Genomic DNA, 57,671 nt, shown 5'->3' with positions numbered 1-57,671 from the left:
TACCCAAACCGGACATATCTTACGCAATTCCTCCACTATTTCCAATGTATTCTCTTCTTTATTGGCGATGATAATATCGGGTTGCAAGAGTCTTATTTTTTCAAAATGGACTTTTTTGGTTCCGCCAACAATCTTTTTGGTCGATTTCAAGTGATATGGATGTACACAGAATTTTGTGATCCCGACTATCCGTTCTTCCAAACCTAAATCATATAATAATTCGGTTTGTGAAGGAACGAGTGAAATTATCCTTTTTGGAGATTGTGCAAATTCGAAAGTGTTTCCTATTTGGTCTTTTAAGATGGGCATTGTTGGAATTTTGAAATGCAAAATTAAGGAATTAAAAATAGTTGAACCGCTTGAAATATTATTTTATAAGTTTAAAAATCTTTGCACCTTTGTACTTGAAACTTTCCATCTTAAAATGAACATCAAACTCATCGCCATTGGCAAAACAGACAATAAAGCATTGCAAACCTTGATAGACGACTATCAAAAACGGTTGTCGTTTTACATCAAATTTGATTTGGAAATCATTCCCGACATCAAAAATGTAAAGAATTTGTCCGAAAGTCAGCAAAAAGAAAAGGAAGGCGAATTGATTCTGTCGAAACTCACCCCAACCGATCAATTGATTTTGTTGGACGAAAACGGCAAGAATTTTTCGAGTGTAGGATTTTCGGAAGAATTACAAAAGAAAATGAATTCTGGAATCAAAACTTTGGTGTTTGTAATTGGTGGTCCTTATGGTTTTTCAGAAGCGGTTTACAATAAAGCTCAAGGGAAGATTTCGCTTTCACTGATGACGTTCTCGCATCAAATGGTTCGTCTGTTTTTTATCGAACAATTGTATCGCGGATTTACGATTTTACGGAATGAACCTTATCATCATCAGTAGGATTTAGGATATAGATTTTGATATTTAGGATTTTTATAATCATTATGTTTAAAATTAAGAGAATGGTTATTATCCTACTCCATTGACCTCCAATTTTTCTAATTTATCTGTATCAAAATAATATCTTACATTCCAATAATAACTTCCACCATCTAAAACATCAATTCTTTGCTTTAACCAATTTTCATGATTTCCTTTATTAAACCAAAAACAATTTATTAAAAGATATTTTCTTCCATTTTCATCGAAGCAACCAAAATACTGCCTTTTATACTTATGCAATTTCTTATGGATAATAGGCTTGTCAAACTGATTTATCAAATCTTTATTAAGTTGCTTCAATCTTGTTTTTAAAACACTTTCTGCTAATAAAACATCTTGCTTTAAAGGAGTAAATCTTTTGTTACCTATTAAATCAAAATAATTATCAGGAAAGATTGCAACATCGAAATTTGAAGTTTTATAATGTTCCGCTTCAACAAATTTCTGTCCATTACTCATCATAGAAATCATCAATAATAAAAAACTAACATATTTTTTCATATCAATTTATTTAATTTGTCAATCAACTTCACTGCCTCAACCGCTTCTTTAACATCGTGAACTCTTAAAATATTGGCTCCTTTCAACAATGAAATTGTGTTTAAAACCGTGGTTCCATTCAAGGCTTCTTGTGGTGTATTTCCTAACGTTTTATAAATCATTGATTTCCTTGAAATTCCAGATAATAAAGGTAGTTCCAGCATCTGAAACAATTCCAACTTGTTCATCACTTCAAAATTTTGTTCTAATGTTTTGGCAAAGCCAAATCCTGGGTCGATGATTAAATCGGAGATTCCCAAACTTCTGGCTTTGTTTACTTTTTCAGAAAAATAGAATAACATTTCCTTTATAATGTCTTCATAATCTGTCAATGATTGCATCGTTTTGGGTGTTCCTCTCATGTGCATCATAATGTAGGGAACTTTTAAATTGGCTACGGTTTGCATCATATTTTCGTCCAATTCGCCAGCCGAAATATCGTTAATGATGGAAGCTCCTTCTTCAATCGAGGCTTTGGCAACCTTGCTTCGGAATGTATCAATTGAAATAATAATTGTTGGAAAAACCTTAACCAATAACTTTACGATCGGGAGTATTCTATCAAGTTCTTCTTCTTCGGAAACAAATTCAGCATTTGGTTTTGAGGAATAGGCACCAATGTCAATAAAAGTTGCACCATCAGCCAGCATTTTATGAACTTTATCGATGATAATCTGTTCGCTATCATTTTTTCCCCCATCATAAAAAGAATCTGGTGTGACATTTAAAATTCCCATGACTTTGGGATTTGATAAATCGATGAGTTGTCCTTTGCAGTTTATTGTCATGATAAAGTTAATTGTAAACCATAAAGAAATTAAGTTTATTATGCCTTAATGCTACTTAATTTCTTAATGGTTTAATTTTAGAAAAATTATTCCTTATTTTTGGAGAAATTTCCACAAATATAAACCAATAATGAGCAATACTTCTCAAGAATTTGATACTATTGTTGGCATCTGCCGAACTCTTTTTATCAACAAAATGACCGATTACGGCAGTGCTTGGCGTATTTTGAGATTACCATCACTAACCGACCAAATCTTCATAAAAGCACAAAGAATCAGAAGTTTACAGGAAAATGATGTCCGAAAAGTGGATGAAGATGAAACCGGAGAATTCATCGGCATCATCAATTATTCGATTATGGCGTTGATTCAATTGGAACTTGGTGTTGCCGATCAACCTGATTTAAATGTTGAAAAAGCAACGGAATTATACGATGCAAAAGTGAAACTCACCAAAGATTTGATGGAAGCCAAAAACCACGATTATGGCGAAGCTTGGCGTGAAATGAGAGTGAGTTCGTTGACGGATTTGATTCTACAAAAATTACTTCGCGTCAAACAAATTGAAGACAACAAAGGAAAAACCTTGGTGTCCGAAGGAATTGATGCCAACTATCAGGATATGATTAATTATGCTGTGTTTGCTTTGATTTTGATGGGATATCATAAAAAGTAAATTCCAATTCTAGAATATCGAGTTCTAACCTAGAAAAATATTGACTGAGATATTCTACTATTTTGTCATTCCGAAGGAGTAATCTAAAATAAGTGAAAATCTTCGCAGAGATTCCTCCTTCGTCGGAATGACAAGATTGAGAAAAAATATTGAATATATATCTTTCTAAATTTAAATAAATTACCGTAAATAATCTATCATGAAAAACATACTTACCCAATTTTCCAGAATTTTCGTCGGATTACTATTTATAATTTCCGGATTAATCAAATTAAATGACCCTGTTGGCTTCTCTTTTAAATTAGAAGAATATTTCAGTGAAGGTGTTTTAAACCTCCCTTTTTTGATTCCTTATGCCTTAGCACTTGCGGTTTTTATTGTGATTTTTGAAGCCGTTTTGGGCGTGATGCTTTTAGTTGGATTCAAAACCAAGTTTACGGTTTGGAGTTTGCTTTTGATGATTGTGTTTTTCACATTCCTTACCTTCTACTCTGCTTATTTCAATAAAGTTACCGATTGTGGATGCTTTGGAGATGCCTTGAAATTAACTCCTTGGGAATCGTTCACAAAAGATGTCGTTTTATTATTTTTCATCCTTATTTTGTTTTTGAATCAAGTTTTAATCCGACCAATTTTTTCAAAAAAAATTACCAATGTAATTGTAGTTTCAAGTATCGGATTAAGTGCTTTCATGGGTTATTGGGTTTTGAATCATCTGCCTTTGAAGGATTTTAGAGCATACAAAGTAGGAACCAACATCCAAAAGGGAATGGAATTTCCTGAAGGTGCCGAACAATCAGTTGTAGAAATGGTTTTCATCTACAAAGTAAATGGTGTTGATCAAGAATTTGGGGCAGATGATTTAGGAAAACTTCCAGAAGGAGCTGTTTTTGTAGATAGAATTGACAAAGTAATTTCGCAAGGTTACATTCCGCCAATTCATGATTTTACGATGGAATTGAATGGTTCGGATTATAAAGATGAATTGCTTGTTGAACCAAAACTATTGATGTTTGTTACTTATGATTTGGAAACTTCTGAAAAAGAAGGCATGCAAATATTGGAAAAACTGCATCAAGATGCTGTTGCTAAAGGTTATAAAGTAATTGGGATGACGGCTTCGGATGAAACTGAAATTGCAAAAGCAAAAAAAGACAACAACCTGACTTTTGATTTCTATTTCTGTGACGGAACAACATTGAAAACTATTGAAAGAGCAAATCCAAGTATTGTAGTTTTGCACAACGGAACGATTGTTCAGAAGTTGCATTATAAAGACAGTGGGGATTTGAAACTTTAAATTAGTTTTCAGTTTTCAGTCACGTTGGCAGGCTGGAAACTGAGACTGGAAACTGAGACTTTTAAATAAATGATAAAATACTTTCTAAACAAAATCGGATATGCATTACTCACTCTTTTCGGGGTGATTACAGTTATATTCTTTTTGTTTAATGTGTTGCCGGGCGATCCTGCCAGAATGATGCTCGATCAGAATGAAAACTCTGAACAGCTAGCGATCGTGAAGAAAAAATATGGTTTTGACAAACCCATTTCGACACAGTATTTTTATTATTTGAATGACCTCTCGCCTCTTTCATTTCACAGCGGAAATCAAGATGATTACACTTTTTTGAGTGAAGGAAAATACAATTCGGCTGCTTTATTTGCGGTTTCAAATACGGTTGTGGTCTTGAAAACGCCTTATTTAAGAGAAAGTTTCCAGAAAAGTGGCAAGAAGGTTTCGGAAATTATCGGGAATACTTTGCCCAATACTTTTATACTGGCCATTTTTGCCATCATCATCGCGATTGGAATTGGGATTGTCTTAGGAATTATTTCTGCATTATATAAAGATACTTGGCTCGACCGATTTATTGCCTTAATCAGTACGTTGGGAATGAGTGTTCCATCGTTTTTTAGTGCGATTTTATTTGCTTGGTTTTTTGGTTTTTTGCTTCATAAATATACCCATTTGAATATGACGGGAAGTTTATATGAAGTGGATAATTTTGGGAAAGGAAGCACTATTCAATGGAAAAATATTATTTTACCCTCGATTGTCTTGGGGATTCGTCCGCTTGGTGTTGTCATTCAATTGATGCGAAATTCACTGCTGGAAACTTTCAGTCAGGATTATATCCGAACAGCCCGTGCGAAAGGTTTGAGTGAATATCAAATTATTCGGAAACATGCAGTAAAAAACTCCCTGAATCCTGTCGTGACGGCAATTTCAGGTTGGTTTGCCTCGATGCTTGCCGGAGCGGTTTTTGTTGAATTCATTTTTGGATGGAACGGACTTGGGAAGGAAATTGTTGAGGCCTTGAATAATTTGGATTTGCCAGTAATTATGGGATCGGTGATAGTGATTGCAACGACATTCGTGGTGATCAATATTTTGGTTGATTTGGTATATGCTTATTTGGATCCTAAAATCAGGTTGCAATAAATTAATTAAAAATTGATAATTAAAAATTAAAATCTTGATTGGAATTTTAGATACGAATTTTAACTAATCACTTTATTTATGCGGTTCTGATTTATGGATTAAAAGAAGCCTAAAGATTTTATTCTAGCCCAGATTGTAGTGGAAATCCTTTTTGTTCTGGGGTTCAGAACAAAAAGATTGTAACGGAAAGCTGGATTATGGAATGAAAAATGCCAAAAGATTCGCTCCCGAAGCTTCGATGCAAATTTTAAGAAGTTATTATAAAAACTAAATGTTATATTTGTTGAATACTTAATTTTAAAACAATGAGAAAAATATTTTTATCGTTATTGGTTGTCTTTTCAACCTTTTCGTGCATACAGGCTCAAAAAACGAGCTTTGATCAGGTGGCTTTGGATGATGTAATGTGGACTACACAGCAAAAAGACATTACGTTTGGTGAGATTTTGGAAAAATACAAGGGCAGAACTGTTGTGATTGATGTTTGGGCTTCATGGTGCTCGGATTGCATCAAAGGATTGCCAAAGGTGGAGGCTTTGCAAAAAGCTCATCCTGAAGTAGTTTATTTGTTTCTATCGATGGACAAAACGTTTGAAAACTGGATTGTAGGGGTTGAAAAACACCGAATTTCAGGTGAACACTATATGGCAAAAGACGGAATGAAAGGGGTTTTCGGACAATCGGTTGATTTGGACTGGATTCCAAGATACATGATTGTGGATCCGAATGGAAAAATAGTATTGTATAAAGCTGTTGAGGCGGATGATGCAAAAATTGCCGAAGCTTTGAAGAAATTAAAACAAAAAAACAAAAGATAATGAGACAAAAGATTGTTGCAGGAAACTGGAAAATGCACAAGAATGCTGAAGAAACAGAGGATTTATTGAATGATTTGATTGACAAATTGCCATCGGATGCTCCTGTTCATATTATAGTAGCTCCAACGTTTGTGAATCTGGCTTCGGCTGTGGAGCATTTGGAATTTACGAATATCAATGTTGCCGCACAGAATATGCACCAGGCAGAAGGTGGTGCTTTTACGGGCGAAATTTCGGCAGATATGTTGAAAAGTGTTGGTGTAAATACTGTAATCCTTGGACATTCTGAGCGTCGTGCCTATTTTCATGAAAACAATTCCTTGCTTAAATCTAAAGTTGATACGGCTTTGAAGCATGAACTTGTTGTGATTTTTTGTTTTGGTGAAGAGTTGAAAGACAGACAATCTGGAAATCATTTCAATCTTGTTGAAAACCAGCTGAAAGACAGTTTATTCCACTTGCAGGAAAAGGATTGGGCCAACATTATTTTGGCTTATGAGCCAGTTTGGGCAATTGGAACCGGAGAAACGGCAAGTCCGGAACAAGCCCAGGAAATGCACGGATTTATTAGAAACACAATTGATTCTAAATTTGGAAGAAATGTTTCTGAAAATGTAGCCATTCTTTATGGTGGAAGTGTGAAACCTGATAACGCAAGAGAAATTTTTTCGAAACCAGATGTTGATGGCGGATTGATTGGTGGGGCTGCTTTGAAAGCGGAAGATTTTGCTGCAATTGTAAGTGCTGCAATTTAAAAAATGAGCAATAAAATATACTTTTAAAATCCCTTTTTCGAAGGGATTTTTTTATGCCTGAATGCTAATGTTTCCCTAAAAAGGTTTTATCGGAAATGTGATTTTCGTAATTTTAGGACTAACACAAATACTAAATATTATGAGCACAAACGAAAAAAAACCAGATGGACGGGATGTTCAAGCTGAAGGAAACGAGAAAGAAGTCATTACCAGAGAGGATTTGACAGGAATCAACAAAACTGTTACTGGCGAAGATCGAACCGAGGAAAACAGAACTGAAAGACGTTTTCAAGAGCAACATGGAAACCGAAAGTACAAGATGCATAAGAATGAACCTGCATCTAAAAATCAACCTCGAACGAATACAGGTCCTGGAACTGTTTAATCATTTTGATTATGAAAAAAGAGCAATTTTTGAAGTTGCTCTTTTTTTATTTTCTTATATATCCCTAATTAAATTGAAGCCGCCACTTTTAGCAATAACTTTTTTGTGGCCAAGATACCTTCTATTTCGCCAAGATTATTTCCTTCATACTCAACTCCTATAAAACCGTCAAATTTGGCATCTTTCACAATTTTCAGCATCTTGTAGTAATCAATTGTAGTTTCATTTCCGTTGTCATCAAAATCATAGGATTTGGCACTCACTCCTTTTGCAAAGGGCATCATTTCAGCAATACCCAGATATTTATCATATTCTTCAATACAAGGCGAGCCCCAACGTTCTCCATTTTCCCTCTTGATACAGAAATTTCCAAAATCGGGTAACGTGCCACAATAAGGATTATTAACGGCCTTCACCACTTCCATTAGCTTTCCAGCATCCGATGAAAGTCCGCCGTGGTTTTCTATTGCAACATTGATTTTGCTTTTTGCGGCATATTCGCTAAGTTTTGATAATGAATCCATTGAGGTTTCCTTCCAAACTTTAAAATCCTTTTCAGATTCGGTGCCGAAAAGGTTTACACGAATCGTCGGACAATTTAATTCGACGGCAGCATCTATCCATTTGGTATGATTGTGAACTGCCAAATCTCGGTCCTTTTGTTCCATCGAAGCCAAATCTCCTTCGTTATCGACCATTATGATGACATTTTCGATTCCGTTGTCATTGCTTCTTAATTTAAGCTCCTTCACAAGTTTTTTCACACTTGCCAGTTCATTTTTTTTATCTATTTCATAAAGTTGGGCCACGTATTCAATTCCTTGAAAACCAAGTCCCTTTGCTGTTTTTGCAAAATCTAAAGGCGAGAGCGTCTTGGTTTCGTTTATGGCTTTATGCAACGACCATTGTGCAAGCGACAATTTGAAAAAAGGTTTGAAATCAGAGGAATTCATAAAATCTTGTTCTGTAAGGTATTCTGCCATTGGATGTAATAAAGATAGTGCAAGACCAAATTGTCCTGTATTTTTGATAAAGTGACGTCTGTTCATATCGTTTGGTTGAGGGAAATAAAGCCCCTAAATTATAATTTTAATCTTTAACATATGACTCTTTTTTGATTTAAAATATAAAGCAAAAAGGCTTTCTGCAATAATTTACAAAAAGCCTTTTAGTTACTTCACCTCAGTCCCATCCTTTATTTCTTCGGAAGCAATCTTTACCAACCTTTCATTCGGTTGAATGTCCCCAAAGACTTCTACCCTATTCTCAAATTCCCGTCCTTTTTGAACTTTCGTTCGAAGGGTTTTATGGTCTTTTATTTTCAAAACAAAAATACCTTCGCTTGAGGAAACTACAGCTGATTTTGGTACAACGAAAGTGCTGTCTTTTGCGTTCAATGGCAAAATGACTTCGGCTACCATTCCGGGTAATAATTTTTTATTTGTATTGATGACATCCATTTCTATTCTTTCGGAACGAAGTCGGCTGTCCAAAGCTCCCGATTTTCTAGCAATCTTTGCTTTGAAATTTTGTCCCATCACAGATTTTACAGTAAAACTCAATTCATCTCCATTGCTTAAATAACCAGTGTAGGCTTCAGGAACAAATACTGAAAGTCGTAGTTTATCTTGCTGTTGAATCGTCACCAAAGGCAAATCCGAACCTTTTCCGGCAGGACCAACATAAGCTCCAAGATTTACATTTCGAGCGGCAACTACACCATCAAACGGAGCACGGATTTGAAGATAGCTGATGATATTCTGTACTTCCCGATACGACGCTTTTGCAGCCTGAAGCTGTGCATAATCAGAATTCTTTCGTCCTTCGGCAAGTTCCAAGTCGTTTTTAGAAATGGTTCCTTCGACCTTGCTGGTTTCCAAGAATCTTTTATAGGTGTTGTTACTGGTCATGTAAACCGCTTCCTGCGAATGCAATCGTGATTCGGCTGCAGCCAATTGTGAACTGGTTTCTGGAGCTTCCAAAATCATCAAGAGTTGCCCTTTCTTGACTTCCGAACCGATATCCACTTTTAGCTCCTTTACAAAACTGCTGACTTTTGCATAAATATCTACTTGCTGGAACCCAACCAATTCGGCAGGCATTCTCAATTCAGTTGACAATTTTTCTTTTTGGGCAACGAATGTTTCGATTACTGGAGCTTCTTCAACTGCCGCTGTTTCTTCTTTCTTTTCGGCACAACTAGCCAAAAATAACATGGCTAGAACGGCTACTTTTATACTATTATTTTTCATTTTTATGAGATAATGATGAGATGTAATGTTTGCTTTCTTCGTCTTCCGGATCCAATGAAACCGACTGGGTAGAAGTTTTTCCTAATACCCAAGCGAAAATCATCGGCAGGATAATCAATACTGTAAAAGTGGAGAATAACAATCCTCCGATTACGGCTCTTCCTAAAGGCGAAACTTGATCGCCACCTTCGCCGTGACCGATGGCCATTGGCAGCATTCCAGCAATCATCGCGATACTGGTCATGATGATTGGACGTAATCGCAACGATGCCGCTTCACGAGCCGATTGCATCGCATTTCCATTGACTTTTCGTAATTGTTCGGCATTGGTGACCAACAAAACAGCATTGGCAATGGACACTCCGACTGACATGATGATTCCCATATAGGATTGCAGATTCAAGGTTGAACCCGTGAGTAACAACAACAATAAAGCTCCTAAAACTACTGCCGGAACGGTCGTTAAAATAACCAGAGAAATTTTGAACGATTGGAAATTGGCCGAAAGCATCAGGAAAATAACCACAACAGCAACCAGTAATCCTGTTTGAAGGCTTCCCATGGTTTCCTCCAAAACCTTCGACAATCCGATAGGTTCTACGAATAATCCTCTTGGCAATTCTCCTAAATCTGAAATCGTATTTTTAACCGCTTTTGCAGCTGTTCCCAAATCGGTATGGTCGATGTTTGCCGTCACCGAAATATAGGGCATTGCACCAACATTGTCGTTTTCGCCATAAGTGTAAGATGATGTAATCGTAGCCACATCACTCAAAACCGGACGAGAAGTATTCTTCAGCAAAGGAATTTCACCAAGGTCATTATGGGAATTCATCTTGTCCAACGGCACTTGCACCTGAACATTATACGAAAGTCCAGCCTTTTCATCAATCCAAGTATTTTTTTCGGTATATCTTGAAGAAGAAGTTGACGCAATCAATGAACGTGAAATATCATTCATATCAACCCCCAATTGTGCAGCACGAGTCCTATCTATATTGATTTCCAAGGAAGGATATTTTATAGGTTGACCGATTTGAACATCCCTAAAATAATCAATCTTATTCAGTTTGGCGATGATTTTATTGGCGTATTCTTCGTTCAGTTTTTTATTTTTTCCTGCAATCCTGATTTCGATTGGCGTTGGCGAACCTTGGCTTAACACTTTATCCGTCAGCTCAATTGGTTCGAAGGAAACTTTCACATCAGGTAGAATCTTTGCCAATCTTTTTCGGAAATCATCTTTGAAGACTTCCATATCGGCATGGTAATCCTTTAATCCGATTTGGAAAACCGCTTCGTGAGGACCAGCTGTGAAAAGATAAATTGGTGAAACCGAAAACAAACTTGGATGCTGGCCGACATAAACCGACGAAATATCGATATGCTCCTTTCCTACCATCTTTTCTAATTCCTTCAAAGCCAATAAAGCCTTGTCTTCCGTTCTTTCAATCCGGGTTCCATCAGGAGCTCGAAGTCGCATTTGGAATTGGCTTGAATTGACTTTCGGGAAAACATCCTGACCGATTGCATTCAACAATAGGATTGCCAAAGCCGTAATTCCAAACAAATAAATCAAGGTGACTGGTTTTCTGAATACAAAAAGCCTGTCGATAAGTTTCATAAAACGGATACGGAATTTCTCGAACTTGCCGATTTTTCCATCGTTATCTAAATCTTCTCGAATCAAGACTTTTCTTTGATTATACATATCTTCTTCTGATTCTGGCGTTAATCCCGAAGCATTAAATTCGGCTTCATCATCTGAAATTGTATGTTCGTGGTGGATTTTTGCGTGGTCTTTCATCAGCCAGTTTGCCATAATCGGAACAAAAGTCTGCGAAAGCAAAAACGAAATGATCATCGAGAAACCAATCGCCAAAGCAAGAGGTAAAAATAAAGCTCCGGGAATTCCTGTCATCGTGAAAGCTGGGGCAAAAACGGCGAGAATACAAAGTAAGATCAACAGTTTTGGCAAGGCAATTTCCTTACAGGCATCCCAAATGGCGAGTGCTTTTGGTTTTCCCATGTCCAAATGCTGGTGGATATTTTCAATGGTAACGGTACTTTCATCTACCAAAATTCCGATTGCCAAAGCAAGTCCACTTAACGACATCAAGTTGATGGTTTGTCCGAATAATTTCAGGAACAAAACTCCTGAAATAATTGATATTGGAATCGTGAGGATTACAATCAGAGCCGCCTTCCTATCTCCTAAAAATAGCAATACCATCAATCCTGTTAAAACCGCTCCAATGACACCTTCGGTAATCAAACTTTTTACGGAATTGATTACATAAACCGATTGATCGAACTCATACGAAAGCTGTACATCTTCGGGTAACGTACTTTGGATTTTAGGCAATTGCGATTTTAAATTCTGCACCACTTCCCAAGTTGAAGCATCTCCTGCTTTTGCAATACTCACATAAACCGACCGTTTTCCGTTGATCAAGGCATAACCGGCTGTAATATCGGCACCATCTTTTACGGTTGCCACATCTCCCAAATATAAATTTTGGACACCGCCTTTGAACAATGGGATTTTCTCAAAATCTTTTATTTCCTTGATGGTGTTGTTGGTTGGTGTGATGTAATTTTTATCGCCAATTCTGACATTTCCAGAAGGAGCCGTTTGGTTGTTAAGCCGCAATGCTTCTACGATTTGATCGGGTGTCAGATTATGCGAACGAAGTGCATCTGGATCAACATTAATTTCAATTGTTCTTGGGCTTCCGCCGAAAGGTGGTGGTGCCAACAAACCTGGAATTGAAGTAAAGGAAGCTCGGACATAGACGTTAGCCAAATCCTGTAACTCGTTATTTGTCTTGGTCTTACTACTCAAAACCAACTGACCAACCGGAAGCGATGAAGCATCAAAACGGATGACAAACGGAGGTTGTGAACCAGGAGGAAATGCCGCTTGAATCCTGTTGGAAAGAGCACTCAATTCGGCTGCAGCCTGGGCCATATTCGTATCTTCGTAATAGGTCACTTTCATCAAAGTCAACCCTTGGATGTTCTTGGTTTCAATGGATTTTACACCATTGGCAAAAAGCATCACATTGACATAGTTTTTGGCAAAATACGACTCCATCTGGTTAGGCGTGTAACCTCCAAAAGGATGAGCCAAGTATAACACCGGAAGGTTCATTTTGGGCAAGATATCCACCTTGATGGTTCTCACGGCTCCAATTCCGAAGAAGAAAAGTCCGGCCACGAGAACGAGAATCGAGATGGGCTTGCGAAGTGCGAAACGTATTAAATTCATTAGGCTTTACAATTAAAATTCATTAATAAATAGATCGAAATCGCCCGTTGCAGCGGCTTTCATCAAAAGCGATTGCCAAACATTAGTGTAAATAATATCACGGTCAATTTCGGCACGGTTCAAGGTGTAGAACGCTTGGGTAACATCAATTAAATTCGTCAAACCGTTTTTGTACAAGGTTGTTTTTTGCAGGTAGGCTTGCTTTGCAGCGTCAACTTGTTTGGGTGCTTCCGCAAAATTGTCCATGGCGAATTTAATTTTCGCATCGGCGGCATCCGACTGGGTTTTCAACTGTTGGTCGATCACTTTATATTCTTCTTCCAAACCTTCGGAAACTAGCTTTTGGGCACTTACTTTTTTGCTGGTTCTGGCTATGGAAGTCAGGTTCCAGGTAACGCCAACCCCTAACAAATAATTTTGACGGCTCGGACTTATTCCGTCCAGATAATTTTGGGTAAATGAACTTTGATCAACGGCATAATCTGAATTAAATCCTGAAGCACGTGTTTGGTATATGCCGAAAAAACTGAAACTAGGATAATTTTCTTTCCTGAATGCTTTTACTTGTTGTTTGCTGAAATCGACACGGCTTTTATAGAATTGAAGTACCGGATTCAGGCTATCATTTGCCTGTTCCAATCCAAAAATTGCATTTGGAACTTGCTTTACGAAAGTGGTATCCAAGGCAAAATCTTTAACCTCAACTCCCATCAAGGCAACGAGCTTGTTGTTTTGTTCCTTGACTTGGTCTTTTATCTGGTTCAGGGAAATTTTTGCCCGGGAAACTTCGGCGGAAGCCAATGTAGAATCTACTCCAGCCAATAAACCATTCTTGACTCTCACTGCAGCCAATCTTTGAAAAACTTCGGCTCTTTCTAGATTTTTCTGTTGAGAAATGGCTAATCTCTGACTTGCAAGAAGATTCAGATAAGCGCCAGCGATTTTGATTTTCTGTTGGAATTTCTCCTGTTGCAGGTCTTTTTCAAAACGAGCGGCATCGGCTTTGGAAACATTGATTCGCTCCTTGATTCTTCCGAATGTGAAGAATTCCCAATTGACATTTACCAAATACAAGGCTCCAAAAGCGGTATTCCAATTTTGATCAGGAAGTGGCAATCCGGAAGAAGCGACACCAAGACCTCCAAAACCATAAAGTGGTCCGTTTTGTCCGTTTACGGTTCCGTAATCTTGCTGGGCCGAAAGGTTCAGGTTGGGCAAATAATCGCGTTTGGCTTGCTTCACGGTTTCTTGCGAAGCTTCGGCATACTTGGTTTTTGCCTTGATGGTTCCGTAGTTTGAAATTCCAGTTTCTACGGCTTCTTTCAGCGAAAGCGTTTGTGAGAAACCGTTCAGGAACAGCATCAGATTCATAAAAATAAAAAACTTTTTTAAGGTCATACGGATAAATTCTTGGGATATTAAAGTGCGAATTTAGAGTGCCTATTTTTTATATAGGGATTATAAATGATGAACCAAAATGGTAAAATGACGAATTGAATTGGTCATTAATGCCCGATGAAATACAATTATAAATGCTTACTTTGTAGTCCTTTAAATGTTGAAAATGAAATTTAAATATGTTTTGGAAAACAAATGGTTGCAGGAAATTTTCATCCTTGTTTTCTCTTTTGTGCTTTTTACGTTGAATGACTGGATCCTGATTTTGAGCTTGAAAGGCTTCTTTTTTGGTTTGGTTTATTTTTTTATTTTATATGCTCATGCCCAAGTCAATCGGTTTTTCATCCTGCCTTTTTTACTGAAGGAACACCGACCGGTTTTATATCTGATCCTGACAGTTTTGGCCTTGCTTGTTTTTTCTGTAATCCTCTATGAAGTTTCTACCGAGATTCTTTATAAGAATTGTTTCCTGTATAAATCGGCCAACCAAAAAACCTATCATTTTCAGTTGGGGACTTTGGCGGGAACATTGGTTTGTATTTTAGGTTCGATTCAGATTTTGGAGCATTATCGGGAACAGAAACGAAAAACCAACAAGACGCTTTTGTTTAATGAAATCCAGCTGAATGCCTTGAAAGGACAATTGAATCCGCATTTTCTTTTTAACACCTTCAATACCTTGTATGGCATCAGCCTTCAATATCCCGAACGAACTCCGGATATGATCATGCAGGTTTCGCAACTGATGCGGTATCAGGTGGAAAACAGTTCAAAGGAATTGGTTTCGATTGAAGATGAGATTGCCTTTCTTTCGAGCTATATCCAGTTGGAAAAAGAACGTGTTGGTTACCGATGTGATATTCAATACTCGTATGATTTCGACGAAAGTCAAAATTATAAAATTGCACCAATGCTGCTGATTACTTTTATTGAAAATGCCTTTAAACACGGAGCTTGCACGATTGAAAATTGTCATGTGAACATCAAAATCGAAGTGAAGGAAAATCGTCTTTTTATGAATATTGTCAATTCTATTCCGAAAAAGAAAAAAGCAGTTGTTTCTACCAAAATTGGTTTGAAAAATACCAAGGAAAGATTGGGAATCATCTATGCTGAAAAGCACAAATTGGAGATTATCGAAACTGAAAAAAGTTTTAGTGTGAACCTTGAAATCGAACTGAACTGATGACTACTCCAAAAAAATGCATCATTGTGGATGACGAACCGGCTGCACATTATGTGTTGGTGAATTACATTCAGAAAAATCCCCAACTCGAATTGGTAAATCAATTTTATAATGGCATTGAAGCGATGACTTTTTTACGTGAAAACAAAGTTGATTTGATGTTTTTGGATATTGATATGCCTGAAATTACGGGATTGGAATTGTTGAAAATCATTCCGTCGGCTCCCAAAACTATCTTGACAACAGCCTATTCTGAATTTGCTTTGGAAAGCTATGATTATGGTGTGATTGATTATTTATTGAAACCCATTTATTTCCCGAGATTCTTGAAAGCCATTGATAGATTTTTTTCGTTGGATGCCACTCCTGAAGTAAAAACGGCTACGGAATCAATTGCAAAAATCAGTGTCAAGGTGGACGGTTTTTTTATGGATATTGAGTTGAAAAACTTACTTTATGCACAAAGTTTCGGAAACTATGTGAAGTTGTTCACCAAAAACCGAACCTATTTGGCTTCGACCACAACCAATGAAATTCAGAGTAATTTACCAGACAGTTTGTTTATGCGAATCCACAAATCCTATATCGTTGCCTTGGATAAAATTGAAGCAATTGAGAAGGATTTTGTTGTGATCAACAAAGTGAATTTGCCCATCGGGATCACCTACAGAAGGGAATTATTGGAGGTTTTAAAGAATAAATAAGCTTCGATACACGTTTTTTTCTATTTATTTCTCCACAAAACACTTCCAAAACCCACAACTTTTTTACCTTTAGACTTTCATATAAACTACCGATGAACATCTCTAAAAAAGGACAAATACTTCTCTTTCCTCCACCCGAATTAAAGGATTATCTCGTTGTAATTTCGGCACCGATTGAAATTCATAACGAAATAAAAAAAATAAACGACAAGCTTCATAAGATAATAGCAAGTAAGGAAAAGGGCAGGTTCAAAGCACATATCACGCTTTTTAATTCGGCTTGGGAACAAGACAATCATTTGTTAGAGCGGTTGAAAAAAGTAATTTCAGATGCAAATAGCTTCCCTGTTTTGATTAATGGTGTGGATATTTTTTCAAACGGAACAAAAAAGAAAACGGTCTATCTGAAAATTGAGAACCCAAAACCAATCCAGAAATTGTATGAAGCCTTTAGAACTGAATTGAAAATAAAAAAAGAGTTTACACCACATCTCACAATTGAGAAAAACCTTCCAATTGCCGACTTTGAAAAAATCCAAAACGACCTTAGTAGTTTCAACCATCAATGCGAATGGGTTTGCGACAGGATTACGGTTTTAAAATTCAATAAAAAAACCAACTCCTATAAGTTGGTTGAAGAAATTTTATTGAAAAATAGTGAAGCTTAATTAATTTTCAATTGCTTAAAATACACATTTAATCAATTACCAATTTGAATTCCTTCCGGTATTGAGAAGCACTTTTTCCTGTAAATTCCTTAAAGGTTTTGTTGAAATAACTGAAATTATTGAAACCGCTTTCATAGCAAATATCCGTGATGCTGATGGGTTTTTCCGCCAATAATTTCAAGGCATGCACCAACCTATATTCGTTGACAAACTTCGTAAAGGTCTTGTTAGTGGTCTTTTTGAAATACCTGCAAAACGATGGAACGGTCATGCTCACAATTTCGGCAACTTCCTCCAAAGTGAGCTGTTCCTGAAAATGATCCTTCACATAATTAAAGACAATATTAATGCGGTTATTGTCCTGAACCTGTGTCTCCATAAAAAAGCCTCCAGCATTCAATATCTTGAATTCAGTTGAAGTTTCCATATCGTTCAAAACATCCAAGATTGTCAATAACCTTTCAAAAGGCGATTGATTTTCCATAGCTTCAATCTTGGCTCCAATTCGCTTTTTCGCTTCGCCTTCAAAGGCAATTCCGGCTTTTGCTTCGTTAAAAAGTTTTCCGATATTTTTCATTTCAGGAAGATTGAAAAAATTGTTTCCCAGAAAATCGGCTTTCATCTGCAGGACCGTTTCATTCTTGTTTCCGGTTTCCTCGTTGGTCAAACCGCAATGGGGCAAATTACTTCCAATCAGAATCAAATCGCCATCGGTAAAATAGGAAATATGGCTTCCGATTTGGCGTTTTCCGCTTCCTCCGTTCACATAAACGAGTTCAATTTCGGGATGAAAATGCCACACATGCGATTTGTTGTTTGCATTTTCATCAAACCTTAAATAGGAGAACGAACTTCCAAAAGAAGGTTCCACCAATTCGTAAGTGGGTTTGTGGATTTTCATTTTTTGGGGTTTTAAAATGATTACAAAATTACCTCAATTGTGTTCGTTATTACCAATTTTAACCTAAAACGTTTTCGTTGGAGATAATATAGCACATAAATTTGAAAATTATATCCTGTTGAAGATTAAGATACTGCAGTAATTTAGCTTCATAGAAATAGTATAAATTTAAAAACTACAATTATGAAAACGATCTTAAAATTGACATTGGTATTGGCAGTAGTTTTGACTGCCGTTGGAGCACAAGCTGGAAACGGAGATTTTTATCTTCATGTAAAAAAAGAGCAAGGAAAAACCATCCGTTTTACATTGAATGAAGATACAAAAACTGAAATCTCAATTCTTGATCCTCAAGAAAGAATACTTTACTCTGAAACTTCTTCAAACAAAAATGGCATCAACAGAACCTATAATTTGGATGAGCTTCTTGCAGGAACTTATTTTCTGGAAGTAGAAACAGCTTCAAAAATTGCACGATATGAAATTACAGTTTCAGATAAGGATGCCGTACTTTCTAGCAAGGCCGTTTCTGAAACCTACAAACCGGTTTTGACTTCTAAAAAAGGTATGGTAACGTTGACGATTCCAAATACAAAAAACACTACGGTTGCAATCAAAGTTTTTGACCGCAACCACAACGAAGTGTATTCTGAAACCTTGAAAGACAAAGATTCTGTTAAGAAAAAATTTGACATCAGCAATTTCGCTGGAGAAGAATATACTTTTGTAATGGATTACGGAAACAAGTCTTTTAGCGAAAGCATAGTATCACGATAAAATAAATAGTTATTATTGGTTAGTACTTATTTATCAAGAAAACAGTCCTCTTTTGGGCTGTTTTTTTTTGTTTTATATTTTACATTCCTTCAAAAAAAAACCAAATTACTTAACACAAAAATCCGTAATGAATATCATTTCCTAATGAGGTCTTAACATTCGCATCATACCGCCTTTCTACTTTCGCATCATTAAAACAACACAAACATTAATGATGAAAAATTTACTTTTAGTAGTTACTTTTTTGGCAATCGGCTTTACTGGATTTGCTCAAAAAAACGGAGTTATCTCTGGAAAAATTACCGATTTAGACGGGAACTTCTCGCTTCCAGGTGCCACAATCAAGTTGAATGTTGGAAACAAATACACCGTTTCCGATCAGATTGGAGATTTCGAATTTCTGAACGTTCCTGCTGGAAACTACACGGTAGAGGTTCTTTATATCGGATATCAAACCCAAACACAGGAAATTTCGGTTGAAGAAGGGAAAACAGCCGTAATCAATTTCAAACTTTCTTCAGGTTCAGAAAATTTAAGTGAGGTTGTGGTTATTGGCGATAGAATGAAAGGTCAGACAAAAGCCTTGAATCAACAGAAAAACAATAGAAACATTACCAACGTGATTTCTTCGGATCAAGTGGGTCGTTTTCCAGATTCAAATATTGGAGATGCCTTGAAAAGGGTTCCGGGAATCACAATGCAGAACGATCAAGGTGAAGCAAGAAACATCATTGTTAGAGGTTTGGCTCCTACTTTGAACTCCGTTACCATCAATGGCGACAGGATTCCATCTGCCGAAGGCGATAACAGAAATGTGCAAATGGACCTTATTCCATCGGATATGATTTCTACAATTGAAGTGAACAAAACCCTGACTCCAGACATGGATGCGGATGCAATTGGAGGTTCGGTAAACTTGATTACAAGAGCCACTCCAAATGGTGAAAGGATTTCGGCTACATTATCCGGGGGTTATAATCCAATCCGTGAAAAAGCACTTTACACAGGTGGATTTGTTTATGGAAACCGCTTTTTGGATAACAAATTCGGAGTAGTTGTGAGTGGATCGTACAACAACAATGATTTTGGTTCGGATAACATCGAGGCAGCTTGGGTAAAGGACGATTTTGGAAATGTATATGTCGAAGAATCAGACATCAGAAAATATGATGTGCAAAGAATCCGTAGAAGTGCATCCTTGGCTTTCGATTATAAATTCAACAGCAACAACACCATTTTTGCAAGTGCTATCTACAACTGGAGAGACGACCGTGAAAACCGTTTCAAGACTTCTTATACCGATATCGAAGCTCAATATGATGCCAATGACCGAATTATTGGCTATGAAGGAACACTTGTAAAAGAAACAAAAGGTGGAGTTGACAATAATAAAAACAAAAATAGACGTCTTGAAGACCAAAGAGTTCAAAACTATTCGTTGAGAGGAGAACATCTTTTGACTCCGAAATTGGATTTGGATTGGTCGATGAATTATGCAACAGCAAGAGAATACCGTCCGGAAGAGCGTTATTTGGAATTTGAACAGGAAGGTTTGAGTATGTTAGAAGATTTATCCGATACAAAATATCCTTTTATCACTGCTATTGGAGAAGATCCTGCAGGTCTTGAACTATCGAATCTTTCTCAAAATACTGATGAAACCAAGGAGAGTGAATTTGGAGCAAAAATCAACATCCGTTTTCCATTCTCAATAATGCCTGATCAAAAAGGTAGAATTAGAACCGGTTTGAGAGTTAGATTGAAAGACAAGGAAAGAAACAATGTGTTTTATGCCTATGAGCCAATCGATGGATTTGAAACCTTGGCCGATGTTCCGACTAGCTTTTTTGGAAGTGAGAATTTTAATCCTGGCGTAAAATACGTTCCTGGAGTTTTTGCTTCAGCCAACTTTTTAGGAGGTTTGAATTTAAACAACGACGGACTTTTTGAAAGAGAAATTGATCCATCGGAATTCTTGGCAGAAAATTATAAGGCAAAAGAAAACATCTTTGCAGGTTATGTGAGATGGGATCAAGATTTATCTACAAAACTATCGATGATTGCCGGTTTCCGAATCGAAAACACTCAAATTGATTATACAGGAAACAGGGTTTTGGATGAAGAAGAATTAGAAGGTCAGATCACAACAACAAATTCTTATACAAACGTTCTTCCAAGCGTTTCCTTTAAATATGATGCTTCGGAAAGTTTGGTACTTCGTGCTGCTTTGACAACCGCTTTGGCCCGACCTGATTATTATGCTTTGGCTCCTTTTGTAAACAACATCGCTTCCGACTCTGAAATTTTTGCTGGAAATCCAAACCTTGATGCAACTTTGGCCTACAATGCTGATTTTATGGTAGAAAATTATTTCAAATCGGTAGGTTTGCTTTCTGGTGGTATTTTCTACAAAAGATTGAACGATTTTATTTATACTTACAGCGATCCAGCTTATACAACTGATGAATTTGCAAATGATTTTCCAAATCAAGCCAACCCAATTCCTGCAGGAGAAAACTGGACTTTCACACAATCGAGAAACGGTGACAAAGTTGACGTTTACGGATTTGAAGTTGCCTTGCAAAGACAATTGGATTTCCTTCCTGGGAAATTCTTGAAAAATTTTGGTATCTATGTTAATTATACCTTCACAGAATCAAAAGCATTCGGAATTTCGGATGAAGATGGAAATCCAAGAGCTGATGTGAGCTTGCCAAAAACCGCTCCACATACTTTCAATGGTTCGTTATTCTGGGAAAACAAACGTTTCTCTGCTAGAATTTCTACCAACTTCACCTCTGATTATTTGGATGAATTGGGTTCGGAAGCATTTGAAGATTCGTATTATGACAAGCAATTTTTTGTAGATGCAAACGCTTCCTACAAAATCACTAAAAACTTGCGTTTGTTTGTTGAAGGAAACAACTTGAGCAATCAGCCTTTGCGTTATTACCAAGGAATTTCTTCAAGAACTAAGCAATTGGAATTCTATCAGGCAAGGTATAATTTCGGTGTGAAATTCGATTTTTAATCCTTTTAACCTAAAATAAAAAATAACGCTTGACGGGATTCATTTCCTGTCGGCGTTTTTTGAGTAAAATATAAGTATGAAAAATATAATTTACATTTTATTATTTGTCTTCGGAAATACCTTTGCCCAAGACTATCTTTCAGAAGAAAAATCAGGCTACAAAGGCGGTTTTATTCCAGAATTGAAAATATTGGACGAAAGTCTTAATTTTATCGTGATGGGAGATTTTGGAAGAAATGGACAATATTTTCAAAAAGAAGTTGCCGAACAAATGGGAAAAGCATCAATGACAATCGGTTCTGATTTTACGATTTCTGTTGGTGATAATTTCTATCCAAACGGCGTTCAAAGCACAACGGATCATCAGTGGATTTCTTCTTTCGAAAACATCTACACCAACCACAGTTTGTATGAAAATTGGTATGTGGCTTTGGGAAACCACGATTACAAAGGAAATATCCAGGCTCAGATTGATTATTCAAAAATCAGCCGAAGATGGAAAATGCCAGCCAAATATTATTCGGAAACTTTCGAATTAAAAGATGGAAATAAGGTTTTGCTGGTTGTTATGGATACCAATCCGTTTATCGACAGCTATCATAAAAAAGGAACTTTTATGTATGAAAACATCATTGCCCAAGATACAATTGCACAGAAAAAATGGCTGATTGAAACCTTGAACACATCTGATAAATCCATCAAATGGAAAATAGTTGGGGGACATCATCCGTTATATTCTGGAGGAAAACGCAAGGATAATCCTGACACAAAAGGATTTGAGAAGAAATTTGCCGGAATATTCGACCAATATAAAGTAGATGCTTATTTGTGTGGCCACGAACACGATTTGCAAGTCATCAAACCTAAAGGAAGATACACAACCCAATTCCTTTCAGGTTCGGCTTGCGAAATCAGGCCAACAGGATACCGAGAAGGAACGTTGTTTTCGGCTTCTGAACCAGGTTTTATGACGTTTTCGATCAATGCTAAAAAACTGCAGGTGCAAGCCGTAAACGAAAAAGGGAAAATAATTTATACAACAGAAATCAATAAATAATGAGAAATTTTTTAATTGCAATAACAACAATCGGGGCTTTAAGTATTTCATGTAGCGACAAGCTGGCTCCTGTAAAACCAAACGCTCTAAAGCCAATCGCCATTACCGAACCGGCTCCTCACGATACAGACGACCCTGCAATTTGGATTCATCCAACTGATGCTTCAAAGAGTTTGATTATCGGGACCGATAAGGATACCGAAGGTGGTTTGTATGTTTATAATTTGGAAGGGAAAATCGTCAACAAGGTTTTGGGAATCAAACGTCCGAATAATGTTGACGTCGCTTATGGTTTGATTTTAAACGGTAAAAAAACTGATATAGCCGTTACAACCGAACGCGAAATGAACCGCATACGTATTTTCAGTTTGCCTGATATGAAACCAATTGACAATGGCGGAATTCCCGTTTTTGAAGGCGAAGTTGAACGTGACCCAATGGGAGTTTCGTTATACACACGACCAAGCGACAAGTCGATTTTTGCAATCGTTGGAAGAAAATCAGGACCGACTGATACTTATTTATGGCAATACAAATTGAGTGACGGCGGTTCTGGAAATGTAAAAGCCGAAATAATCAGAAAATTTGGAAAATACAGTGGAAAAAAAGAAATCGAAGCCATTGCCGTTGATAATGAACTTGGTTATATCTACTATTCTGATGAACAATCGGGAATGCGAAAATATGTAGCCGATCCGGATGCAAAAAACAACAACGAACTTGCTTTTTTCGGTCAGAAGGATTTTAAGGAAGATAATGAAGGAATTGCGATCTACAAAAAAACCGCAACAACGGGTTATATTTTAGTTTCAAACCAGCAAGACAATACATTTAATGTCTATCCAAGAGAAGGTGCAAACGGAAATCCGAATGAATATCCGCTTTTGGCTGTAATTCCAACTTCAACTGTTGAATGTGATGGTGCTGATGTTACCAATATCAACCTTGGTCCGAAATATCCAAACGGAATGTTTGTGGCCATGAGTAACGGAATGACGTTTCATTTTTATGATTGGAACCAGATTCAGGAATTGATTGACAAGAAGAAATAAGTATTAAGATTTTTTTAAATCATATTGTAGGAGATACTCGAATCAAAGAGTATCTCCTTTTTGTTTTTATGATTACTTTTATGCAAAAAAAAAAAGATATGTTCTCAAAATCCATAAAAATATTCCTGGCAAGTGCCGTATTTATATCTTGTGCAAATTCCTCTTCCGAAGTGATCGAGGAACTGTTTTCAATGCCAAAAAAAATCAAAGAATCTTCCGCCGTTGAAGTAACCGAAAAATCCGATTTGATTTGGACCTTGGAAGACAGTGGCAACGAACCTCAACTTTTTGCCTTGAATATAAAAGGCGAATTAGTAAATACGCTTGAAATTAAGAATGCACAAAACAACGATTGGGAAGATTTGACGTCCGATAAAGACGGAAATCTCTACATCGGTGATTTTGGAAACAACGATAACGATCGGAAAGATTTGACTATCTACAAAATAAATGCTTCCGATTTAACCAAAAAAGAAGCTTCATTTGCCGAAAAGATTTCCTTCTATTATCCTCAACAAACTTTGTTTCCTCCTAAAAAATCTGAACGTTTTTATGATGTGGAATCGTTTTTTCTTTTTGAAGATAATTTTTATTTGTTCACCAAAAACCGAAGTTCAAAATTTGACGGAACAACATTATTATACCAAGTTCCGAATAAATCCGGAAACCATCCTGCAAAATTAATTTCATCGTTTAAAACCTGCGACAATTTCAACCATTGTGCTGTTACAAGTGCCGATATAAGTCCCGACGGAAAAAAAATCGCGTTGTTAAGTGCCGATAAAGTTTGGATTTTCACTGATTTCACTTCCAATAATTTCCTTTCGGGAAAAGTAGAACAGATTGATTTGAAAAGCTTCACCCAAAAAGAAGGGATTTGTTTCGTTGGTAATGATAAGCTTTACATCACAGATGAAAAAGACCATTTAACGGGTGGAAAATTGTATCAATTGAAACTAAAAAGATAGACACGAATTACACTAATTTCCACCAATCAATTCTTGAAAATTAGTGCAATTCGTGTTTATTCTTCAAAAAAAATCTGTGGAAATCTGTGGAATCTGTGTTTAAAACCCAAATCCTATCCCAGCCGAAATCCTAACGCCATCTTCAGAATGGAAAAGGGCAATTTTTCCAGTAATCACATTAACGCCATTGAGCCAAAGTCCAGCTCCATAGGAATTGTGCCATTTAGTTGAAAAATCGTCCTGAAGCCAAACCCTTCCATAATCGAATCCTGCAAGGAAACCGTATTTTATAGGAACAATTCCGTTCTTGAATTTCCCCATTTCATATCGGATATCCGAAGTTTGAAAAAACGATTGCTTCCCTGAAAAACGCTGAAAACGGAAAGCCCTCAAATCGAAATCGCCTCCAATGGTTGCCATCTGATAAAACTCATAATCATTGCTAAAAAGCATTCTGGTCTTGGCCAAAGTTCCTATGACAAGCTTCCCTCCTTTTGTGATTTTATGACTGAAACCCAACGCCATTTCTGCGTGAGGAACCTGCCTGTTGGAGTCTTCAAGGTTGACACGGTATCCTCCTTCGACATAAAATTTCATCCCCAAGGTTGGATTGGACGGATTGTCATAGTTTTCATAACCGTATCGAACTTCTGCTCCAGCAAAATTCTGGGTAGTGAAAACAGCAGGATTAACCAATCCAGGACTGTCGATAAAACGTCCTTCAGTTCTTTCGACTTCAAAGGATTCAAAAGTGGCTTTCGCCGAAAAATAAGCTCCATAGTCGCCTTTCCAATTGATGGATGGCGAAGCTTTTATGGATTGGATTTTCACACGGTTGAAATTCATTCCCAAATCATCATCGTTATTAACGGTTTCATTTCCATATCCAAAAAAGGTCGAGCTAAAATTCGGACTTGTAACACTTGCATCCATTTCTATGGACCAATCATTGATAATATTCGGAAAAATCCCTTTGTATATAAGTTCATAACCGCTTGTTGCAAAGTAATAATTGGCTCGGATGTTATGCTTCTGGGAAAAAGGATTTCTCTTAAACGCATTTACTGTATAAGTTAGGGAAACCCCCAGTTTCACACCATCATCTGGATTGAAACCTGCATTCGGGAAACCAGCAATGATGTTGTATTTTGGTTTTTTATAATCATAACGATTGAGTTCGTAGCTATCGTGAAGATTTTTCCTGGTCTTTCCATCGAGGTCAAAAGTATTTTCCTTTGATTTAAAATCATAGACTTCTACCTTGTTGCCATTTTCTACAACATAGGAATCGTGATTCAATCCACCTAATAATCTTAAAGTAATATTGCCATTTTCTTTCCCATTTACCTCAAAAATATCATCATCATCCAAACCATAAAACCACAATTCCTTGGTTTCTTTTTTGTTGTAGATGCGGGAATATTGAAATTCTTCGCCGTCCTTTTTCATTCGAATGACTTTTACTTCGGTTTCACGGTTGGGAAGTCTTGTAATCACGAATTTATCTTTTTTATCGGTTCCAACAACCAAAGCGGTTTTCTGCAAAACCTTATAATAATCGCTTCCAAATTCAGGAAGTTTTTCCCTTCTTTGCTTCAAATAATTCTTGATTCTTTCAATGGTTTCATCCTGAACTTCTTTCGGCAGATTATCAAAAGCCTTTTCAATTTTGGCATCGGTAAGTTCCTTTTGGATAAATTCGGCTTGTTCTTTCCAAACGCTTTCATCCGAAGTTCTCAAGAAACGAAGATCTAACGGATAAGCTTCCATGTTCAACCATTTTACATTTCTAATATCGCCACGGAAACTCTGCATGTGTCGCAAAGCTGGCATTTTCATCAAAAGAGATAACAACGCTCCACCATATTTTGGAAAAGCTTGGTCACGGTCTCTCGGAATCGGACGGTAAATTACCTTGCCGTCAATCTTATATTCACCCCATCTCCATTGGTCATAATGACGGTCCCAGTCGCCAATGAGCATATCAAACAAACGGGCTCGAATATAGGCTTTTTCATCCACTGCATATTTTTCATCCTTGGTAAGATTCTTCAAAACATCATCGGTGCTGACTATTTTATCTGGTTTTCCAAAACTCGCCAATTTTTCAAAACCATCAGCCGGACGTTCTTCTATCATATACAATTCATCGCCAAAATCTTCATTAAAATCAAGCAACGCATTCTGCTTTGGAACAAAAAATAATTTTGGATTTGAATGATAAACACCAACCGCTTCTGCCAAATCTCCCACTACGAAAGGCGTGTAAGGATGTGAAGAGGTATAAAAATCTAGTAGAAAATCTTCGGCATAGGTGTCGCGAAACTCCTTTTCAACATATTGATCCTTGAAAGCGACGGATTGCAAAAAGCGTGTAGCACTTTTTTTCAAGGCCCTCATTACATATTCCCTTCCAGATTTGTCTTCCAATCTCAAGGATTTTGATTGATGACCACCTCCTGCTTTTATAGGTTTCAAACCGCCATAAAGCGTGTCGAGATTGACATTCCTAACCCTCACCGGTTTACTGAAATATTCGCGATAGTGCTTTCCGAAAAGAAACGTATGAAATTTGCTCTTGGAAGTCATGGTTGAATCATAAACCGATGAACGGATGTATTTTGAAAAGGAATTTTTATAGTTTTTCTTAGGAATTTCAATCTTATCGGCAATCAATTGATGACGGAAAAGCAGTTTCTCTTTCTTGTCCACCATTCCATAAAAAGAAACGTTGGCAACACCTTTATCGGTTACTTCCAAAATGGAATAACCATTTCCTCCATATGAAAAATCCTTCGGGTTGATGGCTCTTGCCGCTTCTACCTTTGAGCCTGAACCACTGATGATTTGCTTCACATTATCCTTCTCAACATACTGCAAATTATGGTCGTGACCGGAAACTACCACCACATTATCCTTGTCTTGAATCAAGGCCTTAATGCGTTTTACAAGTTTTGTGTATTCCTTATTTTGAATGTCTTGTGGACTTACACCGGTTGTTTTTCGGAGCAAATTGATTAAAGATCCAATAACAGGCAAAGGAACTTTTGACTCTAATGGAAATAATTGCTTTTCGAGCGAAAATTGTCCGCCATGAGTTCCGTTGCTCATCAATGGATGATGTATGGCGATGATGGTGGTTTTCTTCTGGTTTTTGTTTAAAACATCTTCCAATTCTGTAAAAAAATCTTCTCTAGTTTTGATGTTGCAATTGTCGTTGATGGTGGGATGATTGTCCCATTTTTCAAGATACCATTGCGAATCGATGACGATCAAAGCCAAATTATCGTTTATGGAAATGTCATCAATCGCACAACCATCTTTGGGCAGGAAGGATTTCTTTTGCTTCAGTTTTTCATTTACATAATCTTCCTGACGCTTCAATCCTTCTACTCCATTGTTGTACCAGTCGTGGTTCCCTGGAATAAAAATGGTTTTGCCTTTAAAGTTTTGGCTTAAAGCCAATTGATTATCGAGCTTTTCTTCGGCAGATTTTCTTTCGCTGTCGTTCTTTTTGGGCATTCCATACGGATAAATATTATCACCCAGAAAAAGAAGCGTGCTGTTTTCATTCGCCCGATTCAATCGTTTTTTTAAAGAGGCAAGTGTGTTTTTGGCATTTTCCTCATCAGCATTTCCCGCATCGCCAACTAAAAAGAACGTATGTTTTACAGTTGTTTGGGTTATTGAATCTTTTTCAAAAGCAGTTGTTGACTTTCCATATTGTGGTTTTTTAACAGCACACGAATACAATAGAAACACCACAGAGACGTTTAGAATAGCGACGCTAATATTATGACGAAATCTATTATTTAGAGAAAATAATTTCATATTTTGGCTGTATAAAATTTTGATTATGACTATTGTTCAAAAAGCCGAGAATTACATATTCCAGTTGTTCAAAGATAAATTATCTTCTGATTATATCTATCATAATTTTAATCATACTTTAAGGGTTGTAAATAGCGTTAAAACGTTGATTGAAGCCGAACAAATTAATGAGGCTGATGCCGAAATGCTCCTCATCTCAGCTTGGTTTCACGATGCCGGATACATCCACGGATATGAAAACCACGAAGACAACGGGATTAAAATTGTAACCGCTTTTTTAGAGGAAAATAATTATGAACCTGAAAAAATCGAGCAGATTTCCAAATTAATCAAGGCAACCCAGCTCGATCTTGAACCTGTTGAATATTTGGAGAAAATTCTGCGTGATGCCGATTGTTCTCATTTTGGGAGTCCAAATTACTTTGAAGTTTCAGATTTGCTTCGGGAGGAATTCAAGCATACCAAGAATTTGGATTTAACCGATTTGGAATGGGCCAATGAAAACCGAAAATTCTTCAACAATTTTCATCGGTTTTATACTGAATATGCCAAAAGAAACTGGCAACCTGTGAAAGACGAAAATATTTCGACACTTCAAAACGTAATTACTTCCCTTGAAAAAGGAAAAAAAGAAAAGAAAAAAGCCAAGGAATTGTTGAGCCAGAAAAAACTCGACAAGATGGACACTCCCGAACGTGGCATCGAAACAATGTTTCGGGTGACACTCAACAACCACACTCAATTGAGCCAGATTGCCGATAGCAAAGCGAATATCTTACTTTCGGTAAACGCCATTATCATCTCGATTGCATTGTCGACTTTGATTCCGAAATTAGACAGTCCGAGTAATGCACATTTGGTTTTTCCAACGTTTGTAATGCTTATGTTTAGTGTGATTTCCATCATTTTTGCAATACTTTCTACCCGTCCAAAAGTGACAAATGGTTCCTTTACCCGAAAGGACATTGAAGCAAAGAAAATCAATCTTTTGTTTTTTGGAAACTTCTATAAGATGCCACTCGGTGAATATACTTGGGCCATGAAGGAAATGATGAAAGACCGGGAATATCTCTACGAGTCGATGATTAAAGATTTATATTATCTGGGATTGGTTTTAAACCGAAAATATAAATTGCTTCGTATTACCTATACCGTTTTTATGATTGGAATTATTGTTTCCGTGGCTTGTTTTGTGATTGCTTTTAAGAGGATTTAAATTAATAAATCCTGTAGGGATGAAATTATTATAGCATTTTTTTGAAAGCGTTTGGTCGAAATCCCGTAGGGATGACATTATAATACTACCTCCTATGGAGTTTTGATGGTTACCGTGAACAAATTTCTACAATAATTTCATCCCGACGGGATTTTTTCTATGATGATTTATATTATAGTCTTTACTTAAAATCCTTCACCAATTCCTGATAGGTGTATTCTTCTGCCACAATTTCATTATACACAACTTCCACGCGAAGGGCTCTCAAACCGGTAACACCTTGCAAATCTTCTACTTCAAAATTTTCAATTTCGGCACCTAAAAGATTTTTGTGTTGCAAAAGCTGGATGTATTTTCTATACTCCATTTCCTCCTGATGCTGGGAATAGACAATCGTGATTTTTCCCCTTTGGGTAATTCGCTCTTGAGTTCCCTTGATGTTCGATTTGTCGATTCTTTTCTTCACGACTTCGTATCTGGCATTATAAGTTCCATCTACATCAAAACGCTTTTCATCCATACGGAAACGAATTGAAATCGGGGTACTGAAAACCAAAATCAACGATGTGACATCCAAATCATACGGCAGGGTTTTTCTTAAATGGAAATATTCATTTTCCATCTCACAAATAGCCTGCAATTGCCACAGCCTCAAATTACTTAAATACAAAGGATTATAAGGATTTTTAGGTGAAATTGAAGCTCCAATATACAGGTTATGCTCTACTCCATCGGTCTTGAAACGCTCATAATAATGTGGATAAAATTCCTGTGCTTTTTCCTGCTTTTTATCCAAGACTGAAGCCATCTTTTTATTTATTAGCGAAAGCGTATTGTCAAAATCTTTTCGGGCATGATACACCATTTGGATATGAGGATCCAAAACTTCAAAATAAGCCGTTATCTTTTCTTGTACTTGTCTGTTTGAGGAATTAAAATGTTGTAAAATTGGATGGATTTCATTCAAGATATAGGTCTGGACGATGGATTCAGTATCAGCTTTCAGGCTTTCCTTTAATTGGGTTTGGTATTTTTCCAATTCAAATATATTCTGATAAATAACGGGAAGCTGAAGGTTTTCGCTAATGAATTTAAATAGATCAATCAGCAAATCGATTTGCAAGGCCAAGTCTTTTTCGATGGCCAAATTTCGAGCCGTTGATGAACCTTTTATATCAATCTGACCATATAAGGGCGTGATATTCTTGAAAACAATTTCCTTGAAAGGCAAATCTCTGGTGTTCTTATTTCCAATGTGCGACATGGCTTCTTCACGGAATTTCCAATACACACTCGGATGAATTGCGGTATATTCCTTTTGGATGATGGCTTCGATTTCATTTTCGGTTTCAAAATAAAAACGGTCCATCGTATCGATGATATACGGCATTACAATATCCATTTTATGGGCATTGATGCTGTTGAGTGTGCCTTTTTGAGACGAAACCAATTCGATAATTCCGAGTAATTTATCGCCTTTAACCATTGGTGCAAAAATCGCACTCTTGATGCCCATTTTAACAAATTGAAGAGCCAGTTTATTTTCGGGATTTTCATTGGCAAATTTCTCTACATCCGAAATACTCAAATAATTGTTCTTCTTGATCAATCCATCAAACGATTTGTCGCAGATGAGTTCTTTGCAATCATTTTCTAATGCTTCGCTCAAAATAAAACTTTGCACATTCTTATCAAAAGGAGCGGTTACAAATTTATTCTCTTCGTAATTGATGGCAGTATAACCAATTTTTAAATCGGGAATCCTGTAAATCGACCTGAAAATGGCCTCGAAGTTTTCTTCTACCGAAAAATCGTCTTCCCGCTTACTGATTAGGCTGGTCTTTAAGTTTGAAACTGCACTTTCGGTTGTAGCATCATACATTGACATGATTCCGAAACCTTTTAGAATCCAGCTATCGGTTGGGAATTTCTCTTTCCACATTTCAAAATTGTCATAATTATCAATCAGGATATCAATATCTTCCTGCGTGATGGGAATGGCTTTTTCGGTTGGAAGAATCTCCATAAAATCAGCATTGTATAAAATCCTGTAATGCTTGATTATCCCTTCGGCATCGGGAATATCATAAAAAAAAGGCTTGCTGAAATCTATCTTCAATCCATAATATTGCACCAAGATCAAACAGCAACTCATGACATAAAACTCGTGGTCGTCAAAATCACGAATCGTCATATCAAAATCGGGTCCGGCATTGTTGAGGATATTCTGGAAACGTTCAGAATAATTGAATACAATATTATGAAACGGAATCGCAACGGCTTTAATTTCGTTCTTGGTCAAGGCCGTCGGGAACAAGTCTGAAAGCAGGTAACGAATGAGTTGTTTGTGTTCCTGAATAGCAGTAATATCTGTAATTCCGTCTCTTAGTTCTGGGAATTTATTCACTTCATTTAAAAGTCCTTTGGCATAATTGGACCTGTAATCTACATCCGACAGGGCAATTTCTTCTAAACTTTCAATTAGCTTATGAAAAGAAATCTGTACCCGAAACGGATTATCCAGTCGTTGTTCGTAAATCATTTCTGTGGTAATTTTGTAGACTACAAAGATACTAATAAGTTACTTCCAATTAAGTTGTCCTAGTTCAATAAATTCTATAAATTTATCGTTTAAATCCCAAAAGCATGTACACACAAATCAACAACAGCATCAGCAGGTATGTTTCTTTTACAAAAGAAGAACTCGATATTTTCAATTCTTTATTGGAACATAAAAAAGTGCCGAAGAAGACCATTATGCTCCACGAAGGCGAAATGTGCAATTTCGAAGCTTTCGTGATCAAGGGTTGCATCCGAAAATATTTTATTGATGCCAATGGTTTTGAAGTCATCCTGCAATTCGGAATCGAAAACGCGTGGGTCAGTGACACTTCCTTTAGTATATATGAAGACAAACCGAGTCAGGTTTTTATAGAAACAATGGAAGATTGCGAGTTTTTTATGTTTTCGCCCGAAACCAAGGAAGCCCTTTTTGAAAAAGCTCCCCGATTTGAAAGGGCCTTCAGGATATTGATGCAACGGAACCTTTCGGTTACCCAACATCGACTTTTCAATACCATTTCCAAAACCGCAATGGAAAAATATGTAGAGTTTTTAGAACTTTATCCAACCATTCCGCAACGTGTTGCTCAACATTATATCGCTTCTTATCTAGGAATCTCTGCTGAGTTTTTGAGTAAGGTTCGGGCGAAGATGGCTAAAGGGATAGAAGGTATTAAGATTTGAGTATTAAGTATTAAGGCCTTAGGAAAAGAGTTACAGAAAATCTTTGATTCCTGTAAAGTGTCTTAATACTTAATACTCAAATCTTAATACTAAATAATACCAATAAAATTTCTTGTCCTAGTTCAATGCCCACCTCTTTTTTCTGACGCAACTTTGTACCATAATAATAAAGCAACATTATGGACAGAAAAGAATTTATAAAAAAAGGATTATTTGGTACAGGAATGTTCGTTACAACTGCTGCAGTTGGATCAATTCTAAAAAACGAAATAGACGAAATAAAAGAGTTGGAACCAGTTGGTTTCAATCATATTCCCAATACCGATTCGAAGGTTTTAGAGAACACTGTTTTGCATAAAGCCAACACTAGAGGTCACGCCAATCACGGCTGGTTGGATTCACACCACACTTTTAGCTTTGCTAATTATCACAATCCAGAGAGAATGCACTTTGGCGTTCTTCGAGTTTTAAACGACGACCGTGTTGATGCCGGAATGGGTTTCGGACGCCACCCTCACGACAATATGGAAATCATTTCGATTCCGCTTGAAGGCGATTTGAAACACCAAGACAGTATGGGGAATACCGCTGTTATCAAGAAAGGTGACATCCAGGTCATGAGTGCCGGAACTGGAATTTTCCACAGTGAATATAACAACAGCTCTGAAAATTTGACGAAGTTCTTGCAGATTTGGGTGTATCCGAACAAGAAAAATGTAACTCCTCGATATGATCAAATCACGTTGAACGAAGCTGACCGTCACAACAAATTACAGCAGATTATCTCTCCAAATCAAGACGATGAAGGTGTTTGGATACATCAAGATGCTTGGTTTCATCTGGGCAAATTTGATAACAATTTCCATACATCCTATAACTTAAAAAAATCAGGAAATGGTATCTATGCATTTATCCTGAAAGGTGATTTTACAATAGGAAATATTACCTTGAACGAACGCGACGGACTTGGAATTTGGGACACTTCGTCAATTGAGATCAAAGCAAATTCAGAAGATGCACAGCTACTTTTGATGGAAGTGCCGATGATGATGTAATTCAATTGCAATGGCAAAAATCAATGACAATTTCAATAAATAAATAAGACTAAAAAATAGTAATAAACAATAGTAATAATAAATAAAAATAAGTAATTATGTCAACAACAAAATGGTCAATCGACCCAACACACTCAGAAATTGGTTTTAAAGTAAAACACATGATGTTTACAAATGTTTCAGGAAGTTTTCAAAAATTTGATGCTTCGATTGAAACAGAAGATGACAACTTCGAAAACGCAAAAATTGAATTTTCAGGAGATGTAGATTCTATCACAACAGGAAATGCAGATCGTGATACACATTTATTAAGCCCAGATTTCTTTGATGCTGAAAAATTTCCAAAATTGACCTTCAGTGCCACTTCTTTCAATAAACAAAACGAAGGAGAATATGAATTGAAAGGAGAGTTGACGCTTCACGGTGTTACAAAACCTGTAAAGTTGGAGGTAGAATTCGGAGGTTTGGCAAAAGACCCTTGGGGAAATGTAAAAACTGGAATGTCCATTACAGGAAAAATCAACCGTAAAGATTGGGATTTAAACTGGAATTCTGCATTAGAGGCAGGTGGTGTTTTGGTTGGTGAAGAAGTAAAATTGCATATTGAATTGCAGTTTGTAAAGCAATAAATTTAAACTAATAAGCCTGATGATTCTGTTCGTCAGGCTTTATTAAAAATTTTTAAAATGATAAAAATCCTCTACATCGGCAAACACAAGGAAATCCTCGACACAGTCGTGAGATTGCTCAATGCAAACGACGAATGGTTCGGTATAGGTGCCGAAACCGATGAAGAAGCATTGGAATTGTTTTCAACCTATGACTTTGCTCTTGTATTGCTTGGTTGCGGAATCGAAGAAGAAAGCGAACATCTATTGATAACTGCTTTCCGAAAGCAAAAACCCGACATTGTCATTATTCAACATTATGGTGGTGGTAGTGGTTTATTGAAAAACGAAATCACCTCTGCATTACAAGACAAGAACTTTATTAAAAACGAAACTGCAAGCTAAAACTTGCAGTTTTTTTTTCTACTTTCTTGAACTTTTCTTGAATGTTTGTATTGTGAAGTTGTTGGAACGATTTCCAATGTTGTCGGAGGGTTTTCTAAAGTTGAACCACAAACTCCTTGGGAGTGTTCAATAAACTGTGTCATTAAGTTAAGCCGTATAGTTGTCATTCCGACGAAGGAGGAATCACATAAAGAAGCTCCACAAACTTGATTCAGATTATGGGATTTCTCCTTCGTCGAAATGACAAAACTGACGCAATTTGAACTTAACTTAATGACATTGAAATCGTGGCTTCAAACAAAATAGCATTTGAAATTTCAAGCATTATGGGTACGAGTGTGACACTCGCACTAGCCGTTGTGGATATTTTTGCTCGGACAAAACACATACAACAACATTATTTACCAATTGCTTTTAAGACTCTATCTTCTTGTATTAAAACATCTCGCATCAATAAGTTATGAGGAAATATTTTAAGTTTAGATTTTCTAAAACCAATCAAAATCTTTATCAAAGATGAAGCAGTGATTAAAGATAAATTCAACTCATATTCAAGACCACAATCCTTTATAAAATCATCTGAAAATTCTGGTGCAATCAATAAAGATTTGATTACACGGCAATTATTTCTTTTTGCAATGGTATCGTAAGCCTTTAACTGTCTTGAAACTGCACTGAACTTATTGTAATTACTTTCCTTCACTGTTTTACATTCAACAATTATTAAGTCATCGTTTCCGAGATTTATTAGAATGTCTATTTGCTCTTTTGATGTATTTAAGCTTTTTCGGAGTTTTTCATCAATATGAAAACCTAATTCTGTAAATATCTTTTTTGTCAATTCTTCAAATTTTACTCCTAAATCAACTTCTTTAATTGAGATTCCTCCCTCCTTTAACGCTAGTAGATTACGGAAACCAATATTTTCGTAATTTTCTAAAAACAAATTTTCCGAATCCTTATAAGCATCTAGAACGTTTGAAATAATATCTCCTCTTGATTTTATTTCTCTGATTTTACAAAATTCTAATAATTCATTATCTGGAATCAATTCTAGTATGTCTCTAGGTTTTATATTATAATCTAAAAGAAAATCTCCTCTTAATACATTTTCATCCTGTAGTTCAAACTTTGCCTTTAAAATTTGATTAAGCATTGGAATGTTCTCACCAATATGAATCAACATTTTTTCAAATCCATCGTGTGACATTCCAATTTTGTCATCTTTTTCTATGTCTTCAAAATACATCACAAGACTATCAAGTTTTTCTTCTAACAAACTTCCTTTAAGAATATTTATCGAAAAATTTTTCTCGCAAAAATCATTAAGAAACTTTTTCTTGTCTGTTAGATTTGTTCCTTCTTTATGAATATCTTCAATAAAAATTTGCTTTAAAGTTATACCCGCATTAATAATTTCATTGATTTTCTCATCATTGGAAAGTTTTCTATCAATATTATGTTTACGAGCAATCAAATTTATTTGTGGTTCTTTAAAAAACAACAATACTCTTCTAAAAAACTTATCTCCAACATCTTTTCCTCTGATTTTACGTAACAATCGAACCATTTCATCTGGAACATAAATAATATTATTTTTCTTGGAATAAAAAATTACTCCTATTGATTTTAAGTCATTAATGATAGTATCTACTTCTAATTTTTTCACAGGTAATATCAAATAATTTATTAATTTGATTTCTTCCTGAGATAATGACAATTCTTTAGATAAAGTCAATAAAATAGAATGCTCATCACTTGTTATTTTTTTATCCTGATTATTGGATTCATCATTAAAATAAGCTGTTTTTAAACACGAAAGATACACTCTATAATCTCTTTTCCTTTCTTCAGTAATTTCAGATTTTTCATTTTCAATTTCTTCTTCAAATTTTTTCAATTTGCTTTTTAAGCTTTTGAGTTCTTTATCATAAAGCCTGGAAAACCAATCCTGTTTTATAATGCAACAACCATCTCTTGAAATAATATCAATAAGAATATCTAATTGGGATGAAGTCTTAAGAAATTCACACTTTAGATATTCATTGAACTCATTTTCCAAAAGATGAAAAATACTGACTATGTTCTGGCTGTCAATACTTTTTAAATCCTTACTCGAACTTACAAGAATCTCTTCAATTGCTTTTGCATTAGTTGGCTTCTTACTAATTAACAAATCAATAATTTTTAAAAAGGAATTTTTTTCTAAAGAATTTGTATTATTAAGTATTTTTTCTAGTCTCATATTTTTGTTTTGTTTTTGATGTCATACATTGGTATAAATATAACATCTTTTATTCAACTTTATCATTCAATCTTCATGGTAAAAATTAGAATTAAAATCATATCAGATTACAAACCTACATTATCAAAACAATATATTTTTACGGTTTTCCGTAAAAGCAATAATATTTATACAATCCCAAAATTTCACAACCTTTCTTTCCTAAACTATAAACACACTCTCAAGCAAAATCATCATCTTTGTAGTAAAATTTAGTCAGAATAGAGCGTTTTTATTTGGCTAAAAGAAAATCCAAAAACAATACTGCATTTGAAAAAATACGTCAGAAAAGGGTTGCGAATTCTCGGATGGACATTAGGAATAATCATTATTTCACTCCTAATAATCCTTATTGCTATTCAAATTCCTGCCGTTCAGAATTTAATAAAAGACGAAGCGGTTAGTTATATTGAAGATAAAATCAAGACCAAAGTGGTGGTCGATAATTTATCAATTTCTTTCCCTAAAAAAATACTTCTGGAAGGTGTTTATCTCGAAGACCAAAACAAAGACACGCTTTTATATGGTAAAAAAATCGCTGTGAATATCAGCCTTTTCAAGTTAATCAGCAATGAGCTTGAAATCAATTCCATCGATTTGGAAGAAATTGTGGCCAATGTTTCGCGGAATGACCAATCTGAATTTAACTTTGACTATATCATCAAAGCATTCGATTCGGGCGAAACCAAAAAGGATTCTTCGGCTCCGATGCAGATTTCTATCGGAAAAATAAATTTGGACAAAATCCGACTGAAATATGACGATGCCATTACTAAAAATGACATTAGCCTGAATTTATTTCATTTTGATACAAAGATCAAAACCTTCGATTTGGAAAACCTCAATTTCGAAATTCCGAAAATTACTTTGGATGGTTTGGCAGTACAATTGAAGCAAGGAATTGTGGAACAACTGGCTCAAGAAACCGAAGAAGTTGTGGAAGAACAATCTAAAAATCCGACCCTTACTTTAAAACTAGGCGAGATTGATTTGTCCCGTATCAACTTGGGCTATGAAAACGAAGCCACTAAAATGGTAACCAAAAATACCCTGGAAAAACTGTTGGTGAAATTCAATTCAATCGACATCGAAAAGCAAAATATTGACATTCAAAGCCTCGCCATTAACAACATTAAGAGTTCAGTTGTTTTCGGTAAACTAAACAACAAGCCAAAAGAAACTATAAAAGATACCGTTCAGATTGCAAAGGAAGACAACAACTGGAAGCTGAAATTAAACAAAGCCGATTTAAAACAGATTGCCTTTTATTTTGACGATGCCAATTCGGCTCCACTAAAAAAAGGAATCGACTACAAACATCTTGACATTCAAGATTTGAATTTGGAAGCACAAAACCTCGCCTACTCTACTACTACAATCTCTGGAAACATCAATAATTTCAGGGTAAAAGACAAAAGTGGCGTGGATATTCAAAACCTACAAACCGATTTCTTTTATGGCGAAAAAGGAGCTTCGCTCAAAAATTTATACCTAAAAACTCCCCAAACCGAAATCAAGGATGAAATCATCATTGGTTATACATCACTCGATTCTATCAGTCAAAATATTGGCGATTTGGAAGTAAACGCTTCTATCGATGGAAGTAAAATTGGCTTCAAGGATGTGTTGCTTTTTGTTCCGACTTTGGCCGAAACAAATCCGTTCAAGAGCAATCCGAATGCGATTTTGTACATCAACAGTGAAGTTTCGGGTAAAGTGAGCGACATCAGCATTCCCAATTTGGAAATCTCCGGCATCGGAAGAACAAAAATCAATGCAAGCGGAAGAATCACTGGTTTGCCTGATGTGAAAACGGCTTACTTGGACATCAACCTTAAAAACTTTGAATCGTCTGCAAAAGACCTGAATGATTTTGTTCCGAATGGCACGATTCCGAAAAACATTCAACTTCCGGCATCTTTTAGAGCGAGAGGAACTTTCAAGGGAACATTCGATAATTTCAACACCGATATGAATTTGGCAACAAGTTCAGGAAATGCAAAAGTGAAAGCTAAATTTGACAGCCGAAGAAAAAATCAGGAGCGTTATGATGCAATCGCTTCACTTGATAATTTTGATGTGGGACGCTTGTTACGTAACGATTCGATAGGAAGAGTTAGCCTGAAAGCCAAAGTAAAAGGAACTGGTTTGAATCCTAAAACCGCTAATGCTGTAGTTGATGCTCAATTGATAAAGGCTGGTTTTAATGGCTATACTTATAAAAATTTAGACCTAAAAGGAAACATCAAAGGTGGAAATTTCAAGGCTGTCGCCGATATGAACGACCCCAATTTAACCTTTGGTTTGGATGCCGGAGGAGGGTTTAACGGAAAATATCCAGAGGCAAAAGTGAAGCTGAATGTAGATATTGCCGATTTGGAAAAACTGAACCTTCACGCAGGACCATTGAAATTAAAAGGAAATATCGATGCCGATATTCAAACCGCAGATGTTGATTATTTGAACGGAACATTGAACGCCTACAAAATCAATATTGCCAATGCCAAGGAACAATTTATTTTGGATACCATTAGTGTTGTCGCGACTTCAACGGCAGAAAAGAATTCGATTGTATTAAAATCGCAATTCGTAAATGCTGACATTAATGGAAAATACAAGCTTTCGCAGCTTGCAACGGCTTTGCAAAATTCGATTGCCAAATATTACGACACGAATCCATCTGCCAAAAAAACAACAACTGATGCCCAGCAAGTTGCCTTTACGATTGATGTAAAAAGCGACCCCATCTTGATGAAAATAGTTCCTACTTTAAAAAGTTTGGAACCTATCACTATTACGGGAAGGTACAATTCGGTAAACGACACGATTATCTTGAACGGTAGGATTCCGAAAGTGGTTTACGGAACGAATATCATCACAAATGCTATTATTGACGTGAAAACTGAAAACGATTCGTTGTTGTATAATTTAGTGGTTGATGACATTCAAAGTGGGAAATTACATTTGCCTTACACTCGGATTTCTGGTGGTGTAAACGATAACGTCGTGGCGTATGATTTGCTGTTGCGGGACATTGCCAACAAAGACCAATATGCGATTTCAGGAAAATTGGAAGCCACGAAAGACAACACCGAAATCAGTCTGAATCCTGATGGTTTATTATTGAATTATGAAGAATGGAACCTTCCTACTGATAACAAATTAGCTTTTGGAAAAGAAGGAATTCTTGCCGATAATTTTGAATTGAGCCACGAAGGAAGTTCCTTAAAAATACAATCGGAAAGCAACACTCCAAATGCTCCAATTGCAGTTGATTTTACCGATTTCAAAATCGAAACCCTGACGAATATCGTGCAAATGGACAGCTTGCAAGTGGCAGGAGTCTTGCAAGGAAACGTGCTTTTGAAAGACCTTAAAAACAATATGGTGTTTACCTCTGATTTGAATATTGAAAATTTCAGCTTTAGAAGAGATACTTTGGGGAACATCAACATAAAAGTTGACAATCAAACTGCCAATACGTTTAATGCAAAAGTGGCGATAACCGGTCAGGACAATGAAGTTAATTTGGATGGAATTTATCGACCTGACAATAGCACTTTCGATTTGAATTTGGATATTGCAAAATTGAATATGAAAAGTATTCAAGGCTTTACAATGGGAAATTTGGCGGAAAGCACAGGTTTCTTGGACGGACAATTCAAGATTACGGGAACTGCAAGTGCACCAAATGTAAACGGAGATTTGAGATTTAATGACGTTGGATTTAAAGTAACACAGCTGAATTCAAAATTCAAATCCATCAACGACAAAATCACGGTTGATGGAAACGGCTTGAACTTTAGAACCTTTACGATAACCGATGAAAATGATAATAAATTGGTCTTGAAAGGAAGCGTTTTAACCAAAACCTTCACTGATTTTGGCTTTAATCTGGACATTGAAGCTGATAATTTCAAAGCCGTAAATTCGGGTGCAAAAGACAACGATGTGTATTATGGTGAATTGTTTTTGGATACCCGACTAAAAGTTCGTGGCGACATCAGCAAGCCTGTTGTGGAAGGAAACATCAAGATCAATGAAGATACCAAATTCACCATCGTCTTGCCTCAATCCGACCCATCGATTGTGGACCGTGAAGGAATTATAGAATTTATTGATCAGGACAATCCGCCGATGATTACGAATGTTTCGGTGAATGATTCTTTAAGCAAAACGCAATTTAAAGGCATTGATGCTTCGGTAAATATTGAAATTGACAAGGAAGCCGAACTTTCGATTATCATCGATAAAGGAAATGGGGATTACTTGAAATTAAAAGGAGAAGCCCGTTTAAATGGAGGAATTGACCCTTCTGGAAAAACATCCTTGACAGGAAGATATGAGTTTACGGAAGGTTCTTATGAAATGACGTTCAGTGCCATCAAACGAAAATTTGACATCAAGAAAGGAAGCTATATTTTATGGACGGGCGAACCGACATCGGCCGATGTGAGTATTACTGCAGTTTATAAAGTGGATGCGGCACCTATTGATTTGTTGCAACAAACCATGCAGAATGTTGACGCAACTTACAGGCAACGTATAGAGTTTGAAACTGAATTGAAGATGAATGGTGAATTGTTAAAGCCAGACATTACTTTTGATATTGTTTTGCCAGAAGGCAACAATAATGTTTCTAGTGTTATTATCAATGCAACTCAAGATCGACTGACACAGTTGAGACAGGAACCGTCAGAATTAAACAAACAGGTTTTTGCGTTATTGCTGTTGAATCGATTTGTAGGTGAAAATCCTTTTGCAAGCGAAGCTGGTGGAGGTGGTGCAGAATCGATGGTTCGACAAAGTGCAAGTAAAATCCTGTCGCAACAAATGAACAATCTTGCTGGTGATTTAATTGCGGGAGTCGAGTTGAATTTCGATCTTGAATCAACCGATGATTATACGACAGGACAACGAGAAAACAGAACGGATTTGAATGTTGGCGTATCCAAAAGATTGCTCGACGACCGTTTGAAAGTAACCGTTGGAAGCAGTTTCGGATTGGAAGGTCCACAACAAGCAAACGAAGAAACCACGAATATTGCCGGAGATGTGGCTTTAGATTATCAGCTTACGAAAGATGGCCGATATATGGTTCGTGCCTATCGCAAAAACCAATATCAGGTTGCTTTGCAAGGTCAGGTGGTTGAAACCGGTGTGGCTTTTATCATCACGATGGATTACAACAAATTCCGTGAATTGTTCCATAGAAGCCAGGAAGAAAAAGATTTGAGAGCCAAAGAAAAACAAGAGAAGAAAGAAAAAAAGGAAAAAGAAGAAGCCTTAAAAAACAAATCAGATGAATAATAAGCACCTATTATACTATTTGTTCGGACTACTGCTTTTTGCAAGTTCTTGCAGCAACACCAAATATTTAAAGGAGGGTGAATTGCTGTATGTTGGCGGAAGCGTTAAAGTAGAAGGAAAAGAGATTCCAAAGAAAGAACGAAAGGCTTTGAAGAAAGAGCTGGAGGATTTATTACGACCAAAACCGAATTCGAGAATCTTGGGCCTTCGCCCGAAGTTGTACTTTTATAACATTGCCGGAACACCCAAAAAAGACAAAGGTTTCAAGCATTGGCTGAAATATAAAGTGGGTGAAGCTCCCGTTTTATTTGGTCAAGTGGATTTGCAATACAATGCAGATGTGCTCCGGAATTATACTGAAAATAAAGGTTTTTTTAAAGTTCAAGTAGAATCGGATTCTACCCGAAAAGGCAAAAAAGCAACGGCCGAATATATCGTAAAACCAGGAAAACAATATAAAATCAAGCAGGTTACATTTCCAGAAGATTCATCGGAAGTGGCAAAAGCCATCCAAAAAACAAAACGCAGATCGCTTTTGAAGGTTGGAAATGCCTATGATTTTGAAACCATAAAAGCCGAAAGGGAACGAATTGACGAACGATTGAAGGAACGTGGGTTTTTCTATTTCGGAGCCGATTATATCATGATTCAAGTGGACAGTACAGTTGGAAAACAAGAAGTGGATTTGATAGTAAAAGTGAAGGATGAAACTCCAGCAAAGGCAAAAGAAATCTATAAGATCAATGACATTATCGTGTATCCGAATTATTCGCTTCGCGATAGCATTCAAAATGTTGATAAAGATGTGGTTCAATACAAAGATTTCACGATTATTGACAAGGAAGACATCTTTGATCCAAGAATTTTTGACCGAACATTATATTTCCATAAAGGCGACATCTACAACAGAACCGACCATAATTTATCGTTGAACCGATTGGTGAATATGGGTACTTTTAAATTTGTAAAAAACCAATTCCGACCAGCCGACACAACTGGGAATTTTTTGGATACTTATTATTACCTCACTCCTCTTCCGAAAAAATCGTTCAGGGTTGAAGTTTTAGGAAAAACGAATTCTGCCAATTACACCGGAACCGAATTGAACATCAATTGGAGCAACCGAAACACTTTTAAAGGTGCCGAATTGTTGACGGTTACAGCCTTTGGAGGAATGGAAGTTCAGGTTTCGGGTCAAAATAATGGTTTCAACGTTTATCGAATTGGTGGCGAAACAAGCTTGATCTGGCCGAGATTCATCGGACCTTTTAAATTGAAAGCTTCAAGCGGATTTGTTCCGAAAACAAAAGCTTCATTGGGATATGAATTCCAACAGCGGTCCAAATTATATTCTTTGAACACCTTTAAAGGTTCATTTGGTTATTTATGGAAGGAAAACATCCGAAAGGAACACCAATTGAATGTAACGGATATTGTTTATGTGAGTCCACAAAATGTGACTTCACTTTATGATAGTATTGCTAGAACAAACCCTGCTTTACAACGTGTTATCGACAAGCAATTGATTTTTGGCCCAACTTATTCCTATACTTTCACCAACACGATGCGAAAAAGAAAAAAGCATACGATTTATTTTAAAGGTGGGATAGATTTGGCCGGAACCATTACTGGTTTGGCAACTGGAGCCGATGTTAGAGCTGGCAATCAAAAGGAAATTTTTGATGTTCCGTTCAGTCAGTTTGTGCGATTGGAGGCCGATTTCAGGCATTATCTTCGTTTAGGAAATGAATCCCAATTGGCCAGTAGGATTATTGTTGGTTCTGGATTTGCCTATGGAAATTCGGAACAAATGCCTTTTATCAAACAATTTTTTATTGGAGGAACCAATAGTATTCGTGCTTTTCGAGCCCGATCAATTGGTCCTGGTTCTTCGGAACCCGTTACATCCACTGCTTTTCTTCCCGATCAATCCGGTGATGTGAAGTTAGAATTGAATACAGAATATCGAACCACACTGTTTAGCATTGTGAAAGGTGCTGTTTTTATTGATGCAGGAAATATCTGGATGCTGAATGATGACGAACCTGCAAAAAATTTCTCCAGTAAGTTTTTAGACGACCTTGCTGTTGGAACTGGAGTTGGTTTGCGATTTGATTTGTCGTTTTTGGTTTTGAGAACCGATTTGGCTTTTCCGATAAGGCTTCCCTATGGAGATAAAAGATGGGTTTTGGATGATATTGCTTTTGGCGATGGCTCCTGGCGAAAACAAAATCTTATTTTTAACCTCGCAATCGGATATCCTTTCTAAATTTGCAGGAAATCTATATTTCCTTTGGATACAAAAATCTACAATAAGACGAATTTCCACAGACATACTTTTTGTGTTTTCAAAGAAGTCAATCTTGAGAAAGTCATCGGCTTAAAGCCAAATTACACCAGCAAATCTGGAAGCAGTTACTACTTTACAGAGGAAGGTGTTTATCGTGTTTCCAACCATTGGGGAAGAGCAGCCAATTGCAAATGGCGTTTGCAGGCTTTAGAGGATGTTGCTTCAAGCAGAACAAGGGCCGGATATGCAAATTGGAACGAATTTCATCCTGATAATGATGTTCAGAAATTGTATTTCATTGAAGTGGATTTTGATGCGAATAGCGTAAACTATAACCACATCGGAAATAATTCAGAAGTGCAATCAATGTTGAGAACTGCATCTGAAACTACAAAACGAATCAAGCAAATCAGGCTCATCCTAAAATCCGATGATTGGGCAAAACACCTTGATTTTGATGATTTGGAAGATGCCCGAAAACAAATCATTCTTGAATTGATTGTCACAGATAAAACGTTACAGGAAATAAAAAAAGCACCTTTCCGCTAGTTAGGAAAGATGCCTTCTGATCAAGAAAAACTCTTAAAAAAAATTAAAACTAATAAAACTTTTTTCTTCGTTTCTGTCTGGTTTTTATTCCTAAGAAATAATAAATCGGACAGAATTCTATAACAGCGGAAATTATAAGAACAAGACCTATAATCCCGAAAATCATTTCTAATAAAGTGTCATCAAAGGGGTTGAAAAAAAACAATGCAATGGCACAAAATCCTAAGATAGCCCTGATTAATCCATCTTTTCTATTTAGATTCTTTTGCATTATACTTGTCGTTATGAATTCGGAAAAAATTTGGACAAGCTGTAGTTGTATGATAAAATCACCGCCCCCAGTTATTCTATCTAAGCCTATCCAAATTTACATTAAAGGTAAAAGTTAACTTTCAAGTTTAATAAAAAATGTGATGAAGCTTCTATTTTTTGTGACGAAATGCAATTTTACAGGGACGAAAAAATAGGACTATTCCAAAATAAAGTTTACATGATCTTGAGCCTCTTCAGCAATTCATCCGAAAAGGTTTTGGAAATAGGTATTTTGGTGCCAACAATGGTAACATAAGGTGTTTCAAACCGCGACAGATAATCCAGATTTACGATATAGGACTTGTGTGTTCTGAAGAAGTTACTACGGTTCAGCCTGTCCATAAAACCCGACATGGTAGCCCTAATGATTTCTTTTTTAGTGAGTGTATTGATTTCGAGATAATTCCCATCGGATTTTATCCAGAGAATATCATTGATGATGAGCTTGGTATATTTGAACTTGTCTTTAATGAACAAGGCATCCTTTATGATCAATGCTTCTCCATAATTTTCATCATTCTTGGTAATCGAATCACTCTTTTTGGCCATATTGAAGATGGCAATTTCAATGGCTGTGTAAAGTTGTTCTTTTTTGAAGGGTTTAACGAGATAATTGACTGGATTCACATGTTTTGCACGCTCCAATGTTTCTGTATCAGTGTAGGAAGTGGTAAATATAAAAGGAATCGAGAAACGCTTATTGATTTCTTCGGCCAGTTCAATTCCGTCGCGTTTTCCGGAAAGGTTGATGTCCAATAGAATCAGATCGGGTTTTTCGGTTTCGAGAATTTCTATGGCTTCGTCAAAATCTATAGCGACACCAATAACATTATAACCGATTTTTTCCAAAATATTGGTCATGTCTTCGGCTATAATCAATTCGTCCTCGACTAATAGTATATTAACCATAAAAAAAATCTGATTGTTGGGTTTTTAAGCGGAATGCTAAAGTAAGTATTTTAAACAGCTTACAAAACTTTTTTCTTAAATAGATGACTGATAAGCCTTAATATCTTTAAACTTCACTACAAATGAAGTACCATTGTCTGAATTGAAACTCATGGTTCCTCTTAATTGACGGCTCAAAATACCCACCAATTTCAATCCTAATGATTTGCTTTTTTTCGGATCGAAATCAGTTGGAAGTCCTGTACCGTCATCGTTTACATCCAATTCATAATCCACCTCGTTCAGGGAGGTAATCTTGACTTTAATCCTGCCCGAATTCCTTTTATCAAAAGCATATTTATAGGCATTCGACACCAATTCGTTTACAATGAGACCCAATGGAATTGCAGTATCAATATCAAATTGAATATTCGAAGCCTCTACTTCTACATCAATCGATTTGCTTTCGCCAACAAACATTTCTGATAAATAAACCATCAATTCGCGAAGGTAATTTTCGATGTCAACATTGCTCAAATGTTCCGATTGATACAAATTCTGATGAATCAAGCTCATTGCCTGAACCCTGCTTTGTCCTTCCTGAATAGACGAAAGTACATTTTCATCTACAATATGCTGCGATTGTATGTTCAGCAAACTCGAAATAATCTGCAGGTTGTTTTTAACCCTGTGATGAATTTCCCGCAACAACGTTTCTTTTTCTGTGAGTGATTGCTGGATTACTTCATTTTGCTTTTCAACCGTTTGTTTTTGTTCGGCAATTATTGATTTCTGCTTTTGATTCTTTTTAAGATTAAAGAATATGCCAAACGTCAATAGGCACATAAAAAGGAAAGCAATCATGACAGCATATTTTATGGTCCTCTGCTTATCGGTTTCCTGATTTAATTTCTGTACTTTTTCTTTCTGAACCTGTTGTTCTTTGTCCTGAATCTTATCAAAATCATACTGCATTTGCATCTGCGTGATTTTTTTCTCCTTATCCGTATTGAATAAAGAGTCGTTTATTTTCTTGAAGAGCACTTGGTTTTCATAAGCAAGTTTGTAATTGGATTGGCTATTATAAATTTCAGACAAATATTGATAGGCATCGTTTTGCCATTGCAACAGCCCCACTTTTTTTGCAATCGCTAAACCTGTATTGATATTCGAGATTGCTTTTTGAGCATCGCCTTTTTTAAAATAACAATAACCAATGTTGATATGGGAATTTGCAATTCCTGCATTGTCCTTAATTTCATTGCAATAATCGATAGCCTTTGAATAGGACTCCAAAGCAATGTCATACTTGCCAAGTTTCATGTAATTTTCTCCAATAGATTGATAACTTTCGGCAAATTGATAGGAATTATCAAACTCTTCGGCAAGCTTCAAGCTTTCATAAAGGATATTCAATGACTTTTCATGTTGTCCTTGAGCCAAATAGACATTTCCGATATTGCTGGAAGTTCCCGCAATTCCGTATCGAGCATCAGTGTTGTTTATCTTCTTAAATATTTTCAGGCCTTTGTAATAGTAGTCCAATGCCTTTTCATATTCTTTTCTTTGCTTATAGGATATTCCAATATTATTATAGGTATAGCCTACGGATAAATCATCGCCCGCTTTTTCATATTTTTTTAATGCTTTGATCAAATTATTTATGGCCTCTGGAAAGTTTCCTTTTTTACTAAAAACAACACCCAATTCGGCATAATTGTTGGCCAAATTATGATCGTCGTTGAGTTCAGTGAAAATTTTAGTTGATTGATGCAAATTATCAATGGCAAGATCAAAATTGGCTCGGGCATTATAAATTCGGGCTAAATTAGAATAACCATTAGCAATCCCTTTCTTGTAGTTTATCTTTTTTGATACTTCAAGTGCTTCGGTTGCATAGTCGAATGCTCTGTCCTGTTCATAATTTACAGTGTAGTAGTATAAATCATTAAGTAAAATGACTTTTACAGAATCCCTTGAGGAAAGTGGTTTGTCCTTATGATTATGGTTGTATTTTTCTAGGACTACAGCAAGGCTATCAACTTTACGCTGCTGACTATGGCCAACAAAAGCCAAAGCTACAGAAAAGACAACTGCAACAAAAAGATTTTTACGGGTTAGCATGTTAGGGTAATTTAACCACGTAAAAATAAGCGATTTATTGTTTTAAGATGCAATATGCTGATTTATTTTAACTTAGGAGAAGAGGTTTGTCCAAAAGTTTTTTTGCCTGATTATTTACCAGAAATCAATAAAATCGTAAAAAGCACATACACAAAAAGCATTGTTAGGGATATAGAAACCCTATGCATATCAAAATAACGCGAACTCACTCTAAAAAATTTTCTGATTACTTTCCTTTCCATGATCTAGTATTTTTAAGCTTCTTCTTTCAAAGATTACAAATCTAAATACTAAACCCACCTTTAATGTTATGACATCTTGCTACAAGGTTATGAAATTTATAGGTCTAGTGATTTAAAAAAAAATAAGGACCAGCCAAAGCCAGTCCTCTATGTTCAATTTATTTGAAAAATGCATTTTAATTCTCAAGGGGCAAGAAACCAAAATCTTTAGAATAGTTCAACATTTGTTCTGCAAATGATTTAGGCTGTGTAACTTGAATATCGATGATTTTTCCATCTTCATCCAATTTCGGAACCAAAACCGGATTGATGAAACCGTTATAAGGAGGCGATTTAAATTTTTCATTACGTGCCAAAACCTCTTTATGGATAGCCTGATCTACTTTCACACCGTAGTTTTCAACCAATTCTTTTCCTGCTTTAAAGTCGCCCTCAGATTTGATTCTTTGTGTTTCCTTCAATAATTCACCAAACAATTCGTGTAGTTTTTCATAATTGGTAATATTAAAATAGGTTTTTCCATCACGTGTAATTTTTTCAATCACATTGTCTTTTTTTCCTTTTTCAAACACCCAAGCACTCACCCACTGGCGGTTTCTCATGTGTGCTTCTTCGATGTTTGCTCCTGGCTCCAAACGGATCAATTGTGTCATCAAACCATTACGGATGTAACCATCATAGGCCGCTTTTCCAAGACTTTTCCAATCGTCAACCAAACCGAGTTCCTGCAGTTTTGGGTCGTATAGATAAAATAATCCAACCAAATCGGCTCTACCTTCTTCAAGTGTCGAAGCATAGCTCTTCAAGGTTTCCTTTGGCGTTCCTACACCGCGATTGATTTGTCCGGAAGCATGACCAACCACTTCATGCAAAGCAGTGTGCAATTTTCCGGCAAGCTCACCGTATTTTTCCTCAAGGGCAATTTCTTCCTTGTCGTTGGCAAATTCTTTTAATTTATCGGTTCCACCTGATTTGCTGTAAGCATCGGTAATATTTCCCAATGAAACTGATTTCGAACCATGTTCTGCACGAATCCAATCGGCATTTGGAAGGTTCACACCAATTGGCGTACTTGGAGAAGAATCGCCACTTTCGCCGGCAACCACCACCACTTTGTAAGTAACCCCAACTACATTTTTCTTTTTGTGTTCCGGCATCAAAGGCGAATTATCTTCAAACCATTGAGCGTTTTCGGCCACAACTGCCATCTTTTTTGACATGTCGAAATCGTTGATTTGTACCACACTTTCATACGAACCTCTGTAGCCCAACGGATCATTATACACCTCTACAAAACCACTGATATAATCAATATTTCCTTTTGTAGCTTCAACCCATGCAATATTATAATCGTCCCAGGTTTTCAAATCGCCTGTTTTATAATAGCTGATCAAAAGTGCTAAAGCATCGCCTTGTTCCTTGTTTTCGGCCACCGATTTCGCTTTCTCCAACCAATAAATAATCTTGTCGATTGCTGGTCCATACATACCGCCACTTTTCCAAACTTTCTCTTCCAGTTGACCGTTTGCATTTCGAACCAGTTTAGAATTCAAACCAAAAGAATATTGTCTGTCCTTGTCTGGACTGCTTTTTGTTTTATAAAAATCCTCCACTTCCTTATCGGTAATGCCACTTTCATAGAAATTTACGGCAGAACCTGCCAACAAACCTTTCGACTCGTCAAGATTTACTTTTTTCGCATCAACATCATTGAAAAGGATTTCAACGATTTCTGGCGCCAAAGTCGAATTGGTTTCCTTTAATAATGTATTAAAATAATCTTTAGAAAAATCAGGTTTTATTTTATCCGAAGAATAATGGTGGTGGATTCCGTTAGAAAACCAAACCCTTTTCAAATAGATTTCGAAATTTTTCCAATCGGCAGAAGTCTTGTCGCCCTTATAATTTTGGTAGATGTTTTCAAGAGCCTTACGAATTTTTAGATTATGCTTGTAGTTCTGATCCCAATGAATGTCACGGCCTGCAGTTCCGGCTTGGGTCAGATAGTAAACCAACTCTTTTTCCTTCAAAGTGAGGTTTTCCCATCCCGGAATCTGGTAACGCAAAACTTTTATATCGGCAAATTCTTCGGCTACATATTCAAAAGGAGCCGTTTCCTCTACATCCGTTGTTTCAGTTTTTTCCTTATTACAAGCTACCAAAATAGTAGCGGTCATAAAAATTCCTGCGATTGTTTTTAATTTCATATTGGAATTATTGATTAATTAATACTTGATAGCCGACAAATATAAGAATTCTATAAATAGCTATAAATCAGACAAAACTATTTCCTAGACGAGAAATGTTGCTTTACTTTTTTGATGCAGAACATCAGAGCAAAAAAATTAATGGTGAGTAAAAAAAAGATTAAAACCGTAAGCATCCCTATCTCAAAAACATTCATAAAGACGTTGGGGTTCTTGTTTCCGTCCAATATAAAGAAACTCGAAACAGATAGTATGAATGAAATTATGGCGATAATGATCAGTTTTTTCTGGGATGTCATAGGTATTGATTTGAATGCAAAAGTACAAAAAACAACCTGTTTTTAAACGAAGATTTCCCAGCTGAACCATCAAATATTAGCTTTATTTTTTTCATTTAAATAATCATAAAACCCTTAAAAATAATATAATCTTTACTGAAATTTAATTTATAACTTTACACGACAGTAGAAAACTTACAAATACTACAAAATTATGAGAATCGTAAAATACATATTTCTTCTTGTCTTATTGGCCCTCATTGGAATTGCCGTTTATGTTGCCACACAAAAAGGCGACTTTGCAATTGAGCGTTCTACTGTTATAAAAGTTCCAAAAGAAGTGGTTTTCAACTATGTAAACGATTATAGAAACTGGGAAGAATGGGGTGCATGGAAGGAAGACGATGCAACTATGGAGTTCATCTATCCTGATAATACGGTTGGCCAAGGTGCTTCCTATTCTTGGAAAGGCAGTAATGGCGATGGTGAAATGAAAACTATATTTGTTAAACAAAACGACAGTATCGCTCAAAAAATAACGAACGGCTCTAATGAATATGCTTCCAATATTACTTTTAAAGATACCGTTGGAGGCACAAAAGTTGTTTGGCGTTCTACGGGAAGTGTTGATTTTATGAGCAAGGTATATGCAACTTTCAACGGCGGCATCAGCAAGATGATGAATACATTGTATGAAAGAAGCCTGAACAACCTGAACCAGGTCATCACAAAGGAAATCAATACTTTTAGTGTTGAAGTGGATGGCATCGTACAAAAACCATCAACCTTTTATTTAAAACAAACGGCAACTACAAAGCTAAAAGACATGCAATCGAGCTTGAATCCGATGTTGCAAAAAATGATTACTTTCTTCAAAAACAACTCCATGACCATGAATGGAAGACCTTTTGTGATCTATGAAAGTGTAGATACCCAAGCCGGAACCATCACATTCTCTATTTGTGGACCGTTGAAAGAAGAAATTTTCCTGGCTCCGGGAAGTGATATAAGCGTTGGGAAACTCGAAGCTTTTTCGGCCTTGAAAACAACCCTTACAGGCGATTATTCGCACAGGGACGAAGCCATCAAAAAAGCAAAAGACCATATCTCTAAAAACAACATCAATCAAAATACCGCCCTGAAATACATAGACATTTATGCAAAAAATGCTTCGGATGTGAAAAATCCTTCCAAATGGGTTACCGAAATTTTGATACCGGTTCAATCGGCAGTTGTGGTTCCAGAACCCAATGTGGTGAAACCTCCAACAGTGGCGACACCTCCTGTAATGGCTCCAGAAGTAATTACAGATTAAAGAAAATAATTTCCTTAAACATAAAAAAGACCGTCATCACTGACGGTCTTTTCATTTCTACAAGTAAGTCCAAAAATCTTTAAATCTTTAAATCAAAAACTACCAAATCACAACCCTCAAGCTGTCCGGCTGATACATCTTGTCGCCCGGTTTCACGTTGAAAGCCTTGTGGAATTCAGGCAAATTGGCCAAAACCCCATTCACGCGGTATTGTGCAGGCGAATGCACATCGGTCATGATCTGCATTGCCAAGGTTTCTTTCTTATAATTCACCTGCCAAGCATAACCGTATGCCAAGAAATAACGTTGCTCTGGCGTCATGCCACCAATTTTCTCGTTGTTTTTGTATTGTGCTGTTTTCTTGAAAGCCTCCAAGCCCATCACCACACCACCAAGATCGGCAATATTTTCACCTTGGGTGGCATCGCCGTTTACAAATTTCCCCGGAAGCGGTTCAAATTTGCTGTATTGGACCACGATAAGTTTTGTCTTGGCTTGAAATTTTACCAAATCTTCGGCAGTCCACCAATTCTTTAGGTTGCCGTTTTCATCGTATTGGCTTCCCTGATCGTCAAAACCATGGGTGATTTCGTGTCCGAAAGTAGAACCTCCAATAATGCCATACAAAACAGCATCATCCGGCATTCTACCTTCAAAACCTGGAACTAAAATGTTACAAGCAGGAATCACAATCTCGTTATTACTCGGATTGTAATATGCATTATACGTCTGCGGAAAAATGCTCCATTCCTTACGGTCAACCGGTTTTCCGAATTTTTGCATCATATAATCGTATTCCCATTTGTTCGTAGCCATCACATTCGCACAATACGAATCCCTGCTAATTACAACACTACTCATGTCCTTCCATTCATCGGGATAACCCACCTTCATTACAATCTTGTCCAGTTTCTGCAAGGCTTTTTTCTTGGTCGGTTCGCTCATCCAATCCAGATTCTTGATGTGTTCGGCATAAACCGTTCGGATGTTGTTTCCAATCTCCAGCAGTTTTTCCTTTGAGCCTTTCGGCAGATAATCGGCTACATAAATCTGTCCAATCAATTCTCCCAAGGCACTGTCCGTATGGTCGGTAATCTTTTTCCAACGCGGTTTTTGTTTGGTAACCCCATTCATGACCGTTCCCTTGAAATGAAAAATCTCATCCCTGAAATCCTTGCTCAGATAGGTACCGTATTCCGCAAGCAATTGCGATTTCAAATACACTTTCCAATCTTCAATCGAGTAGCTTTTCACCATCTTGTTCAAGTTGGCATAAAATCCCGGTTGTGAAACAATGATCGAATCGGCTTTTGCAATTCCAAAAGCAGGAAGTGCTTTCGCCCAGTCGATATTGGGAGTCAGCTTTTGCAATTGTGCCAAAGTCATCTTGTTGTAGTTCTTCACAGGATCACGAAGGGCTTCCATCTTCAAGGAAGAGTTGGCCAGTTCGGTTTCAAATTTCATGATCATCGAAGCGTTTTTCTTCGCTGTTGCATCATCCGTTCCGGCAAGTTTTGCCATCGCTTCCAGATGCTTTACATATTCCGTTCGGATGTTTGCCGTTTCGGCATCGGTATTAAAATAATAGTCTCGATTGTCTAAACCCAAACCACCTTGCCATAAAACCAAGGCATGCTGACTGCTGATTTTATCGTCTTGCGAAACCACCAAGGTAAATCCAGTATGAACGCCAATGGAATGCAAATGACCAATGGTGGCAAACAATGACGCCGTATCGTTAATGTCGTCAATACGTTTCAAATCAAGTTTCAGCGGATTCAAACCTGCCTTTTCAATGGCAACGGTATCCATTCCCGAAGCATAGAAATCGCCAATCTTCTGGATGTTGCTTCCTTTTTTGGCATTGGTTTCGCTTGCAGAAGTTTCACATATTTTTCTAATCTGGGCTTGAACCGTGTCCTGAATCGTGTGGAAAATTCCGTTTCCTCTCTCGCTTGCCGGAATCGGGTTTTCCTTAAACCACCTTCCGTTGGCATACATAAAGAAATCATCTGCCGGGCTGATGGTAGTGTCGAGGTGTGTCATCAAAGGATCTTCCTGTTCAGAGAAATCCTCCTTCTTGTTGCAACCCATCAGTAAAGTTGCCGATACCGCAAGAAAACAAAGGTTTTTAGTAATGTTCATAAATTTAATTTGAATAATAATGGGCGAATATAAATAATATACGGCAGTAATCTCAAAAATGGTGTGGTTTTTACAAGTGTTGAAATCGAATAGAAAACACATCTTTTAATTATTGATTCTTTTGATGAAATTATATTTTATTTGTTTCAAGCAAATGGCATAAAAGTAGTAAACGAGAAAGATTTTGAAAGGTTATTACTTATTCTGATTACTTCATTGGTATTTTGTATTTGGAGGATTGAGGTTTGCAAGGGAAATTTGTATATTTTTACTTGAAGAATGCTTAATCTATTTATATTTGGGTAAATAATAATGGCTTTTATCGGTATACGGCACTTTTTGGGTGGGTAGGTCTGGTTTTGGTAGACATATAAATAAGTTATGCACAATTAATATAAGATGAAATAAAAAAGAAAACATGACCAAAAGAGTAGTTAAAACAACAATTAATAATATTCCTACTGAATTAATTAAATCGAGAACCGATTTTAACAGCGAACTTGATAAAAGAATCGAACTGGGAAATGAACTGATAAAAAGGATAGTAAATACACCAGATGATTTTAATGTCCTTAGGTCTGATTATTCAAATTGGAACGATTACAACTCAGAATATTTAAAGCATGCATTTAATAAAGAGTTTAATGAGTATAAGAAACGTTATGATGATGCCGGATCTTTTAACTTCGCTATCATTAGCACAAATAGAACTAAATCACCTTATCAAGAGCTTCAAGATTTTCGAAGTAGAATAGATTCAAAATTAGACAACCTAATCAAGTTAAAATTGAAGTCAGAACTTCTTAAATCCTCGATTGAAGAAAAAAATGGAAGTCAAATTATTAAAAATGAAAAAAACTTAAGTGAGGTATTTATAGTACATGGTCACGACGACGAAGCGAAAATTAAGACTGCTAGATTCGTTGAGAAACTTGGATTTAAGCCAATAATACTTCATGAACAGGCAAGTGGAAGCAAAACGGTAATTGAAAAGATAGAAACATATTCAAACGTTGGTTTTGGGATTGTGCTTTACACTCCATGCGATACTGGAGCCAAAAAAGAGGATGATCCAAAATACAAGAATCGTGCAAGACAAAATGTTGTATTTGAGCATGGCTTTTTAATCGGGAAAATTGGGAGACAAAATGTTTGCGCTTTAGTAAAAGATGATATTGAAACGCCTAATGATATCTCTGGTGTTGTGTACATTAAAATGGACGTTGACGATGCTTGGCAGTTAAAACTAGCACGAGAACTAAGAAATTCTGGATATGAAGTCGATATGAATAAGTTGTAACCCGCTCTTCGAAGTAACATAAATACATCACTGTAGTACCGAAAAGTTGCAAACCACAGAAAAAATAGTTTCTAAAAACAACTTACGTAATAATTTATTATTTTTACACGTAAATTAATTACTATGAATACGAAGCTCACCTTAAATCTTGACAAAGAAATAATTGAAGAGGCAAAAACTTATGCCAAAAGTCATAAAGTAAGCCTATCAAAGCTGATAGAAAACTATCTGAATTCGCTCACTCGGGAGTCAAAACAAAAATCATCGGTTAGTCCGTTGGTAGAAAGTTTGACAGGAATAATTCCTAGCGACTATGATGAAAGAAAAGAGTACAGAAATTATATTGATAAAAAATATTCATAATGGAGCATGTTTTTGTCGATACCAATATTATAATTGATCTTTTAGCCAAGCGTGAACCTTTTTATAAAGATGCCCAAGATTTGTTTACTTTGAGCGATAAAAAAGAAATCCAACTTTGTATCTCTTCTTTATCATTTGCAAATGCTTACTATTCGATAGTAAAACATCATAAAGATGTGGATGCAAAAAAATTCTTGACGAAATTTAAGGTTCTAGTAACTGTTCTCCCTTTAGATGACAAGGCAATTGAATTGGCTTTGGCATCAGATTTTAATGATTTTGAAGATGGTTTACAATACTTTATCGCAATGGACAATGAAGCTGATTGCATCATTACAAGAAATAAGAAAGATTTTAAAAATGCTAAAATTCCAGTAATGACTGCTGGAGAGTTTATGAAAAAATAAGTTGCTTTCAGAAATTATGGTGCCTCATCATCTCACAGGGTTAACAGTTATAAAATGATCAAATACTTCAAAACAATTCTTTACGTTCTAACCGCATTAGTATATCTAGATATTGTTATGCATCCTAATAAAAGCTTTTCATTCTTAAAGATTAATCAATTTATGCTGTCCTTGATTGCACTAGTAACCCTCATAAGTTTACTGTCCCTAATAGTAGCTTCCTTTACAAGAAAGCTATACAATGTCAGAAAAATTGCATCTGTATTGTTTCTACTATCTGCTGCAATTATTTGCAACGAGCTTCTTTTTTCGTATAGTTTTCATCAACCATTGGTTTTCTTGATAGGTCTGACGCTACTAGCTCCGTTTCCTTTTGTACTGGATGAACTAATACATATCGAAAAGAAAAAAAACATTTATTTTGTAGTGCTGTTTTCTTTGATCGTATTGATTTCAACACTGGTTTTCTTTATTGTCTTTTATGTTCCGTATGAAGATTATCTAGGTGGATTGCCAATCATGTTCGTTCATCATTGGATTAGAAACTGGATCATTGCCATTGCGATTGTATCAATAGTTTTTGGGATTTTAAAAATAATATCTTCAAGAAAGGATGTACACTAACCATTCTTTCAAAAAACCATCCCCCACCCAAAAATTTAAGAATAACTTATCCTATTTTC

At 36.4% G+C, this 57,671-nt stretch carries 45 protein-coding genes (1 of these 45 only partly in view); 28 read left to right on the top strand and 17 right to left on the bottom strand.

The window, feature by feature from the left end; translation table 11 throughout:
* Nucleotides 1–309 carry the 5' end (the start) of an ABC transporter substrate-binding protein gene (locus tag J2X31_RS08550; RefSeq protein WP_310026005.1) on the bottom strand. Its footprint begins 498 nt before the window's first position, so the window shows 309 of its 807 coding nt (coding positions 1–309); its start codon is at nt 307–309; its stop codon lies beyond the left edge, outside the window.
* 115 nt (nt 310–424) lie between these two features.
* Between J2X31_RS08550 and rlmH the strand changes: the two genes are divergently transcribed.
* Nucleotides 425–898, top strand: coding sequence for a 23S rRNA (pseudouridine(1915)-N(3))-methyltransferase RlmH (gene rlmH / locus J2X31_RS08545; RefSeq protein ID WP_310026003.1), 474 nt, complete (start codon nt 425–427; stop codon nt 896–898).
* Nucleotides 899–967: 69 nt separating this feature from the next.
* Here the strand turns inward: rlmH and J2X31_RS08540 are convergent, their stop codons facing one another.
* Together J2X31_RS08540 and folP are read right to left on the bottom strand one after the other, a co-directional pair.
* Nucleotides 968–1,441: a hypothetical protein gene (locus J2X31_RS08540; protein ID WP_310026002.1), complete on the bottom strand. Its 474-nt coding sequence runs from the start codon at nt 1,439–1,441 to the stop codon at nt 968–970.
* Nucleotides 1,438–2,268, bottom strand: a complete 831-nt coding sequence (gene folP, locus J2X31_RS08535; RefSeq protein ID WP_310026000.1) for a dihydropteroate synthase — start codon at nt 2,266–2,268, stop codon at nt 1,438–1,440. The genes J2X31_RS08540 and folP overlap by 4 nt, the downstream gene beginning before the upstream one ends.
* A 130-nt stretch (nt 2,269–2,398) precedes the next feature.
* On the opposite strand from folP, the gene J2X31_RS08530 reads away from it, so the two are divergent.
* The 6 genes from J2X31_RS08530 (at nt 2,399) to J2X31_RS08505 (ending at nt 7,348) form a co-directional block, all read left to right on the top strand.
* Complete coding sequence (locus tag J2X31_RS08530) at nt 2,399–2,944, top strand: DUF1599 domain-containing protein (RefSeq protein ID WP_310025999.1); 546 nt, start codon at nt 2,399–2,401, stop codon at nt 2,942–2,944.
* Between the two features lie 199 nt (nt 2,945–3,143).
* Complete coding sequence (locus J2X31_RS08525) at nt 3,144–4,244, top strand: BT_3928 family protein (RefSeq protein WP_310025997.1); 1,101 nt, start codon at nt 3,144–3,146, stop codon at nt 4,242–4,244.
* A gap of 69 nt (nt 4,245–4,313) precedes the next feature.
* Nucleotides 4,314–5,390: an ABC transporter permease gene (locus J2X31_RS08520; RefSeq protein ID WP_310025995.1), complete on the top strand. Its 1,077-nt coding sequence runs from the start codon at nt 4,314–4,316 to the stop codon at nt 5,388–5,390.
* A gap of 305 nt (nt 5,391–5,695) precedes the next feature.
* Entirely contained in the window at nt 5,696–6,208 is a 513-nt protein-coding gene (locus J2X31_RS08515) for a TlpA family protein disulfide reductase (RefSeq protein WP_310025994.1), read from the top strand.
* Complete coding sequence (gene tpiA, locus J2X31_RS08510) at nt 6,208–6,963, top strand: triose-phosphate isomerase (protein WP_310025993.1); 756 nt, start codon at nt 6,208–6,210, stop codon at nt 6,961–6,963. Before J2X31_RS08515 ends, tpiA begins: the two co-directional genes overlap by 1 nt.
* 139 nt (nt 6,964–7,102) lie before the next feature.
* On the top strand, nt 7,103–7,348 hold the full coding sequence (locus J2X31_RS08505) for a hypothetical protein (RefSeq protein ID WP_310025991.1): 246 nt from the start codon (nt 7,103–7,105) through the stop codon (nt 7,346–7,348).
* Between the two features lie 68 nt (nt 7,349–7,416).
* Here J2X31_RS08505 and J2X31_RS08500 read toward each other — a convergent pair whose 3' ends face one another.
* The 4 genes from J2X31_RS08500 to J2X31_RS08485 all read right to left on the bottom strand — a co-directional run bounded on the left by J2X31_RS08500 (nt 7,417) and on the right by J2X31_RS08485 (nt 14,269).
* A complete protein-coding gene (locus tag J2X31_RS08500; protein ID WP_310025988.1) occupies nt 7,417–8,397 on the bottom strand; it encodes a sugar phosphate isomerase/epimerase family protein in 981 nt (326 codons plus the stop codon).
* Between the two features lie 123 nt (nt 8,398–8,520).
* Nucleotides 8,521–9,600, bottom strand: coding sequence for an efflux RND transporter periplasmic adaptor subunit (locus J2X31_RS08495; RefSeq protein WP_310025987.1), 1,080 nt, complete (start codon nt 9,598–9,600; stop codon nt 8,521–8,523).
* On the bottom strand, nt 9,590–12,871 hold the full coding sequence (locus J2X31_RS08490) for an efflux RND transporter permease subunit (protein WP_310025985.1): 3,282 nt from the start codon (nt 12,869–12,871) through the stop codon (nt 9,590–9,592). The genes J2X31_RS08495 and J2X31_RS08490 overlap by 11 nt, the downstream gene beginning before the upstream one ends.
* Nucleotides 12,872–12,883: 12 nt before the next feature.
* Nucleotides 12,884–14,269 (bottom strand): TolC family protein, encoded by a 1,386-nt coding sequence (locus J2X31_RS08485; RefSeq protein ID WP_310025982.1) that lies wholly within the window; start codon nt 14,267–14,269, stop codon nt 12,884–12,886.
* Between the two features lie 166 nt (nt 14,270–14,435).
* Between J2X31_RS08485 and J2X31_RS08480 the strand changes: the two genes are divergently transcribed.
* The 3 genes from J2X31_RS08480 to J2X31_RS08470 all read left to right on the top strand — a co-directional run bounded on the left by J2X31_RS08480 (nt 14,436) and on the right by J2X31_RS08470 (nt 16,827).
* Complete coding sequence (locus tag J2X31_RS08480) at nt 14,436–15,455, top strand: sensor histidine kinase (protein WP_310025980.1); 1,020 nt, start codon at nt 14,436–14,438, stop codon at nt 15,453–15,455.
* Nucleotides 15,455–16,159, top strand: a complete 705-nt coding sequence (locus J2X31_RS08475; RefSeq protein ID WP_310025978.1) for a LytR/AlgR family response regulator transcription factor — start codon at nt 15,455–15,457, stop codon at nt 16,157–16,159. Before J2X31_RS08480 ends, J2X31_RS08475 begins: the two co-directional genes overlap by 1 nt.
* A 92-nt stretch (nt 16,160–16,251) precedes the next feature.
* Complete coding sequence (locus J2X31_RS08470) at nt 16,252–16,827, top strand: 2'-5' RNA ligase family protein (RefSeq protein WP_310025976.1); 576 nt, start codon at nt 16,252–16,254, stop codon at nt 16,825–16,827.
* Between the two features lie 28 nt (nt 16,828–16,855).
* Here J2X31_RS08470 and J2X31_RS08465 read toward each other — a convergent pair whose 3' ends face one another.
* A complete protein-coding gene (locus J2X31_RS08465; protein ID WP_310025975.1) occupies nt 16,856–17,728 on the bottom strand; it encodes an AraC family transcriptional regulator in 873 nt (290 codons plus the stop codon).
* Between the two features lie 183 nt (nt 17,729–17,911).
* Here J2X31_RS08465 and J2X31_RS08460 point away from each other — a divergent pair, with 183 nt between their 5' ends.
* The 5 genes from J2X31_RS08460 to J2X31_RS08440 all read left to right on the top strand — a co-directional run bounded on the left by J2X31_RS08460 (nt 17,912) and on the right by J2X31_RS08440 (nt 24,613).
* Complete coding sequence (locus J2X31_RS08460) at nt 17,912–18,505, top strand: T9SS type A sorting domain-containing protein (RefSeq protein ID WP_310025974.1); 594 nt, start codon at nt 17,912–17,914, stop codon at nt 18,503–18,505.
* A 214-nt stretch (nt 18,506–18,719) separates the two neighbouring features.
* Nucleotides 18,720–21,536 carry a TonB-dependent receptor gene (locus J2X31_RS08455; protein WP_310025972.1) on the top strand — a complete coding sequence of 939 codons (2,817 nt, stop codon included), beginning with the start codon at nt 18,720–18,722 and terminating at the stop codon, nt 21,534–21,536.
* 76 nt (nt 21,537–21,612) lie between these two features.
* Nucleotides 21,613–22,593 (top strand): metallophosphoesterase, encoded by a 981-nt coding sequence (locus J2X31_RS08450; protein ID WP_310025971.1) that lies wholly within the window; start codon nt 21,613–21,615, stop codon nt 22,591–22,593.
* Nucleotides 22,593–23,645, top strand: a complete 1,053-nt coding sequence (locus J2X31_RS08445; RefSeq protein WP_310025970.1) for a phytase — start codon at nt 22,593–22,595, stop codon at nt 23,643–23,645. The genes J2X31_RS08450 and J2X31_RS08445 overlap by 1 nt, the downstream gene beginning before the upstream one ends.
* 80 nt (nt 23,646–23,725) lie before the next feature.
* On the top strand, nt 23,726–24,613 hold the full coding sequence (locus J2X31_RS08440) for a YjiK family protein (protein ID WP_310025968.1): 888 nt from the start codon (nt 23,726–23,728) through the stop codon (nt 24,611–24,613).
* Between the two features lie 99 nt (nt 24,614–24,712).
* Here J2X31_RS08440 and J2X31_RS08435 read toward each other — a convergent pair whose 3' ends face one another.
* The gene (locus J2X31_RS08435; protein WP_310025967.1) at nt 24,713–28,444 is read right to left on the bottom strand and encodes a metallophosphoesterase; all 3,732 of its coding nucleotides are present in this window, start codon (nt 28,442–28,444) and stop codon (nt 24,713–24,715) included.
* Between the two features lie 25 nt (nt 28,445–28,469).
* Here J2X31_RS08435 and J2X31_RS08430 point away from each other — a divergent pair, with 25 nt between their 5' ends.
* Complete coding sequence (locus J2X31_RS08430) at nt 28,470–29,660, top strand: Pycsar system effector family protein (protein ID WP_310025966.1); 1,191 nt, start codon at nt 28,470–28,472, stop codon at nt 29,658–29,660.
* A 181-nt stretch (nt 29,661–29,841) separates the two neighbouring features.
* Here the strand turns inward: J2X31_RS08430 and J2X31_RS08425 are convergent, their stop codons facing one another.
* Nucleotides 29,842–32,202, bottom strand: coding sequence for a GAF domain-containing protein (locus tag J2X31_RS08425; protein WP_310025965.1), 2,361 nt, complete (start codon nt 32,200–32,202; stop codon nt 29,842–29,844).
* Nucleotides 32,203–32,306: 104 nt separating this feature from the next.
* On the opposite strand from J2X31_RS08425, the gene J2X31_RS08420 reads away from it, so the two are divergent.
* The 4 genes from J2X31_RS08420 (at nt 32,307) to J2X31_RS08405 (ending at nt 34,974) form a co-directional block, all read left to right on the top strand.
* On the top strand, nt 32,307–32,906 hold the full coding sequence (locus J2X31_RS08420; RefSeq protein WP_310025963.1) for a Crp/Fnr family transcriptional regulator: 600 nt from the start codon (nt 32,307–32,309) through the stop codon (nt 32,904–32,906).
* Nucleotides 32,907–33,085: 179 nt separating this feature from the next.
* The gene (locus J2X31_RS08415; RefSeq protein ID WP_310025962.1) at nt 33,086–33,961 is read left to right on the top strand and encodes a pirin family protein; all 876 of its coding nucleotides are present in this window, start codon (nt 33,086–33,088) and stop codon (nt 33,959–33,961) included.
* 98 nt (nt 33,962–34,059) lie between these two features.
* Entirely contained in the window at nt 34,060–34,590 is a 531-nt protein-coding gene (locus tag J2X31_RS08410; RefSeq protein WP_310025960.1) for a YceI family protein, read from the top strand.
* A gap of 57 nt (nt 34,591–34,647) precedes the next feature.
* Nucleotides 34,648–34,974 carry a response regulator gene (locus J2X31_RS08405; RefSeq protein ID WP_310025959.1) on the top strand — a complete coding sequence of 109 codons (327 nt, stop codon included), beginning with the start codon at nt 34,648–34,650 and terminating at the stop codon, nt 34,972–34,974.
* Nucleotides 34,975–35,371: 397 nt separating this feature from the next.
* Here the strand turns inward: J2X31_RS08405 and J2X31_RS08400 are convergent, their stop codons facing one another.
* Entirely contained in the window at nt 35,372–37,219 is a 1,848-nt protein-coding gene (locus tag J2X31_RS08400) for a hypothetical protein (RefSeq protein ID WP_310025958.1), read from the bottom strand.
* A 309-nt stretch (nt 37,220–37,528) separates the two neighbouring features.
* Here J2X31_RS08400 and J2X31_RS08395 point away from each other — a divergent pair, with 309 nt between their 5' ends.
* Genes J2X31_RS08395 through J2X31_RS08385 form a run of 3 tightly spaced genes read left to right on the top strand, consistent with a single transcriptional unit; the run spans nt 37,529 to nt 45,407 of the window.
* A complete protein-coding gene (locus J2X31_RS08395) occupies nt 37,529–42,568 on the top strand; it encodes a translocation/assembly module TamB domain-containing protein (RefSeq protein ID WP_310025957.1) in 5,040 nt (1,679 codons plus the stop codon).
* On the top strand, nt 42,561–44,837 hold the full coding sequence (tamL, locus tag J2X31_RS08390; protein WP_310025956.1) for a translocation and assembly module lipoprotein TamL: 2,277 nt from the start codon (nt 42,561–42,563) through the stop codon (nt 44,835–44,837). The genes J2X31_RS08395 and tamL overlap by 8 nt, the downstream gene beginning before the upstream one ends.
* A gap of 24 nt (nt 44,838–44,861) precedes the next feature.
* Nucleotides 44,862–45,407, top strand: a complete 546-nt coding sequence (locus tag J2X31_RS08385; RefSeq protein ID WP_310025955.1) for a hypothetical protein — start codon at nt 44,862–44,864, stop codon at nt 45,405–45,407.
* 49 nt (nt 45,408–45,456) lie between these two features.
* Here J2X31_RS08385 and J2X31_RS18235 read toward each other — a convergent pair whose 3' ends face one another.
* The 5 genes from J2X31_RS18235 to J2X31_RS08365 all read right to left on the bottom strand — a co-directional run bounded on the left by J2X31_RS18235 (nt 45,457) and on the right by J2X31_RS08365 (nt 51,180).
* Entirely contained in the window at nt 45,457–45,678 is a 222-nt protein-coding gene (locus J2X31_RS18235; RefSeq protein ID WP_374725217.1) for a YgaP family membrane protein, read from the bottom strand.
* A gap of 215 nt (nt 45,679–45,893) precedes the next feature.
* Entirely contained in the window at nt 45,894–46,628 is a 735-nt protein-coding gene (locus J2X31_RS08380) for a LytR/AlgR family response regulator transcription factor (protein WP_310025952.1), read from the bottom strand.
* Between the two features lie 75 nt (nt 46,629–46,703).
* Nucleotides 46,704–48,731: a tetratricopeptide repeat-containing sensor histidine kinase gene (locus tag J2X31_RS08375; RefSeq protein WP_310025951.1), complete on the bottom strand. Its 2,028-nt coding sequence runs from the start codon at nt 48,729–48,731 to the stop codon at nt 46,704–46,706.
* A 110-nt stretch (nt 48,732–48,841) separates the two neighbouring features.
* Complete coding sequence (locus J2X31_RS08370; RefSeq protein ID WP_310025948.1) at nt 48,842–48,973, bottom strand: hypothetical protein; 132 nt, start codon at nt 48,971–48,973, stop codon at nt 48,842–48,844.
* A gap of 176 nt (nt 48,974–49,149) precedes the next feature.
* Nucleotides 49,150–51,180: a dipeptidyl-peptidase 3 family protein gene (locus tag J2X31_RS08365; protein WP_310025947.1), complete on the bottom strand. Its 2,031-nt coding sequence runs from the start codon at nt 51,178–51,180 to the stop codon at nt 49,150–49,152.
* A 492-nt stretch (nt 51,181–51,672) separates the two neighbouring features.
* Between J2X31_RS08365 and J2X31_RS08360 the strand changes: the two genes are divergently transcribed.
* Nucleotides 51,673–52,773: an SRPBCC family protein gene (locus tag J2X31_RS08360; RefSeq protein ID WP_310025945.1), complete on the top strand. Its 1,101-nt coding sequence runs from the start codon at nt 51,673–51,675 to the stop codon at nt 52,771–52,773.
* A 99-nt stretch (nt 52,774–52,872) separates the two neighbouring features.
* On the opposite strand, the gene J2X31_RS08355 is transcribed toward J2X31_RS08360, so the two are convergent.
* Nucleotides 52,873–54,918, bottom strand: coding sequence for a M13 family metallopeptidase (locus J2X31_RS08355; protein WP_310025942.1), 2,046 nt, complete (start codon nt 54,916–54,918; stop codon nt 52,873–52,875).
* Between the two features lie 418 nt (nt 54,919–55,336).
* Here J2X31_RS08355 and J2X31_RS08350 point away from each other — a divergent pair, with 418 nt between their 5' ends.
* The 4 genes from J2X31_RS08350 to J2X31_RS08335 all read left to right on the top strand — a co-directional run bounded on the left by J2X31_RS08350 (nt 55,337) and on the right by J2X31_RS08335 (nt 57,612).
* The gene (locus J2X31_RS08350) at nt 55,337–56,218 is read left to right on the top strand and encodes a TIR domain-containing protein (protein ID WP_310025940.1); all 882 of its coding nucleotides are present in this window, start codon (nt 55,337–55,339) and stop codon (nt 56,216–56,218) included.
* Nucleotides 56,219–56,341: 123 nt separating this feature from the next.
* Complete coding sequence (locus J2X31_RS08345; protein ID WP_310025939.1) at nt 56,342–56,581, top strand: DUF6364 family protein; 240 nt, start codon at nt 56,342–56,344, stop codon at nt 56,579–56,581.
* Nucleotides 56,581–56,988 carry a type II toxin-antitoxin system VapC family toxin gene (locus J2X31_RS08340; protein WP_310025937.1) on the top strand — a complete coding sequence of 136 codons (408 nt, stop codon included), beginning with the start codon at nt 56,581–56,583 and terminating at the stop codon, nt 56,986–56,988. The genes J2X31_RS08345 and J2X31_RS08340 overlap by 1 nt, the downstream gene beginning before the upstream one ends.
* A gap of 54 nt (nt 56,989–57,042) precedes the next feature.
* Entirely contained in the window at nt 57,043–57,612 is a 570-nt protein-coding gene (locus J2X31_RS08335) for a hypothetical protein (RefSeq protein WP_310025935.1), read from the top strand.
* The last annotated feature ends 59 nt before the right edge of the window (nt 57,613–57,671 follow it).

This window comes from Flavobacterium arsenatis (genome assembly GCF_031456785.1).
In the GTDB taxonomy this organism is placed as follows: Bacteria; Bacteroidota; Bacteroidia; order Flavobacteriales; family Flavobacteriaceae; genus Flavobacterium; species Flavobacterium arsenatis.
The sequence above is the reverse complement of the archived record's forward strand: the minus strand, read 5'-3'. Positions and strand labels throughout refer to the sequence as shown.

Excerpts from the sequence above, each read along its gene's own strand:
- folP (WP_310026000.1), bottom strand. The coding sequence starts at position 2,268 with ATGACAATAAACTGCAAAGGACAACTCATCGATTTATCAAATCCCAAA.
- J2X31_RS08440 (WP_310025968.1), top strand. The coding sequence starts at position 23,726 with ATGCAAAAAAAAAAAGATATGTTCTCAAAATCCATAAAAATATTCCTG.
- J2X31_RS08430 (WP_310025966.1), top strand. The coding sequence starts at position 28,470 with ATGACTATTGTTCAAAAAGCCGAGAATTACATATTCCAGTTGTTCAAA.
- J2X31_RS08375 (WP_310025951.1), bottom strand. The coding sequence starts at position 48,731 with ATGCTAACCCGTAAAAATCTTTTTGTTGCAGTTGTCTTTTCTGTAGCT.
- J2X31_RS18235 (WP_374725217.1), bottom strand. The coding sequence starts at position 45,678 with ATGCAAAAGAATCTAAATAGAAAAGATGGATTAATCAGGGCTATCTTA.
- J2X31_RS08400 (WP_310025958.1), bottom strand. The coding sequence starts at position 37,219 with ATGAGACTAGAAAAAATACTTAATAATACAAATTCTTTAGAAAAAAAT.
- J2X31_RS08490 (WP_310025985.1), bottom strand. The coding sequence starts at position 12,871 with ATGAATTTAATACGTTTCGCACTTCGCAAGCCCATCTCGATTCTCGTT.
- J2X31_RS08515 (WP_310025994.1), top strand. The coding sequence starts at position 5,696 with ATGAGAAAAATATTTTTATCGTTATTGGTTGTCTTTTCAACCTTTTCG.
- J2X31_RS08380 (WP_310025952.1), bottom strand. The coding sequence starts at position 46,628 with ATGGTTAATATACTATTAGTCGAGGACGAATTGATTATAGCCGAAGAC.
- J2X31_RS08410 (WP_310025960.1), top strand. The coding sequence starts at position 34,060 with ATGTCAACAACAAAATGGTCAATCGACCCAACACACTCAGAAATTGGT.
- J2X31_RS08500 (WP_310025988.1), bottom strand. The coding sequence starts at position 8,397 with ATGAACAGACGTCACTTTATCAAAAATACAGGACAATTTGGTCTTGCA.
- J2X31_RS08425 (WP_310025965.1), bottom strand. The coding sequence starts at position 32,202 with ATGATTTACGAACAACGACTGGATAATCCGTTTCGGGTACAGATTTCT.
- J2X31_RS08420 (WP_310025963.1), top strand. The coding sequence starts at position 32,307 with ATGTACACACAAATCAACAACAGCATCAGCAGGTATGTTTCTTTTACA.
- tpiA (WP_310025993.1), top strand. The coding sequence starts at position 6,208 with ATGAGACAAAAGATTGTTGCAGGAAACTGGAAAATGCACAAGAATGCT.
- J2X31_RS08455 (WP_310025972.1), top strand. The coding sequence starts at position 18,720 with ATGAAAAATTTACTTTTAGTAGTTACTTTTTTGGCAATCGGCTTTACT.
- J2X31_RS08450 (WP_310025971.1), top strand. The coding sequence starts at position 21,613 with ATGAAAAATATAATTTACATTTTATTATTTGTCTTCGGAAATACCTTT.
- J2X31_RS08480 (WP_310025980.1), top strand. The coding sequence starts at position 14,436 with ATGAAATTTAAATATGTTTTGGAAAACAAATGGTTGCAGGAAATTTTC.
- J2X31_RS08530 (WP_310025999.1), top strand. The coding sequence starts at position 2,399 with ATGAGCAATACTTCTCAAGAATTTGATACTATTGTTGGCATCTGCCGA.
- J2X31_RS08520 (WP_310025995.1), top strand. The coding sequence starts at position 4,314 with ATGATAAAATACTTTCTAAACAAAATCGGATATGCATTACTCACTCTT.
- J2X31_RS08470 (WP_310025976.1), top strand. The coding sequence starts at position 16,252 with ATGAACATCTCTAAAAAAGGACAAATACTTCTCTTTCCTCCACCCGAA.
- J2X31_RS08465 (WP_310025975.1), bottom strand. The coding sequence starts at position 17,728 with ATGAAAATCCACAAACCCACTTACGAATTGGTGGAACCTTCTTTTGGA.
- rlmH (WP_310026003.1), top strand. The coding sequence starts at position 425 with ATGAACATCAAACTCATCGCCATTGGCAAAACAGACAATAAAGCATTG.
- J2X31_RS08445 (WP_310025970.1), top strand. The coding sequence starts at position 22,593 with ATGAGAAATTTTTTAATTGCAATAACAACAATCGGGGCTTTAAGTATT.
- J2X31_RS08460 (WP_310025974.1), top strand. The coding sequence starts at position 17,912 with ATGAAAACGATCTTAAAATTGACATTGGTATTGGCAGTAGTTTTGACT.
- J2X31_RS08360 (WP_310025945.1), top strand. The coding sequence starts at position 51,673 with ATGAGAATCGTAAAATACATATTTCTTCTTGTCTTATTGGCCCTCATT.
- J2X31_RS08435 (WP_310025967.1), bottom strand. The coding sequence starts at position 28,444 with ATGAAATTATTTTCTCTAAATAATAGATTTCGTCATAATATTAGCGTC.
- J2X31_RS08355 (WP_310025942.1), bottom strand. The coding sequence starts at position 54,918 with ATGAACATTACTAAAAACCTTTGTTTTCTTGCGGTATCGGCAACTTTA.
- tamL (WP_310025956.1), top strand. The coding sequence starts at position 42,561 with ATGAATAATAAGCACCTATTATACTATTTGTTCGGACTACTGCTTTTT.
- J2X31_RS08540 (WP_310026002.1), bottom strand. The coding sequence starts at position 1,441 with ATGAAAAAATATGTTAGTTTTTTATTATTGATGATTTCTATGATGAGT.
- J2X31_RS08345 (WP_310025939.1), top strand. The coding sequence starts at position 56,342 with ATGAATACGAAGCTCACCTTAAATCTTGACAAAGAAATAATTGAAGAG.
- J2X31_RS08405 (WP_310025959.1), top strand. The coding sequence starts at position 34,648 with ATGATAAAAATCCTCTACATCGGCAAACACAAGGAAATCCTCGACACA.
- J2X31_RS08335 (WP_310025935.1), top strand. The coding sequence starts at position 57,043 with ATGATCAAATACTTCAAAACAATTCTTTACGTTCTAACCGCATTAGTA.
- J2X31_RS08505 (WP_310025991.1), top strand. The coding sequence starts at position 7,103 with ATGAGCACAAACGAAAAAAAACCAGATGGACGGGATGTTCAAGCTGAA.
- J2X31_RS08475 (WP_310025978.1), top strand. The coding sequence starts at position 15,455 with ATGACTACTCCAAAAAAATGCATCATTGTGGATGACGAACCGGCTGCA.
- J2X31_RS08340 (WP_310025937.1), top strand. The coding sequence starts at position 56,581 with ATGGAGCATGTTTTTGTCGATACCAATATTATAATTGATCTTTTAGCC.
- J2X31_RS08495 (WP_310025987.1), bottom strand. The coding sequence starts at position 9,600 with ATGAAAAATAATAGTATAAAAGTAGCCGTTCTAGCCATGTTATTTTTG.
- J2X31_RS08525 (WP_310025997.1), top strand. The coding sequence starts at position 3,144 with ATGAAAAACATACTTACCCAATTTTCCAGAATTTTCGTCGGATTACTA.
- J2X31_RS08350 (WP_310025940.1), top strand. The coding sequence starts at position 55,337 with ATGACCAAAAGAGTAGTTAAAACAACAATTAATAATATTCCTACTGAA.
- J2X31_RS08370 (WP_310025948.1), bottom strand. The coding sequence starts at position 48,973 with ATGGAAAGGAAAGTAATCAGAAAATTTTTTAGAGTGAGTTCGCGTTAT.
- J2X31_RS08365 (WP_310025947.1), bottom strand. The coding sequence starts at position 51,180 with ATGAAATTAAAAACAATCGCAGGAATTTTTATGACCGCTACTATTTTG.
- J2X31_RS08485 (WP_310025982.1), bottom strand. The coding sequence starts at position 14,269 with ATGACCTTAAAAAAGTTTTTTATTTTTATGAATCTGATGCTGTTCCTG.
- J2X31_RS08415 (WP_310025962.1), top strand. The coding sequence starts at position 33,086 with ATGGACAGAAAAGAATTTATAAAAAAAGGATTATTTGGTACAGGAATG.